The sequence below is a fragment of the Flavobacterium sp. genome (assembly GCF_031381455.1).
Classification (GTDB): domain Bacteria; phylum Bacteroidota; class Bacteroidia; order Flavobacteriales; family Flavobacteriaceae; genus Flavobacterium.
Window position 1 is genome coordinate 1 of the sequence record NZ_JANMXZ010000007.1, and the last position, 57,671, is coordinate 57,671.

Annotated in this window: 50 protein-coding genes and 1 tRNA gene (1 of these 51 running past the window's edge); 13 read left to right on the forward strand and 38 right to left on the reverse strand. The window is 34.5% G+C overall.

Annotated elements, in window-relative coordinates:
• Positions 1 to 1,450: S9 family peptidase (locus RMN97_RS01315; RefSeq protein ID WP_309612718.1), on the forward strand; the 1,450-nt coding region annotated here is incomplete at its 5' end.
• Between the two features lie 14 nt (positions 1,451 to 1,464).
• Here the strand turns inward: RMN97_RS01315 and accC are convergent.
• The 6 genes from accC to pdxA all read right to left on the reverse strand — a co-directional run bounded on the left by accC (position 1,465) and on the right by pdxA (position 6,452).
• Positions 1,465 to 2,811 carry an acetyl-CoA carboxylase biotin carboxylase subunit gene (accC, locus tag RMN97_RS01320; protein ID WP_309612719.1) on the reverse strand — a complete coding sequence of 449 codons (1,347 nt, stop codon included), beginning with the start codon at positions 2,809 to 2,811 and terminating at the stop codon, positions 1,465 to 1,467.
• Between the two features lie 97 nt (positions 2,812 to 2,908).
• Entirely contained in the window at positions 2,909 to 3,391 is a 483-nt protein-coding gene (gene accB / locus RMN97_RS01325; protein ID WP_309612720.1) for an acetyl-CoA carboxylase biotin carboxyl carrier protein, read from the reverse strand.
• 29 nt (positions 3,392 to 3,420) lie between these two features.
• Complete coding sequence (locus tag RMN97_RS01330) at positions 3,421 to 4,419, reverse strand: beta-ketoacyl-ACP synthase III (protein ID WP_309612721.1); 999 nt, start codon at positions 4,417 to 4,419, stop codon at positions 3,421 to 3,423.
• Positions 4,420 to 4,574: 155 nt separating this feature from the next.
• A complete protein-coding gene (gene rpmF, locus RMN97_RS01335; RefSeq protein ID WP_121312109.1) occupies positions 4,575 to 4,769 on the reverse strand; it encodes a 50S ribosomal protein L32 in 195 nt (64 codons plus the stop codon).
• 9 nt (positions 4,770 to 4,778) lie between these two features.
• Positions 4,779 to 5,321 carry a DUF177 domain-containing protein gene (locus RMN97_RS01340; protein WP_309612722.1) on the reverse strand — a complete coding sequence of 181 codons (543 nt, stop codon included), beginning with the start codon at positions 5,319 to 5,321 and terminating at the stop codon, positions 4,779 to 4,781.
• An 84-nt stretch (positions 5,322 to 5,405) separates the two neighbouring features.
• A complete protein-coding gene (pdxA, locus tag RMN97_RS01345; RefSeq protein WP_309612723.1) occupies positions 5,406 to 6,452 on the reverse strand; it encodes a 4-hydroxythreonine-4-phosphate dehydrogenase PdxA in 1,047 nt (348 codons plus the stop codon).
• A gap of 60 nt (positions 6,453 to 6,512) precedes the next feature.
• Here pdxA and RMN97_RS01350 point away from each other — a divergent pair, with 60 nt between their 5' ends.
• Positions 6,513 to 7,103 carry a riboflavin synthase gene (locus RMN97_RS01350; protein WP_309612724.1) on the forward strand — a complete coding sequence of 197 codons (591 nt, stop codon included), beginning with the start codon at positions 6,513 to 6,515 and terminating at the stop codon, positions 7,101 to 7,103.
• Between the two features lie 472 nt (positions 7,104 to 7,575).
• Here the strand turns inward: RMN97_RS01350 and RMN97_RS01355 are convergent.
• Positions 7,576 to 7,649 (reverse strand) — tRNA-Ile (locus RMN97_RS01355).
• Between the two features lie 104 nt (positions 7,650 to 7,753).
• Positions 7,754 to 8,155, reverse strand: coding sequence for a methylmalonyl-CoA epimerase (gene mce, locus RMN97_RS01360; RefSeq protein ID WP_309612725.1), 402 nt, complete (start codon positions 8,153 to 8,155; stop codon positions 7,754 to 7,756).
• A 195-nt stretch (positions 8,156 to 8,350) separates the two neighbouring features.
• Here mce and rbfA point away from each other — a divergent pair, with 195 nt between their 5' ends.
• Both rbfA and RMN97_RS01370 read left to right on the forward strand, forming a co-directional pair.
• Positions 8,351 to 8,743 carry a 30S ribosome-binding factor RbfA gene (gene rbfA, locus RMN97_RS01365; RefSeq protein WP_309612726.1) on the forward strand — a complete coding sequence of 131 codons (393 nt, stop codon included), beginning with the start codon at positions 8,351 to 8,353 and terminating at the stop codon, positions 8,741 to 8,743.
• Complete coding sequence (locus RMN97_RS01370) at positions 8,744 to 9,943, forward strand: FtsX-like permease family protein (protein ID WP_309612727.1); 1,200 nt, start codon at positions 8,744 to 8,746, stop codon at positions 9,941 to 9,943.
• Positions 9,944 to 10,031: 88 nt separating this feature from the next.
• Here the strand turns inward: RMN97_RS01370 and dusB are convergent, their stop codons facing one another.
• Positions 10,032 to 11,024, reverse strand: a complete 993-nt coding sequence (gene dusB, locus RMN97_RS01375; protein ID WP_309612728.1) for a tRNA dihydrouridine synthase DusB — start codon at positions 11,022 to 11,024, stop codon at positions 10,032 to 10,034.
• Positions 11,025 to 11,208: 184 nt separating this feature from the next.
• Here dusB and RMN97_RS01380 point away from each other — a divergent pair, with 184 nt between their 5' ends.
• Positions 11,209 to 12,276, forward strand: a complete 1,068-nt coding sequence (locus RMN97_RS01380; protein ID WP_309612729.1) for a YihY/virulence factor BrkB family protein — start codon at positions 11,209 to 11,211, stop codon at positions 12,274 to 12,276.
• 104 nt (positions 12,277 to 12,380) lie between these two features.
• On the forward strand, positions 12,381 to 14,177 hold the full coding sequence (lepA, locus tag RMN97_RS01385; protein WP_309612730.1) for a translation elongation factor 4: 1,797 nt from the start codon (positions 12,381 to 12,383) through the stop codon (positions 14,175 to 14,177).
• 84 nt (positions 14,178 to 14,261) lie between these two features.
• Here lepA and RMN97_RS01390 read toward each other — a convergent pair whose 3' ends face one another.
• Positions 14,262 to 15,188: a 1-phosphofructokinase family hexose kinase gene (locus RMN97_RS01390; protein WP_309612731.1), complete on the reverse strand. Its 927-nt coding sequence runs from the start codon at positions 15,186 to 15,188 to the stop codon at positions 14,262 to 14,264.
• A gap of 100 nt (positions 15,189 to 15,288) precedes the next feature.
• Here RMN97_RS01390 and thiL point away from each other — a divergent pair, with 100 nt between their 5' ends.
• Positions 15,289 to 16,338 (forward strand): thiamine-phosphate kinase, encoded by a 1,050-nt coding sequence (gene thiL / locus RMN97_RS01395; RefSeq protein ID WP_309612732.1) that lies wholly within the window; start codon positions 15,289 to 15,291, stop codon positions 16,336 to 16,338.
• 172 nt (positions 16,339 to 16,510) lie between these two features.
• On the opposite strand, the gene RMN97_RS01400 is transcribed toward thiL, so the two are convergent.
• From RMN97_RS01400 to RMN97_RS01450, 11 genes are all read right to left on the reverse strand, one after another.
• Positions 16,511 to 17,164, reverse strand: coding sequence for a response regulator (locus RMN97_RS01400; protein ID WP_309612733.1), 654 nt, complete (start codon positions 17,162 to 17,164; stop codon positions 16,511 to 16,513).
• A gap of 8 nt (positions 17,165 to 17,172) precedes the next feature.
• A complete protein-coding gene (locus tag RMN97_RS01405; protein WP_309612734.1) occupies positions 17,173 to 19,221 on the reverse strand; it encodes a tetratricopeptide repeat protein in 2,049 nt (682 codons plus the stop codon).
• Positions 19,222 to 19,313: 92 nt separating this feature from the next.
• Positions 19,314 to 19,517 carry a hypothetical protein gene (locus RMN97_RS01410; protein ID WP_309612735.1) on the reverse strand — a complete coding sequence of 68 codons (204 nt, stop codon included), beginning with the start codon at positions 19,515 to 19,517 and terminating at the stop codon, positions 19,314 to 19,316.
• Positions 19,518 to 19,876: 359 nt separating this feature from the next.
• Positions 19,877 to 21,910: an ATP-binding protein gene (locus RMN97_RS01415; RefSeq protein ID WP_309612736.1), complete on the reverse strand. Its 2,034-nt coding sequence runs from the start codon at positions 21,908 to 21,910 to the stop codon at positions 19,877 to 19,879.
• 228 nt (positions 21,911 to 22,138) lie between these two features.
• Positions 22,139 to 22,537, reverse strand: coding sequence for a hypothetical protein (locus tag RMN97_RS01420; protein WP_309612737.1), 399 nt, complete (start codon positions 22,535 to 22,537; stop codon positions 22,139 to 22,141).
• Positions 22,538 to 22,555: 18 nt separating this feature from the next.
• On the reverse strand, positions 22,556 to 22,939 hold the full coding sequence (locus RMN97_RS01425; protein ID WP_309612738.1) for a hypothetical protein: 384 nt from the start codon (positions 22,937 to 22,939) through the stop codon (positions 22,556 to 22,558).
• A gap of 154 nt (positions 22,940 to 23,093) precedes the next feature.
• Entirely contained in the window at positions 23,094 to 23,819 is a 726-nt protein-coding gene (locus RMN97_RS01430) for a hypothetical protein (RefSeq protein WP_309612739.1), read from the reverse strand.
• A gap of 69 nt (positions 23,820 to 23,888) precedes the next feature.
• Positions 23,889 to 24,428 carry a hypothetical protein gene (locus tag RMN97_RS01435; RefSeq protein WP_309612740.1) on the reverse strand — a complete coding sequence of 180 codons (540 nt, stop codon included), beginning with the start codon at positions 24,426 to 24,428 and terminating at the stop codon, positions 23,889 to 23,891.
• Positions 24,429 to 24,808: 380 nt separating this feature from the next.
• On the reverse strand, positions 24,809 to 25,465 hold the full coding sequence (locus RMN97_RS01440; RefSeq protein ID WP_309612741.1) for a response regulator: 657 nt from the start codon (positions 25,463 to 25,465) through the stop codon (positions 24,809 to 24,811).
• A gap of 33 nt (positions 25,466 to 25,498) precedes the next feature.
• Positions 25,499 to 26,407, reverse strand: a complete 909-nt coding sequence (locus tag RMN97_RS01445; protein ID WP_309612742.1) for a LytTR family DNA-binding domain-containing protein — start codon at positions 26,405 to 26,407, stop codon at positions 25,499 to 25,501.
• Between the two features lie 316 nt (positions 26,408 to 26,723).
• Positions 26,724 to 28,265: a glycine--tRNA ligase gene (locus tag RMN97_RS01450; protein WP_309612743.1), complete on the reverse strand. Its 1,542-nt coding sequence runs from the start codon at positions 28,263 to 28,265 to the stop codon at positions 26,724 to 26,726.
• Between the two features lie 99 nt (positions 28,266 to 28,364).
• On the opposite strand from RMN97_RS01450, the gene RMN97_RS01455 reads away from it, so the two are divergent.
• From RMN97_RS01455 to RMN97_RS01465, 3 genes are all read left to right on the forward strand, one after another.
• A complete protein-coding gene (locus RMN97_RS01455; protein ID WP_309612744.1) occupies positions 28,365 to 29,048 on the forward strand; it encodes a ComF family protein in 684 nt (227 codons plus the stop codon).
• Between the two features lie 41 nt (positions 29,049 to 29,089).
• Positions 29,090 to 29,425: a hypothetical protein gene (locus tag RMN97_RS01460; RefSeq protein ID WP_309612745.1), complete on the forward strand. Its 336-nt coding sequence runs from the start codon at positions 29,090 to 29,092 to the stop codon at positions 29,423 to 29,425.
• A 105-nt stretch (positions 29,426 to 29,530) separates the two neighbouring features.
• Entirely contained in the window at positions 29,531 to 31,129 is a 1,599-nt protein-coding gene (locus RMN97_RS01465; protein WP_309612746.1) for an Ig-like domain-containing protein, read from the forward strand.
• 3 nt (positions 31,130 to 31,132) lie between these two features.
• Here RMN97_RS01465 and RMN97_RS01470 read toward each other — a convergent pair whose 3' ends face one another.
• From RMN97_RS01470 to RMN97_RS01505, 8 genes are all read right to left on the reverse strand, one after another.
• Complete coding sequence (locus RMN97_RS01470; RefSeq protein WP_309612747.1) at positions 31,133 to 31,900, reverse strand: nitrilase family protein; 768 nt, start codon at positions 31,898 to 31,900, stop codon at positions 31,133 to 31,135.
• Between the two features lie 45 nt (positions 31,901 to 31,945).
• Positions 31,946 to 34,756 carry a GH92 family glycosyl hydrolase gene (locus RMN97_RS01475; protein WP_309612748.1) on the reverse strand — a complete coding sequence of 937 codons (2,811 nt, stop codon included), beginning with the start codon at positions 34,754 to 34,756 and terminating at the stop codon, positions 31,946 to 31,948.
• A gap of 198 nt (positions 34,757 to 34,954) precedes the next feature.
• Positions 34,955 to 35,716, reverse strand: a complete 762-nt coding sequence (locus RMN97_RS01480; protein WP_309612749.1) for a succinate dehydrogenase/fumarate reductase iron-sulfur subunit — start codon at positions 35,714 to 35,716, stop codon at positions 34,955 to 34,957.
• 48 nt (positions 35,717 to 35,764) lie between these two features.
• Complete coding sequence (locus RMN97_RS01485; protein WP_309612750.1) at positions 35,765 to 36,139, reverse strand: four helix bundle protein; 375 nt, start codon at positions 36,137 to 36,139, stop codon at positions 35,765 to 35,767.
• A gap of 28 nt (positions 36,140 to 36,167) precedes the next feature.
• Positions 36,168 to 38,177, reverse strand: a complete 2,010-nt coding sequence (locus RMN97_RS01490) for a fumarate reductase/succinate dehydrogenase flavoprotein subunit (RefSeq protein WP_309612751.1) — start codon at positions 38,175 to 38,177, stop codon at positions 36,168 to 36,170.
• 10 nt (positions 38,178 to 38,187) lie between these two features.
• Entirely contained in the window at positions 38,188 to 38,853 is a 666-nt protein-coding gene (locus RMN97_RS01495) for a succinate dehydrogenase cytochrome b subunit (protein ID WP_309612752.1), read from the reverse strand.
• Between the two features lie 163 nt (positions 38,854 to 39,016).
• A complete protein-coding gene (locus RMN97_RS01500; protein WP_309612753.1) occupies positions 39,017 to 39,892 on the reverse strand; it encodes a hypothetical protein in 876 nt (291 codons plus the stop codon).
• Positions 39,893 to 39,917: 25 nt separating this feature from the next.
• The gene (locus RMN97_RS01505) at positions 39,918 to 40,772 is read right to left on the reverse strand and encodes a ChaN family lipoprotein (RefSeq protein ID WP_309612754.1); all 855 of its coding nucleotides are present in this window, start codon (positions 40,770 to 40,772) and stop codon (positions 39,918 to 39,920) included.
• Between the two features lie 60 nt (positions 40,773 to 40,832).
• Between RMN97_RS01505 and RMN97_RS01510 the strand changes: the two genes are divergently transcribed.
• On the forward strand, positions 40,833 to 42,125 hold the full coding sequence (locus RMN97_RS01510) for an aminopeptidase P family protein (protein ID WP_309612755.1): 1,293 nt from the start codon (positions 40,833 to 40,835) through the stop codon (positions 42,123 to 42,125).
• Positions 42,126 to 42,299: 174 nt separating this feature from the next.
• On the opposite strand, the gene RMN97_RS01515 is transcribed toward RMN97_RS01510, so the two are convergent.
• The gene (locus RMN97_RS01515; protein WP_309612756.1) at positions 42,300 to 42,692 is read right to left on the reverse strand and encodes a DUF1398 family protein; all 393 of its coding nucleotides are present in this window, start codon (positions 42,690 to 42,692) and stop codon (positions 42,300 to 42,302) included.
• A 35-nt stretch (positions 42,693 to 42,727) separates the two neighbouring features.
• Positions 42,728 to 43,909: an AbiH family protein gene (locus RMN97_RS01520; protein WP_309612757.1), complete on the reverse strand. Its 1,182-nt coding sequence runs from the start codon at positions 43,907 to 43,909 to the stop codon at positions 42,728 to 42,730.
• Between the two features lie 93 nt (positions 43,910 to 44,002).
• Between RMN97_RS01520 and RMN97_RS01525 the strand changes: the two genes are divergently transcribed.
• A complete protein-coding gene (locus RMN97_RS01525) occupies positions 44,003 to 44,785 on the forward strand; it encodes an alpha/beta hydrolase (protein ID WP_309612758.1) in 783 nt (260 codons plus the stop codon).
• Positions 44,786 to 44,895: 110 nt separating this feature from the next.
• Here RMN97_RS01525 and RMN97_RS01530 read toward each other — a convergent pair whose 3' ends face one another.
• From RMN97_RS01530 to RMN97_RS01550, 5 genes are all read right to left on the reverse strand, one after another.
• Positions 44,896 to 47,649, reverse strand: a complete 2,754-nt coding sequence (locus RMN97_RS01530; RefSeq protein ID WP_309612759.1) for a PD-(D/E)XK nuclease family protein — start codon at positions 47,647 to 47,649, stop codon at positions 44,896 to 44,898.
• Between the two features lie 61 nt (positions 47,650 to 47,710).
• Complete coding sequence (locus tag RMN97_RS01535) at positions 47,711 to 49,105, reverse strand: OmpA family protein (RefSeq protein ID WP_309612760.1); 1,395 nt, start codon at positions 49,103 to 49,105, stop codon at positions 47,711 to 47,713.
• A 123-nt stretch (positions 49,106 to 49,228) separates the two neighbouring features.
• Entirely contained in the window at positions 49,229 to 50,428 is a 1,200-nt protein-coding gene (gene kbl, locus RMN97_RS01540; RefSeq protein ID WP_309612761.1) for a glycine C-acetyltransferase, read from the reverse strand.
• A gap of 42 nt (positions 50,429 to 50,470) precedes the next feature.
• Entirely contained in the window at positions 50,471 to 53,638 is a 3,168-nt protein-coding gene (locus RMN97_RS01545; RefSeq protein ID WP_309612762.1) for a UvrD-helicase domain-containing protein, read from the reverse strand.
• Complete coding sequence (locus RMN97_RS01550; protein WP_309612763.1) at positions 53,638 to 54,171, reverse strand: GNAT family N-acetyltransferase; 534 nt, start codon at positions 54,169 to 54,171, stop codon at positions 53,638 to 53,640. Before RMN97_RS01550 ends, RMN97_RS01545 begins: the two co-directional genes overlap by 1 nt.
• A 102-nt stretch (positions 54,172 to 54,273) precedes the next feature.
• On the opposite strand from RMN97_RS01550, the gene RMN97_RS01555 reads away from it, so the two are divergent.
• Positions 54,274 to 54,882 (forward strand): superoxide dismutase, encoded by a 609-nt coding sequence (locus tag RMN97_RS01555; protein ID WP_309612764.1) that lies wholly within the window; start codon positions 54,274 to 54,276, stop codon positions 54,880 to 54,882.
• A gap of 429 nt (positions 54,883 to 55,311) precedes the next feature.
• Here the strand turns inward: RMN97_RS01555 and RMN97_RS01560 are convergent, their stop codons facing one another.
• Positions 55,312 to 57,210, reverse strand: a complete 1,899-nt coding sequence (locus RMN97_RS01560) for an amidophosphoribosyltransferase (RefSeq protein WP_309612765.1) — start codon at positions 57,208 to 57,210, stop codon at positions 55,312 to 55,314.
• Positions 57,211 to 57,427: 217 nt separating this feature from the next.
• Positions 57,428 to 57,671 carry the final stretch of a PfkB family carbohydrate kinase gene (locus RMN97_RS01565; protein WP_309612766.1) on the reverse strand. 683 nt of this gene lie beyond the right edge of the window, so 244 of the gene's 927 nt are visible here — the last part of the coding sequence; its start codon lies beyond the right edge, outside the window; the stop codon is at positions 57,428 to 57,430.

Below are 57,671 nucleotides of genomic sequence, written 5' to 3' on the forward strand. Positions count from 1 at the left end.
CTTCGACAGCCCACAAAAACCATTTGGCGGTGATGAAGATTATATTTGGTCGCCAGATAGTAAAAGTATTTTATATGTATGCAAGAAAAAAGCAGGAACACAATATGCTATTTCTACCAATACCGATATTTATCAATTCAATCTCGAAACTGGAAAAACAACAAATCGAACAGAAGGTAATCTAGGTTATGATACCAATCCTGCTTTTTCACCAACGGGAAATCTAACCTGGTTGCAAATGAAACGCGACGGTTATGAAGCGGATAAAAATGACATTATTGTAGATTTTAAAGGATTGAAAATAAATTTAACGGCAAACTGGGATGGTTCTGTAAGCAGTTTTCAATGGAGTAAAGATGGGAAAAAAGTTTATTTCATTGCTCCCGTTGATGGAACTTTACAGCTTTTTGAAGTTAATTTCCCTGGTTTAACCAAAATTGCTGTGACTGTAAAACAGGTTACTTCAGGCGATTTTGATGTTCACGCTATAGTTGGTATATCCGGTGATAACATAATTGTTTCAAGAACAGACATGAATCATGCTGATGAAATTTATTCTTATAACCTTAAGAAAAAAACATTTACACAGCTTACCAAAACCAACGACGAAACGTATTCTAAATTGGCTTTGCCAAAATTCGAGAGACGATATGTAACTACTACCGATGGGAAAAAAATGCTGGTTTGGGTAATTCTACCTCCAAATTTTGATAAAACCAAAAAATATCCAACACTACTTTATTGTCAAGGTGGACCTCAATCTCCGTTAACGCAGTTTTATTCTTTCCGTTGGAACTTTTCTTTGATGGCTTCACAAGGTTATGTGGTTGTAGCTCCAAACAGAAGAGGAATGTACGGTCATGGGCAAGCTTGGAACGAACAAATCTCTAAAGATTGGGGCGGACAAGTAATGGATGATTATCTTTCAGCTATTGACGATGTGTCTAAAGAAAGATATGTTGACAAAGCGCGTTTGGGTTGTGTTGGTGCTAGTTATGGCGGTTATTCTGCTTACTATTTAGCCGGAATTCACAACAATCGTTTCAAATCTTTTATTGCTCATGATGGTGTTTTCAATACGCAAAGCATGTTTGGCACAACCGAAGAAGTGTTCTTCAACAACTGGGATTTTGGCGGACCTTATTGGGAAAAAGACAATGCTGTTGCTCAAAAAGCATACAATCAATTCAATCCGATAAACTTTGTAGATAAATGGAATACACCAATTCTTATTATTCAAGGAGGAAAAGATTATCGCGTGTGTATTGGACAAGCACAAGAAGCTTTTCAAGCGGCTCAATTGCGTGGTATAAAAAGTCGTTTGCTCTACTTCCCGGAAGAAAATCACTGGGTTTTGAAACCACAAAATGGTTTGGTTTGGCAACATGAATTCTTCAAATGGTTGAGAGAAACATTGCCAGTTGATTCAAAAACAAAAAACCCAACTTAAAGTTGGGTTTTTATTTATTCTGGGTCGTTCATTTTAAAACTTTCCATAAACTTAGTCGTGTAATTTCCGGCAACATAATCGGGTTCGTCCATTAATTGTCTGTGAAAAGGTATAGTGGTTTTGATGCCTTCAATTACAAATTCATCCAAAGCACGCTTCATTTTGTTTATTGCTTCTTCTCTGGTTTGAGCTGTCGTAATCAACTTTGCAATCATCGAATCATAGTTTGGCGGAATGGTATATCCAGCGTAAACGTGCGTGTCTAAACGTACTCCGTGTCCACCTGGCGAATGCAAAACCGTGATTTTTCCCGGTGAAGGTCTGAAGTCATTATAAGGATCCTCAGCATTGATTCTACATTCTATAGCATGCAATTGTGGCAGATAATTCTTTCCCGAAATTGGCACACCTGCAGCTACTAAAATCTGCTCTCGAATCAAATCGTAATCAATAACCTGTTCGGTAATTGGGTGTTCCACTTGGATACGCGTATTCATTTCCATAAAATAGAAATTTCTATGCTTATCTACAAGGAACTCAACAGTTCCTGCTCCTTCATATTTAATAAATTCAGCTGCTTTCACAGCTGCTTCACCCATTTTGTTACGCAATTCATCAGTCATAAATGGTGACGGAGTTTCCTCAGTCAATTTTTGATGACGACGTTGAACCGAGCAATCTCTTTCTGATAAGTGACATGCCTTTCCGTATGAATCTCCAACAACTTGTATTTCAATATGACGTGGTTCCTCAATTAATTTCTCCAAATACATTCCGTCATTTCCAAAAGCCGCTGCCGATTCTTGACGTGCGCCTTCCCAAGCTTTTAATAATTCATCTTCTTTCCAAACGGCACGCATCCCTTTTCCACCACCACCAGCAGTTGCTTTTAGCATTACCGGAAAGCCCATCTCTTTAGATAATTGTAGTGCTTGTTCGTACGATTCTAACAATCCTTCTGAACCTGGAACACAAGGAACTCCAGCAGCTTTCATAGTAGCTTTTGCAGAAGCTTTGTCTCCCATTTTATCAATCATCTCTGGCGAAGCGCCAATGAATTTGATTCCGTGTTCTTGACAAATCTTAGAAAATTTAGAATTTTCGGAAAGGAAACCATATCCAGGATGAATTGCATCTGCATTTGTAATTTCTGCAGCCGCAATAATATTTGACATCTTTAAATAAGAAAGGTTACTAGGCGGAGGACCAATACAAACGGCTTCATCCGCAAATTTTACGTGCAAACTTTCAGCATCAGCGGTAGAATAAACTGCAACAGTTTTAATCCCCATCTCCTTACAGGTTCTAATTACACGAAGTGCAATTTCTCCTCTATTGGCAATTAATATTTTTTTAAACATCTTCTTAAGAATTTTAAATTTTAAATTTTAAATTTTAAATTATTATAACTGACAGTGAACCATCATTTATAATTTATAATTCATAATTTAAAATAGATTAAGACGGGTCAACTAAGAATAATGGTTGGTCAAATTCCACCGGAGACATATCGTCAACTAAAATTTTAACGATTTTTCCGGAAATTTCAGCTTCTATTTCGTTGAATAACTTCATAGCTTCAACTACACAAAGAACATCTCCTTTATTAATTGAGGTTCCAACTTCTACAAACATTGGTTTGTCTGGAGATGGTTTGCGGTAGAATGTTCCAATCATAGGAGATTTTATAGTTATATATTTTGAGTTGTCATCCGATGAGGCGGCTGGTGTTGCAGATACAACTGGAGCAGCAGCCGGAGCTGATGGCGCAGCCTGAATAGATTGTTGCATCGGTGCTTGTTGTACGTAAGTAATATCAGGCGAGTTTCCTTCTAATGTAGTTCTAATAGTAATTTTTATGTCACCAGTTTCTAACTTTACTTCTGCAACTCCTGAATTGGATACAAATTTGATAAGGTTTTGAATTTCTTTTAAATCCATAATTAGTTATTTTTTAGAATTAGTTTAGTTTATTGTTTGTTGTATGCCCATTTCAAGTAGATAGAACCCCAAGTGAATCCACCACCAAATGCAGCAAAAATCAAATTATCTCCTTTTTTAAATTTATCTTCAAAATCACTCAATAACAATGGTAGCGTTGCTGACGTAGTATTGCCATATTTTTCGATGTTTACCAATACTTTTTCATCATCTAGTCCCATCCGGCTTGCTGTAGCATCAATAATTCTTTTGTTTGCTTGGTGCGCAATTAACCAATTCACATCATCTTTGGTTAAGTTATTACGTTCCATAATTTTTTCACTCACATCGGCCATTCCTGAAACAGCATATTTGAAAACTGTTTTACCATCCTGAAAAACAAAATGTTGTCTATTTTCAACTGTTTCTTTTGATGGCGGAAGAATAGAACCTCCAGCATCAATTTTCAGATATTCTCTACCAATACCATCGCTTTTCAGAAATTCATCCTGCAAGCCAAGGCCTTCAAAATTGGGTTCAAATAAAACCGCACCGGCACCATCTCCAAAGATAATACAAGTCGCTCTATCCGTATAGTCAATAATAGAAGACATTTTATCAGCACCAATTAAAAGTACTTTTTTATATCTGCCAGATTCTATGTAGGCTGCGGCATTTGACATTCCGTATAAAAAACTTGAACAAGCAGCTTGTAGGTCGTAAGCAAAAGCATTAACTGCACCTATTTGTGTTGCAACATAAACTCCTGTTGCAGCCACAGGCATATCTGGAGTAGCCGTTGCCATGATTACTAAATCTATTTCTTCAGGGTTAATTTTGGATTTTGAAATCAAATCTTGAGCGGCTTTAATTGCCATGAAAGAAGTTCCTTTCCCTTTTTCTTTTAAAAGTCTTCTTTCTTTAATTCCTGTTCGTGTAGTAATCCATTCATCATTGGTTTCTACCATTGATTCTAGTACTTGATTTGAGAGTACAAATTCTGGGACATAAGCTCCAACTGCGGTTATTGCGGCTGTAATTTTATTCATAAATTGGATGTTTTACTCATCAATTTTAAAATTTAAAAGTTGTTGAAATTACAAAAAAAAAAAATACCTAAGGTGTTTAAGATAGTATATTTATTAAATTTCTTTAAAATAAAAAAATCCCACAAAGTGAGAGTTAGTTTTGCAAAAAACTTTACTTATGCAACAGCTACTGATTTGTCAATAACTACTTGTCCTCTGTAATACATTTTACCTTCATGCCAGTAAGCTCTGTGGTATAAATGTGCTTCTCCAGTAACCGGACAAGTTGCGATTTGAGCAACAGTTGCTTTATAATGTGTTCTTCTCTTATCTCTTCTTGTTTTCGAGATTTTTCTCTTTGGATGTGCCATTTTACTATATTATTTATCCGTTAATAGTTTCTTTAATTCGTCCCACCGTGGGTCAATTTCTTCTGCTTTTTTTGTTATTTCTTCTGCGTCTTTAACTTGTAATTCATTTAATTTCTTCAGTGCTTCTGTTTGCAAAGTTCCATCTTTAACTCCCGGATGAACCCTTTTTGGAGGAATAGAAAGTACAATCATTTCATAAATATATTGTGCCAAATCTATTTGATGTTCGCCATGAGGCAGAATTAACAATTCATCATTATCATTGTTGAATTCTTCACCAAACTGGACTACCAGTTTAATTTTTCCTTTAATAGGCAAATCAAATTGTTCTCCTGTTAAATCACAAGGGACATTCACTGTTCCTTTGTGTGCAAAACTGACTTCCAGCATTGTTGCTTTTTTTTCTAAAACAACATTTACTTTTACAGCACAGTTTTCAAATTCATCAAAACTAAATTCATCAAAGAACTTTTTCTCGATATTATATTCAAAGTGATGCTTCCCTATTTTTAACCCCATGAAAGGAATTAAATATTCATTCGTACTTTTCATCTAAACAACAATTTGAACCCTAAATCGGGAGTGCAAAGATATAAAATTATTGCAATTCCAAAAGCGTTATAAACATTTTTTTGTTTATGACTGCTTTTCCTTTGTTTTCATGGGATTTTTGCTAATTTCTAGGTGTTGATTTCTTGAATTATAAATATCAATAGCCGTGTAAACAGCTTCTTTAAACGAATTATAATCGGCAACTCCTTTTCCGGCAATTTCATAAGCTGTTCCGTGATCGGGAGAAGTTCTGATTTTATTCAAGCCGGCGGTATAATTTACGCCACCGCCAAACGACAACGTTTTAAAAGGAATCAAGCCTTGGTCGTGATAGATTGCAAGAACGGCATCGTATTTTTCATATTGGCTGTTGCCAAAAAAACCGTCTGCAGCAAATGGCCCGAAAACTAGCGTTCCTTTCTCAAATAATTTTTTTATTACTGGTTTTACTATTTCGTCATCTTCTTTCCCAATTACACCATTGTCTCCAGCGTGTGGATTCAATGCTAAAACAGCAATTTTTGGTTTATTGATTCCGAAATCCTGAATTAATGTTTGTTTTATAGTTTCAATTTTTTGAACTATTAATTTGTCGGTTAAATGTTTTGCCACATCATTTACAGGAATATGATCAGTTAATAAACCAACTCTTAAATTATCCTGAACCATCAGCATCAAAGCATTTCCTTCTAACTCTTTGTCTAAATAATCAGTATGCCCTGGAAATTTGAATTCATCCGATTGGATGTTGTATTTGTTAATTGGTGCTGTAACCAGAACATCTATTTGATTTTCTTTCAAAGCTTTTGTAGCAGCAACGAATGATTGGATAGCATATTTCCCGACAGCTGAATCATTTGTTCCAAAATTTAAATCAACACCTTCACGCCAGATATTAAGCACATTTACTTTCCCTAGAACAATTTGATCTATATGGTCAATCCCATGAAGTGGCGTTTCTAATTCTAATGCTTTTTTAATAAAAGACATCACTTTTACGTTCGCAAAAATTACAGGTGTACAAAGTTCTAACATTCTTGAGTCGTCAAAAGTCTTAAGAACCACTTCGCTTCCAATACCGTTTAGATCTCCTATTGAAATTCCAACGATTATATTTTCTGCTTTTTTCATAAGAAATACTAGTTATTTATTGCTAATTTTGAAGTGCAAATTTAGTAAAATAAAACCATAATGTTTACAGGAATAATCGAAACCCTTGGAATAATAAAAGATTTAAAAAAAGACAATGATAATTTAGATATCACTGTTTCTTCTAATATATCACATGAATTAAAAATAGATCAGAGTGTTGCTCATAATGGTGTTTGTCTTACTGTAGTAGCAATCAATAATGATGAGTATACAGTAACCGCTATCAGAGAAACCATTAATAAGACAAATTTAGCGGATTGGAAAATTGGCAATTTAATAAATTTAGAGCGCGGTATGAAAGTAGGAGACCGACTAGACGGGCATATTGTTCAAGGGCATGTTGACCAAACCGGAATTTGCAAATCTGTTGAAGAAGCCAATGGCAGTTGGTATTTTACTTTTGGATATGAGAGTAATATAAATAACATTACTATTGAAAAAGGGTCGATAACTGTAAATGGTGTGAGTCTAACTGTTGTAAATTCGAAAGAAAAAGAGTTTAGCGTGGCTATCATCCCTTACACATTTGAACATACCAATTTTAAAAATGTTAAAATTGACACAATTGTAAATCTTGAGTTCGATGTTGTGGGAAAATACGTTGCCCGATTATATTCTATGAAGCAATAAACCAGAGAAACTAGTGGAAAATAAAAAGCTTCAAACTAAGTTGAAGCTTTTTTTATATTTTTTATTTTGTACAATTTGTAAATACCATAACACATTGAAAGCAGTACCAAAAGAAATATTCCACCATCCAAAGGCAATCCTGGCGGTGGCGGAGGTGTCGACGGTGGCGGTGGTCCTGGGTCAGCAAACACGTTTGTTAATGACAAAAAAAACACAGCCAGAATAATAATAACTCTATTCGGGACAATTTTCATAGTTCGTAAAAGTATAAAAAAATTCTATTTACCAAAATAAATTAAATGTTTAATCGACAAAGTTAATCAAAATTTAAACTGCATAAGACCTGATTCAATGCAAGAATTAAAGCTTTTTATCAAAGAAACGCAATTAATTCATATTTCTATAAACGATATTTACAGCTTATTGGTTTTCACATTAAACAAAAAAGACTTCATTACGAAGTCTTTTATTGTGGTCCCACTTGGGCTCGAACCAAGGACCACCTGATTATGAGTCAGGTGCTCTAACCAACTGAGCTATAGGACCGGTTATTACTTCACTGATCCCTATTTTTGGTGTTCAGTGAATAAAGCTTTGGCTTTATTTGAGGTTGCAATATTACCACTATTTTTTTTTCGTTGCAACTATTTTTACCGGATTTCTTGACAAAGTTCAATCAGGACGCCATTTGTTCCTTTGGGATGCAAAAAGGCAACCAGCTTATTATCTGCTCCTTTTTTTGGGGTTTCATTTAAAACAATGAACCCTTCTTTCTTTAATCGATTGATTTCTTCTGTTATATTTTCTACATCGAAAGCAATATGGTGAATTCCTTCCCCTTTTTTTTCTAAGAATTTAGCAATTGGACTTCCCGGATTTGTAGCTTCCAGAAGTTCTATTTTATTGGGGCCATTCATAAAAAAAGATGTTTTTACGCCTTCGCTTTCGACTTCTTCTTGTTTGTAGGGTGGATTACCAAATAGTTTTTCGAAAAGTAAATTGGAAGTTTCCAGATTGTTGACTGCAATTCCGATGTGCTCAATTTTACGCATGGTTTGTTCTTTAACCGCAAAGTTCGCAAAGTTTTCAGCAATCCCGAAATTTCGGGACGCAAAGTTGCTATGGTTTTTCCTTTAGCCCCGATAGCAGCGGCACGAAGTAGAGCGAATAGCGGGAAAATGGCTTGCTGAAATGCCAAAACTTTCGCTTCTGACTTAAATAAAAATTTAAAATTGTACTTTTGCAACATGGAAACGAACAGACAGAAGAAAATTGGCAGTGTATTGCAAAAGGATTTAGTAGATATTTTGCAAGGTGAAATACGCAAAAACGGAATTTCAAACTTAGTCATTTCGGTTTCTAAAGTAATTGTAACTACTGATTTATCTATTGCTAAAGTGTTTTTAAGTGTTTTTCCACAAGATAGAGCGCCCGAATTATTGGCTGCTATAAAAACCAATGCTCCTTTGATTAAGCATGATTTGTCGCAACGTGTAAAATTGCAATTGCGAAAAGTACCTAATCTCTCTTTTTATATTGACGACTCGTTGGATTACATCGAAAAGATTGACAATGCTTTGTCGGGAAAAGAAAATCCTATCGAAAACAGAGACCTTTTAGAAAAACGCAAGAAATTCTAAGTGAACTTCAGCCTTTACATAGCCAAAAGATATCTTTTTAGCAAAAGTAAAAACAATGCTATCAATATTATTACTGGCATTGCATCGATGGGAATTATTGTTGGAACGCTCGCTTTATTTGTTGTTCTTTCCGTTTTTAGCGGCTTGCGCGATTTCAGTTTATCTTTTTCCAATACTATCGATCCCGATTTAAAAGTTAATCCGCTTCGAGGGAAAACTTTATTCATTTCTCCAAAACAAGAAAAAGAAATTGCCGCTATTGAAGGCGTTGCCTCTTATAGTAAAGTGGTAGAAGAACGTGTGCTTTTCTTTTTTAACGGAAAAGAGCAAGTAACTTATTTAAAAGGCGTTGACACCAATTACACGAAAATCAATGCTATTTCAAAAAGTCTTTTTAACGGAAAATGGCTTCGATACAATACTGCCGAAGTAGTTGTTGGGTACGAAATTACACAAAAATTATCGCTTGGCCTTTTTGATTTTAACAATGCTTTTGAAGTGTATGTGCCACGAAAAGGCAAAGCCGTAATTGAAAGTGAAGCTGAAGCATTCAACAAATCAGTGCTAATTCCTATTGGGATTTATGCTATCAGCGAAGATTTAGATAGCAAATATGTTTTTGCCGATTTAAGATTGGCGCAGGATTTATTGGAATACAAACCAAACGAAATTTCGGGTGTTGAAATTAAAATGAAATCCAATGCCAACGAAGCCGAGATTATGGAGAAACTTTCTGCTGTTTTCCAAAATAAAGTAGAAGTAAAAAACAGAGCGCAACTTAACGCAACATTATATAAGATGTTGAATACCGAGAATATTGCTGTCTATCTCATCTTCACGCTGGTCATTATTATTGCATTATTCAATTTAATTGGCGCCTTAATCATGATGATTTTGGATAAGAAAAGCAACCTAAAAACACTTTTTAATCTGGGTTCTGAAGTCAACCATTTAAAGAAAATATTCCTACTTCAAGGTAGTTTACTGACTATTATTGGCGGAGTCATTGGTTTGGTTTTAGGAATAATCATAGTGCTGATTCAACAGCATTTCGAATTAGTAATGATTACCGATTCCTTGGCGTATCCTGTGGTTTTTACTATTCAAAATGTGTTAATTGTTTTTGGAACTATAGTCGCGCTTGGTTTTATTTCCAGTTTGATTGCGAGCAGTCGAGTGACTAAAAAATTATTGGATTAAACAAGAAAAAGCAGAAAGGTGTTTTCTTTAACCATTAAGAAATTAAGGCTCATTAAGGTTTAACTTAATGGTTTTAAATTTGACTTGGTTAAACAAACTGATAATTAGCATACACTTCTTCGATTTCATCCAAAGCCTCAAACAAACTTTCAGCCGATTCAAGCGTAACCAATTTTAATCGGTGTTCTTTAAAGTTGGAAACACCTTTGAAATAATTGGTGTAATGACGACGCATTTCTACAATTCCGACACGTTCACCTTTCCAGTCCATTGACCAGGTTAAATGATTTCGTGCCGCTTCAATTCGGTCGGCCATTGTTGGTTGAGCCAAATGTTCTCCCGTTTTGAAGTAATGTTTGATTTCGTTAAAAATCCACGGATAACCAATCGCAGCGCGACCAATCATCATTCCGTCTAAACCATATTTATTTTTGTATTCCAATGCTTTTTCTGGTGAATCTACATCACCATTTCCGAAAATTGGCATCGTAATTCTAGGATTACTTTTTACCCGGGCAATGTGCGTCCAGTCCGCGCTTCCTTTATACATTTGAGCACGAGTTCTGGCATGAACCGTCAAAGCTTGTACGCCAATATCTTGTAATCTTTCGGCAACTTCGTCAATATTAATAGAGCTTTCATCCCAACCCAATCGGGTTTTCACCGTTACTGGAAGATTGGTTCCTTTAATCACCGCTTTGGTCAGACGAACCATCAAATCGACATCTTTTAAAACTCCGGCACCTGCACCTTTGCATACTACTTTTTTCACAGGGCAACCGAAATTAATATCAACCAAATCAGGGCGAACTGCATCAACAATTCGAGAAGACATTTCCATAGCTTCTTCATCACCACCAAAAATCTGAATTCCGACTGGTCTTTCGTAATCAAAAATATCCAACTTCATGCGGCTTTTTATCGCATCACGAATCAACCCTTCTGAAGAGATAAATTCGGAGTACATCAAATCCGCACCATGCAATTTGCACAATCTGCGAAATGGCGGATCACTCACGTCTTCCATAGGTGCAAGTAATAACGGGAAATCAGGTAATATGATGTTGCCGATTTTTGGCATGCTTTTATTTTTTACTTCGTACTGTTAGTCTCGTTTTTAGAACGATACTCGAGTGGGTAAAATTACACTTTTTATATTAAAATAGAAATCAAGGTCAATGTTGCACTCAATTATACAACTAAAAGGCAAAATCGTATAATTTCTTTTGTTACAAATGAAATAACTTTGTTCATTACATATCTTAATGAAAACAGAAATCACTTGGCATGCAGCTTTCAGAATTTTAAAAGATACTTTTGAGAGTTTTCTGGATAATCGCGGACTAAAACTAAGCGCTTCTCTATCTTATTACACGGTTTTTTCGCTAGCGCCACTTTTATTATTAATGATTTCATTAGCAGGTGTTTTTTTTGGACGTGACGCAATTCAGGGACAAGTCTTTGGCGAAATAAATGGACTTATCGGAAACGAAGCAGCCGCTCAAATTCAGGAAATTATCAAAAACATGGAGCTTTCCGGAAAAACAACAATGGCTATTATCATTGGTGGAATAACCTTGATTATTGGTGCCACGAGCGTTTTTGTAGACATTCAGGAATCCATTAATATCATCTGGAAAGTAAAAGCAAAACCAAAACGCGGTTGGTTAAAAATTCTTAAAGACAGACTACTTTCTTCATCATTAATTGTTGGTCTCGGATTTTTACTAATTGTTTCGTTAGTGGTTAATGGCGCTTTGTTAGCCTTAAGTGAATGGCTGAAAGGGTATTTCCCGGATGTTACACTTATAGTCTTTCAGATTCTAAATATACTGCTAAGTTTTATCGTTATTATGACACTTTTTGGAGTGATTTTTAAGGTTTTACCCGACGCAAAAATTGCCTGGAAAGATGTTAGAGCCGGAGCTTTTTTTACGGCTTGCCTTTTTATGCTCGGTCGTTTTTTGATTGGAATTTATATTAATTATACTAGTACTGGTTCAGCTTATGGCGCAGCTGGTTCATTGATTGTGATTTTAGTTTGGGTGTATTATACTGCAGCGATATTGTACTTTGGTGCGGAATTTACACGAGTTTATGCTGAATATATGGGTGCTCGAATTGAACCCGCTGATTATGCAGTGTATGTTGAGCAGTTCGAAAAGGAAAGAGATGTTGTTGTTCTTCCGGATACGGCAAAACCGGATGCCGAAGTTATTGTAAAACCTGAAGAGAAACCAAAACCAAAACATAAGGCAAAAAAAGTTCTTAAATCCGGAGATAAATCAACAATTAAGACTAAACCAAAGGCCAAAAAAAGAGACGAAAAATAGCTTTTTGCTGAATTTCTGAAGGCTACCTTTTTAATCAAAACTTTGCCTTATATTTGCCGATTAAATGCGGGTGTATTTTGCCCGAAATTGACAGATTTACGAAGATGAAGCATATTAGAAATTTTTGCATAATTGCACATATTGATCACGGAAAAAGTACGCTTGCCGACAGACTTCTTGGTGCTACACAAACCGTTACTGCTCGTGAAGAAAAGGCCCAGTTGCTTGACAATATGGATTTGGAGCGCGAGCGTGGTATTACGATAAAAAGTCATGCGATTCAAATGGAGTATAAATACAAAGGCGAAGATTATATTCTGAACCTTATTGATACTCCGGGACACGTGGATTTCTCTTATGAAGTTTCGCGTTCGATTGCCGCTTGTGAAGGGGCGCTGTTGATTGTGGATGCGGCTCAAAGTATTCAGGCACAAACAATTTCGAATTTATATTTGGCTTTAGAAAACGACTTGGAAATTATTCCGGTTTTGAATAAAGTTGATTTGCCAAGTGCTAATCCGGAAGAAGTTAGCGATGATATTATTGATTTATTAGGTTGTAAACTAGAAGATATTATTCACGCTTCTGGTAAAACCGGTTTTGGTGTGGAAAATATTTTGGCGGCGATAATTGAAAAAATTCCACATCCAAAAGGCATAAAAGACGAACCATTACAAGCCTTAATTTTCGATTCACATTACAATCCGTTTCGTGGAATCGAAGTTATTTTCCGTGTAAAAAACGGCGAAATCAGAAAAGGGCAAAAAATAAAATTCATGGCGACAGGCAATGAATATTTTGCCGATGAAGTTGGAACTTTGAAATTAAACCAAGTTCCAAAAGACGTGATTTCTACTGGTGATGTTGGGTATTTAATTTCGGGAATTAAGGAAGCGAAAGAAGTAAAAGTTGGTGACACCTTGACGGATGCAAAAACGCCAACAACGAATATGATTACAGGATTTGAAGATGTAAAACCAATGGTTTTCGCCGGAATTTATCCTGTTGACACTGAAGATTACGAAGATTTACGTGCTTCGATGGAAAAATTGCAACTGAACGATGCTTCTTTGGTATTTGCTCCAGAAAGCTCAGCCGCTTTAGGTTTTGGTTTCCGTTGCGGGTTTCTAGGAATGCTGCATTTAGAAATCATACAAGAGCGTTTGGAACGAGAATATGATATGACGGTAATTACAACTGTTCCCAACGTTTCGTATTTAGCTTACACCAAAAAGGATCCTGAAACTCCTTTTGTAGTTAACAATCCATCTGATTTGCCAGAACCATCGCGTTTGGATCGTGTAGAAGAACCATTTATTAAAGCTACAATAATTACTAAGTCTGATTTTGTTGGAAATGTAATGAGTTTGTGTATCGAAAAACGCGGGGTTATAACCCATCAAACGTATTTGACCACAGAACGTGTAGAATTGAGTTTTGACATGCCTTTGGCAGAGATTGTATTTGATTTTTATGATAGATTGAAAACCGTTTCTAAAGGATATGCATCGTTTGACTACTCGCCAATTGGAATGCGAACTTCTAAATTGGTGAAACTTGATGTTTTACTAAATTCTCAACCTGTGGATGCGCTTTCAGCATTGATTCATGAGAGTAACGCCTATCATATAGGAAAGAAAATGACCGAAAAATTACGTGAATTAATTCCAAGACAGCAATTTGACATTCCGATTCAGGCAGCTATTGGTGCTAAAATCATTGCGCGTGAAACCATAAAAGCGTTACGTAAAGATGTTACTGCAAAATGTTACGGTGGTGATATTTCGCGTAAACGTAAACTTTTGGAAAAACAGAAAAAAGGAAAGAAAAGAATGCGTTTGGTAGGAAATGTTGAAATTCCGCAGGAAGCGTTTATGGCGGTTTTGAAATTGAATGATTAAATAGAGTACCTGAGTTGCTGAGTAACTAAGTAGCTGAGAATAGAATATAGACAAACCTAATGGCGAAAGTTGTTGGGTTTTTTGTTACCGCAAACCTTCAAACAATTTCTCCGCGTCTTCTTTTTTGAAAAGCTGAGTGCCTTCGTTCATAATAGCAGCAGTTCCGCAGCAAACGCCCCATTGAATTACTTCTTTTAGTGATTTGTTTTGTGATAATGCCCAAACCATTCCACCAACCATACTGTCACCGGCTCCAACAGTACTTTTCTTTTCTGCTTTTGGAGCATTTACGAATTCCGTTTTATCCTTTGAAACTAAAATGGCACCTTCAGCTCCAAGTGATACAACAACAACTTCAGCGCTTCCTTTTTCGATTAAAGTTTTAGCAGCTTTTTCTACTTCGGGTAATGCTAACCTTTCAACTCCAATTAATTTGGCTAATTCACCGATGTTTGGTTTAATCAAATAAACGCCTTTTTCAAGCACTTTTCGTAAAGGTTCGCCCGAAGTATCAACGATAACCTTAATTCCTGAAGCTTTTGCGGTTTCAGAAATTTTTTGATAAAAGTCTGCCGGCAACCCTTCATTCAAACTTCCGCTAAGAACTAAGTAATCGGCTTTTATTTTTTTTATAATTTCGATTACCGTTTCTTTTTCAATCTCTAACAACTCATTCCCCGGAAATCCAAATCGGTATTGAGCTTTGGTGGTGTTTTCAAAAGCGATAAAATTTTCTCTTGTCCAGTTTTGGGTTGGAATAACTTTGTTCTCAATGCCTTCTTTTTGAATTAACTCTTCTAACATTTTACCCGCGGAACCGCCTGAAGTATGTATACAAAGAGAATTACCACCTAATTTTACTATCGCTTTAGAAACATTTATACCGCCTCCACCGGCATCGTATCTTGGTTTTTCACAACGAATTTTCTGTTCAGCTACTAATCCTTTAAAATGAGTGCTTTTATCTAATGACGGATTTAATGTTAGTGTTATAATTTGGTATGATTTCATGGCGAAAATTTATTCCTATAAAGTTGCAAATAATCAACGAGAAACTGTGCAAACTATGGCTAAAAAACTTTGTAACTTTGCAGACTAAAATTCAGCAACTATGTTAGAAGATAAAACACCGCAACGAACATCACTTTCTCAATTGGGTGAGTTTGGTTTGATAGACCATTTGACGAAAAATTTTGATGTAAAACAACCATCAACATTGAAAAGCATAGGCGATGATGCTGCAGTTTTGGATTTTAAGGACAAAAAAGTTGTTGTTTCTACAGATTTATTAATCGAAGGCGTTCATTTTGATTTGTCTTATATGCCTTTGCGCCATTTGGGTTACAAGGCTGTTGTTGTAAATGTGTCTGATATTTGCGCGATGAATGCAAAGCCAACACAAATCACAGTTTCTGTGGCGGTTTCTAATCGTTTTCCGCTGGAAGCAATGGAGGAATTATTTGATGGTATTGCTCATGCTGCTAAATTTTATAATGTAGATGTGATTGGTGGAGATACAACTTCATCACAAAAAGGATTGATTATTTCGATTACCGCAATTGGAGAAGCAAACGAGGATGATATTGTTTATAGAAATGGTGCAAACGATGGTGATTTATTGGTTGTTACCGGCGATTTAGGTTCGGCCTATATGGGATTGCAAGTTTTGGAACGTGAAAAACAAGTGTTTCAGGTAAATCCGAACAATCAACCTGACTTGGATGCCTATACTTATTTAATTGAACGCCAATTAAAACCGGAAGCACGTCATGATATTAGAGAATTATTGGGCAAACTGGAAGTAAAACCAACATCGATGATTGATATTTCGGATGGTTTGTCTTCGGAGATTATTCATATTTGCAAACAATCAAAAGTTGGTTGTAATTTATATGAAGAAAAAATTCCGGTAGATCCGCAGTTTATTAATGTTTGCGAAGAATTCAATATAGATTCGACAACCGTTGCTATTAATGGTGGCGAAGATTACGAATTGCTATTTACTATTGCATTAGAAGATTTTGACAAGATAAAAGCCAATCCAAATTTTACCGTAATCGGACATTTGACTCAAGAAAGCGAAGGTATTCATTTGGTTACAAGAGCCAATACCAAAATCCCTTTGAAAGCTCGTGGTTGGGATGCCATGAGTGAAGAATAATTTCCTAAGAACCAAAAAAGCGATACCTTTTACAGTATCGCTTTCCCCCTAAATCATGTAAATAAAGTAGTTTTTTTGAGATTTACTACTTTAATCTACAGGTAACCCTAAAATCATGTGGCTAAGTTACACTATGTAGACAAAAACGTTGTTACGGTTTCCCGCATAATCGTTAAATGACACCTTTTGTTTTGGCTTCATTAATTAAATCGATGTCAGTTCCTCCTTTTACTTCTAATATTTCTCTAATGCTGAGTTTACGTTTCTCAATGGCACTAAGGGATAGCGGAATATATTGTGGCAAATCTTTAGTTTTTACACCTTTTGACAAGTGAAACAATATTTGTTTGTCAAAAGCGTCCAATTCTATATTGTTATATTGGGCCTGACCCACTAATTTAATAACGGTTTGGCTGTAGTAACTTTCATTGTTGATGATTTTATCAAAAGCAAAAATCAATTCGTCAAAAGTCAAGTCGTTTTTAATAATCAATCCGTTTGGATTAATATTTTTTATAATGTTGTTAATTTTAAGCAGTTCAGTATGCATCGTTAATAGTATGACTTTACAACCTGGCATCTCCTTTTTCATTAAAATTGCTAAGTCTTCTCCTGAGTAAATTTCTTTTTCTGGATATTCGGGCATACTGATATCGAAAAAAGCTACATCAAAAGGTTTTTTGGCATCGACAATATTTTCATATCCCGATTTACAATTGTTGGCTTGGACAACATCAAACTCATATCCTTGTTGGCTATACTTGTCTAATGCATTTTTATACGCTTGAATTATAAAAGGATGATCGTCTACTATTAAAATGTTCATTGATTTTGTCATGCTTGTTCTTCGATTAGTTGTTTGGTTTCTGTTGGTATAGTTATTACAATACTGGTTCCGTGATCTTTTTTAGAGGTGATATCGATAATTCCTTGACAGTCGTTGGTTCTGGATATCATATTTTGCATTCCGATTCCTTTACTTTTTTTGTTGACATCAAAACCGATTCCGTCGTCTTGTATTTTTAGAAAAACATTTTCTGAATCTCCGCTAATCTCTACCGTAATATTCTTGGCGCCGGCATATTTGTTAATGTTTTGCAAACCCTCCTGCAAAATACGGTACATGTTAATTTTGATAGCATTACCTATTTTATCCCAATTAATAGAAGTGTCTATTTGATAGGTTACTTCAGCTTCATGCAAAGATTTCTGTTCTTCTAATAAATTATGGACTATCGACACAAAGTTATTAATTAAAACTAATTTCTCTCTATTCAGGTCATGTGAAATTTCACGAATATCTTGTTCAATAGTTTTTAACTCATTTAACAATTCATTCCTTTTTTGCGGTGCATCAGGATCGGTACTAGAGTTCAAACTATCCAAATTTAAACGCAACCCAAACATTCTTCCTAAAACACCGTCGTGAAGGTCTTGTGCTAATCGTTTCTTTTCCTTGTTTCGGCTTTCATCAATAATAGATTGTTGCGACATCATGAGGTTGAAAATTTCCTCATTTGCTTTTTGTTGGGCTTGTTTGAATAATAATTCTCGTGTTCTGGCGCGTTGGGCTCTAACAATAAATAACAATGCCACTAAAATAAAGGTTATTACAAAACCATAAAGTAGGTTTCTGTTTTTGTCTTCTAGTACATCTTTTTGTTGGATTATTTCGTCTGTTTCAAGTGAAATACGCGCAAATCGGTCTTTCGATTTACGTTCTTCTACTTGAAGACTATCATTAATTCTAATGTATTGTTCTGAATATGCTGATGAATTATTTTTATCAACAATAGATGCTTGTTTTAATGCTAAAATTATATTAATTGGGATTTTAGATTCTTTCCCTATTCTTAAAGCATCTTTTGAATATTTTAGGGATAATTTCAAATCTCCTTTCTTTTGATAATATTCTGAAATATGAATATTGCTCCCAACGATATAAGTATAATCATCCAATTTTTTTCTTATTTCTAAAGCATCGAAAAACAATTTGGGCAATTGGTCATAATTATTGGATTGAAGTCTTGAATATGCAAGATTATCTAATAAACAAGAATAAGTATTTAAATCATCTTTTATTAAATCTGAATCATTAAGTCCTAATTTAAAATTTATTATTGCTTCATTATATTTCTTTTGCCTTAAATATAAATACCCAATATTATTATAACAGACTGCAACTGGGTGCTCTTCATTTAGCGTTTTAATGTCTCTAACTATTTCTAAAGCTTTGTTGTAATAAAAAATTGCTTTATCATATTCTTTTAATTCAGTGTATACAAGACCTAATTGATTTAAGACACCATATAATTTTTCTTTCTGATTAGAATTTTTGTATATGTATAATGCTTTTGTGAGGGATAATTCAGCACCTAATAAGTCACCCACATTATACTGAACTATACTTTTATTTAAGAGTATGTTAGCCCCGTTCTCATCATCTTTTTTGATAAAATATATCTCTTCTGCTTTTGTATAAAAATAAAATGCACTATCATTTGACTGAATTTTTTTTAAATAATTCGCTTTAAATCTATAGGATTTGGCAATATTTAAAGAGTCATTATTGGCTTTAGAATTCTTTAAAAGAAGGTTGTAAGCTTTATTAAAGTTTTTCCATTCTTGGCTGTTATAGTACTTATATACAATTGAAAAAAGAGTATCTCTGTTTGCTTGAGTACTTTTTAATATACTTATAAGTTTAAAAGCTTTATTTGTTTTTTCAATTTTTTCTAATTCAGGAGTTTTATTTGAATTAGCAATTTTCATATAATAAGATAAACTATCAGTTGCTATTTTATCTGAAACTACTTGTCCCTTTTTTTTGGCACATGAAAAAGAAAAAAAAAACGCTAAAAATAAAATATGTTTTATTTTCAAAATAAATTATTTTACCCAAAAATACGAAACATATTGACAAAAAAAAACTATCAATAAAAATTGATAGTTTATATTTTTTTTAAATTTCTTAATTATTCACCGCCAGTACTTCTTCCGCCGATTGAAAGTTCACCACCAGTACTTCTTCCACCAATTGAAAATTCACCACCAGTACTTCTTCCACCGATTGATAGTTCTCCACCAGTACTTCTTCCACCAATTTCAGATGGAGTTGTAAATGACGTGACAATAAGCATTAAAGCTAATAATCCGAATGTTGTTGCTAATCTTTTCATAATTTGAGACTTTTATGTGTTAGTTTTTTAACTCGTTTTAGTGTGTGTGTTTTAATTGATTTGAGACAATGGGACACTTTCACTATGTAAAACTAAAAAGGATGTCTCTGCTAATCCTTGTGAATAGGGGTGTTTATGGTAGAATGGTGCCGTTTGATAGTCAATGATAGCCAAATCTGGGTGGATGGTTTTTGTGATTTTTGCGTTTTTGGACAAAAAGCCTGTCATTGTTGGCTTTGGCAAAATTTTTTTTGTATTAGTAAACGGAAATCTGGGTAGATGTACTCCTAAAAAGAAAGGAAGAGGTATAATGGGGCAACTAAAACTTACCGCTGATTGACTGAGAAAAAAAATAAATGCTAAACTGTAGCAAATGGAATAGTAATGTTTATAGAAGTGCTTTTGTTATTAGATTTTATAACACACTTTCCTTTTAGAGATTCAACACGCAGTTTTATATTCTTTAAACCTATCCCTTCCGAGTTGGCATTTGTGTCAAATCCTTTTCCATTATCAGTGACAGAAAGACAAATATTATTTTTGTCTAAAACTAAACTAATTATGACATTGGTGGCTTGAGCATATTTGTTAACATTGTGACTTGCTTCTTGAATGATTCGGTATATATTCATTTTTATTCCACTTGAAATATGATTCCAATCCAGAGCTGCATCGTTTTCAAATTTGTATTTTGAACTTGTTGTAGTATTTTGTGTAGCAACAAAATCATTTAGTAGCGCCACAAAACTATTCGTTTCTTTAAAAATCTCTGTATTCAAATCGTGAGCAATATTTCGTATCTCCTGTTCTATTTTATAAATTCCTTCAATATGGTTTAAACATTTGTTTATTGTTTCTTCGTCCTTTTGGTATGATAGCATATTAAGATTAAGTCGCGTGCTGGCCAATCTGTTCATCACACCATCATGCAACTCAATTGCTATTCTTTTTTTCTCACTTTGTCTAGCAAATTCCTCCTTATTTTTTTGATTTAGCATCAAATCATAAATCTCTTCATTAGCTTTTTGTTGTGACTGTTGAAATTGCATTTTATTTTGTTTAGACCGTTGTCTAGTAATTATTAACAGTAATGCAATAATTAATATAACTGCTCCTGCTATAGTTAAGATAATCCATTTTTGTTTAATTGCTGTTTCTTTCTCTTGGGAGATTTCGTCGGTTTCAAGTTGAATTTTATAAAACTGATTTCTAGCGTTACGCTCAACAAATAATAAACTATCATTCTTTTCATGATATTCTTTAATATATTCAGGCGCCTTTTTACTACTAACACTTCCTGCATTACTTAAAGCTGTAAGATAGTAGTATGGGGATTTAAACCTTTTGGCAATTTTTAATGCTTTGTCTGCATATATTTGTGCTTTCAAACTATCATTAATAGCCCAATAATAATTAGAAAGATAAACATAGCTAACCGTAGATTCTCTAATTCCCTCGTCATTATAATTAAGTAAATTAATAGATTTAAACAGCAAATTAGGAAATCCTGAATAATCTTTTAACTGCAATTTACAATAAGACAGATTATTAAGTAAAAATCCATATATGACTGGATCCTCTTTTATTAAATTCTTTTCTTTAAGTGCTAAATTAAAATATTGTATTGCATTATTATATTTTTTTTGTTCTCGGTAAGCATTCCCTATATTATTTAAACAAGTTCCCTTTAAACTAATACTTTTGTTTCTCAACTTATATTTTTCGACAAGAGATATTGCTGTTTTAAAAGCCTTAATAGCATTTTCATAATCTCTAAGATTATGATTAGTGCTACCTATTAATATTAAAATTTCGACTTGAAATTGTTTGTAATCTGTATTTTTAAAATACATATAGGCCTTTTGGGCTGATAAATCTGCTCCCGTATAATCATCAAGTATAAATTGAATTTGACTTATTAATTGATAAACCTTTGCTAAGCTATAGTGATCATTTGTTTTTTTATAAAACTTCTCTGCTTTAATATAATAGTAATATGCACTATCATAGATTTTATTTTTCCTGTAATATCCCCCTTTATACCTGTAATATCTCGCCAAATTAAGTGTGTCTTTTGCGGCTATACTTTTTTTAAAATGAATTTTTTCAATTTTAGAAAACCCAACCCAATTTTTTATATCTAAATAATTGTAAGAAATTGAATTCAAATAAAACCTAGTTAATGTATCATTCTTACTTAAATCCACTAGTGAAAAGGCCTTGCCGTTATACTTATTTCTGAGTTTTGAATCCAAAGAATCATTCCCCGCCAAATCCAAATATTTTTTTATAGAATCATTCCTAGCTTGAGCTTCTTTATCTACAGTTTTAGAAGTACAACCATATAAAGACACCAATAAAATAATAAACCAATATGAGAGTAGTCTATTCATAAAGCCAAGATAGTAAAAAAGAATTGAGCCCCGATTTGAAAATCGGGACCCAATTCTACCACAATTTAATTTATCTTCATCAAACTTGTATTGTTAGTTATTGCAAATTTCTTTCAATAAGAAAAATACGTTCTTGATTTTGACATTGTAAAAGTAAATCGCGATTTTCACATTTTGGTACACTAAAAGTGTACATTTTATATAATTTTCAAATTAATTGTAAGCATTTTACTCTTCCTTGACGGTAATTACCACATCATCTTCAAACTTGTATTCGCCTTTCTTATAAATTTCTTTATTAGAAAGTACAATTTCATACGTATAAATACCTTTAGGTAAAACAAATAGGCATTCTTTCCCGTCTTTTGGGATAACGAGTTCTTTTTTAATATCGCCTCCATCCACATCTCCCTTAACAATTCTAAAAGTAATTCTATCGCTTAGCTTATTTTTTACACAAACACTTTCAATAACTTTACTATCCTTTTTAGGATTCGTTTTGCTTATTTTCAGCACTGACAAACCACTTAATAAAAGTTCTCCACCTTTGATAACGTTGTTAAGATCGGTTTGGCTAAACAAAAATTGACTAATAAATAGTGCCGAAAACAGAATTTTACATTTCATGACCTTATTTTTTTTCAATTAACCCATTGCTGCAGCAAGGAGCATTGCTTTCAGCCTTTTTGTTGTAGTAGTTGCGTCGGAACAGTTGGTAATTATTAATCCAGACACTAATCCTCTTGTACCTCCAATTGCTACTTCAACTTTGATTTCTATTGTTATTTCACAAGTGTTTTGCTTGTTTTTTTCAGAATTGCTAAAATCAAATTCTTGGATAATTTGGTCAGCTCCTTCATTGAGTTCCTCTAGAGATAGAAACTTATACTCTGTAACCTCTTTTTCGTATGTTGTTATTAATGACGCGCTTTTGAAATCAGCTTTTTGTTTTATATCGCTTTTCTCTTGTGCAATTCCATTAAATACAAATGAGACTATGGCTAGTAAGCCAAATAATAGATTTTTCATGTGTACATAATTTTAATTATTATAGACCAAGCTTTGTGTCGTCAAAACATTATAAAGACATGGCTGTTTTTTAATCGTAAAAAGTAACCCCTTTTTGAAAAAGTGAGTTTTACGTTTATTTTCTTTTGATTGTTGGCAGATTCAAATTATGGATTTATTTAAATCCTTGTTTTAACAATTCTTCTCGAATTCCTTTGAAGTGATCAGCACCATATATAATTGCCACTTTCTTATGATTATCACTTAATAGCATTTTTATAAGATTTTTATTTCGAAAATTTATATAAACATCATCTCTAACTTTTTTCCCTGCTGGTTTATATTTACAATTAGGTTTTTCATAAAAACTTTTCTCGAAATCACAAGGTTCTAATTTTATTTCACCATACTTATTTTCATAATAATCAATCATTTCTTTTAAAGTAACATCTGCCGTTTTACTATTTGATTCATCTAAACCAAATTTACTTGGAGATGGTTGATCTAAAATTTCCTTTTTAAACTTCACTTTTCCGTTATAAATAGAGTCAAAAAAATGCTTGTAACCAGCATTATTCCTGCTAAATGGTATGCTGGTTAGCTTTATTGATTTCCTTACAGTTATTGAATCCTTTTTATTCCCTTTAACTTCTTCTGTATAAAAAAAGTACCCAATTTTTTTAAGAGAATCTATTTTAGTTTTAACATCATTGTAAAAAGGAGCAGTTCCTAAATGATGCATTGGGAAAAAAATCACTTCTTTTTCTTCATTAGTAACTTTAGATAATTGTATATTGTCATCATATACTCCCACGAGTTTAAAAGCTAGATTAACTTTAAAAGAAGTGCAACTTAATAAACTAAATAAAATTAAATAAATTAAAATTTTGATTTTCTTCATAACTGTTCCGAATTAAATCAATGGCGTAGATTTTAACTTACGCCATTGATTACATATTATATTTTATAACTAAAGACCTGTTATTATTATTGTTAATACTGTTACAATTGTATCTAAAATTTTTCCGCCACCTTCATCCCCAAAAATCTCTTTAATCCAACAACTCAACTGATACCATCTACATTTTGCACTAACTGCGTTAGCAGCATAAGGATTGTAATCTCCGGTAGTTCCTCCAAATAATTCGCTGCCATTTGTTTTTACTCCTTTTAGGGTAAGGTTGTTGACAAATAATGCAGCAGCAGCCATTTCCTTACCATTATAACTCTTTAGTATTTCTGCTTGAGAAACTCTATTAGATAGTAATTTGTATGAGGCGGTTAATAAATCATTACCTTCTTTTGGTATTTTAGAATACCAACTACCCGTAATTGTTTTCTTAAAATCTTCAACATTGGTGGTTTTGTCAAATGCCGGTTTTAAAGAAATTGTAAAATCTGACATTCCTTGTGCCAACTGTAACCTAACACTTTCTTGAGTTATTTTTTGTGCATTCCCATTTAATGCAAATAAAACTGTGGCAATTAAGCCAAATAATAAATTTTTCATAAATTTGTATATAATTTTAATTATTGCAGTCCAACTTTGTGTCGTCAAAACATTATAAAGGTTGGGCTGCTTTTTTTGGTTGGTTTAATCGTTCTACTGCTTAATAACAAACCTCTAAAATAAACAGTGTTTTTTCTATGCTCATTTTCTCTACGAAAAACTAGAAAAGCATTCTTCGTATGGTGTCACTTCTATGGTGGTAAGCCACTTTTAACTACCTAATAACCATGTTAAATTAGTATTGTTTAATTTTGATATAGTAAAAGTAGATTGTTAATTTCACATTCAAATACACTAAAAGTGTACATTTCATGAAATTTCAATTAAGTGAGAAATAGTAAGAAATATGGAGTTTCTTTCTGAAGGTTGAGTAGTGAATTCTATATCAATCCTTGCTTTCTTGCTTCTTTAAGAATATCTTCATCGTTTCCTTTGTCAATTCCTAAAAGCTGCTTGAGAATAGCTTTTCTTTTATCAATTGCACTTTTCGAAAGATGAAGCAAATCGGGAAGGCTTTTGGTTTTTACGCCTTGTGCAAGCAAAGAAAGAATTTGGCGGTTATAACTATCCATAACTTTACTCTTTTCACCCCAAGATTTTTTGTGATTAATAACCGTTTCACTAAAATAAGTTCCTCCTTTAACCACAACATCGAATGCTTTGATTAATTCTTGGGCTTGAAAATCACTTTTTATTAAAATCCCATCCGGATTATTTTCTTTTACAATTTTAAAAAGAACTATCGACTCGTAATGTGAAGTAAGAATGACAATTTTGGCATTGGGATGCTGCTTTTTCACAAGTGGAATTAAATCATCTCCTGAGTTAAGATTTTTTTCTAAAAATGGGGGTAAAGTCAAATCTAAAAATACGATATCAAAAGGATGTTTTACCTGAAAAATTGCGTTATAAGCCTCTTCACAAGAATGTGCAGCTGTAGTATTTAATGTATAACCAAAAGAATTGTAGGCCAAAATAGATCTGTACCCTTCAATAATTGGTGGATGATCGTCAACCATTAAAATCTGTAGTTCCATGATGAGATTTTTATCGAAACTACGAATTTTCTTCTAAATCTCCAAATAATTTCCAGAAGCTATTCGGCTGATAATTAAATCGACGTTCTCTTTATAGGATTTTGAGAAAGGAAGTTTGGTGGTCGAGTTCTTGATATAGCAAACGGTGTTTCCGGTATGAATACGCGATACTTGATTTACATTTATAATGTAACTATTGTGAATTCGCAGGAATTGCGTTGGTGGCAAAACGGTTTCAAAATGCTTGAGGGTTTTAAAAGCCGTAATCATTTCGCCATTGTTCAAATGAATATCGGTCGAGTTGTTATCGGCTTCAAAATAGAGCACATCATCCGAATCGATATAACGATAATCACCATACGATTTTACACAAATAACCAGCGATTGTGGTTTTTGAGTTTCTCCCGAAACTTCGGAAGTGCCTGATGCTGTTGAATTTTCAGCTGCCGGAATAATTTTTACCTCAACATCATTTTCAGCTGTTTCTATAGCATCAGTAAGCGTTTCGTCTAAAACTTCAAAGGTTGCGACAGGATTTTTTTCTTCTGAATAAGGCAAATCCGTTTTTATCGCACGGTCAAATTTTAGAACCGCTTTTCTAAAATCATTTATATTCAAAGGCTTTAACAAATAATCAATGACTTCATATTGCAAAGCCTCGTAAGCCAAGTCCTTTTTGGCGGTTGTCACGATAATTTTTGGGACAATCCTTAAATAGCGATACAATTCATTAATCAATGCTAACGAAAGATTGCTCTTTTTATCGGTTGGATCAATTTCTAGAAAAACTAAACGGGGTTGGTGTTCTAAAATCAAATTCACCCCATCATCATAGGTATTGGCAGAAGCAACAAAGCTAAGGTTCCTAAAACGCTCGGCAATTGCCTGAGTTTTTAGTACGCTATCCTTATCATCGTCTATAATGATGTATGTTTGACTCATTAATGCTTTTCCGGTTTTGATGTTGGGAAAGCATTAGATTAGGTAAAAATAACGGGTAGTTTTGGGGAAACTATTTGTTAGCGCTAAAGATTACAATAAAAATTTAACTACAAAAATAAATCCGATTAAACGTATGTATTTTCGTTATAACGAAAGTAAATTTTTGGTTTATGAATTCGACAAATTGTTAACATCAACCGTTATCTTGTTAATATGTCATTTTTTATTCGGAACAATGCTTACAAAACAAAATCCCAAACGCTTTTCAGGATTTGGGATTAGGTTCTTCGCTGTCACTCAGAATGACAATTATGTGTTACATTTTCATCAGCCAATTTCTAACTGAAACCTCAGCATTTATAAGTCCGCGTAAGTCAGAAATTTTTACTCTGTCCTGTTTCATTGAATCCCTGTGACGGATTGTAACCGTTTCATCTTCTAAAGTTTGGTGGTCAACCGTTATACAAAAAGGAGTTCCTAATGCGTCTTGTCTTCTGTAACGTCTTCCAACAGCGTCTTTTTCATCATACGCCACATTGAAATCCCATTTTAAATCCTCGATTATTTTTTGAGCAACTTCCGGCAAACCGTCTTTTTTAACCAATGGTAAAACGGCTGCTTTTGTTGGTGCTAAAACGGATGGCAAACGTAAAACTGTACGTGTCGAACCATCTTCTAAAGTTTCTTCTTTTAATGAAGTTGCAAAAACAGACAAGAACATTCTGTCTAAACCAACCGAAGTTTCTACTACATAAGGCACGTAGCTTGAATTAGTTTCAGGATCAAAATACTGTAATTTTTTTCCTGAGTATTGTTCGTGTGCTTTTAAGTCGAAGTCGGTTCTTGAGTGAATTCCTTCCAATTCTTTAAATCCAAAAGGGAAATTAAATTCGATGTCAGCCGCTGCATTTGCATAATGTGCTAATTTTTCGTGGTCATGAAAACGATAATTTTCTCTTCCTAATCCAAGCGACAAATGCCAGTTCAAACGAGTGGTTTTCCAGTATTCGTACCATTTCATTTCTTCGCCTGGCTTTACAAAAAATTGCATTTCCATTTGTTCGAATTCACGCATACGGAAAATAAATTGTCTGGCTACAATCTCATTTCTAAAGGCTTTCCCTGTTTGTGCAATTCCAAACGGAATCTTCATTCTACCTGTTTTTTGCACGTTTAAAAAGTTCACAAAAATTCCTTGTGCTGTTTCCGGACGCAAATATAAATCCATTGCATTTTCGGCAGAAGCTCCTAATTTGGTTCCAAACATCAAGTTGAATTGACGCACTTCTGTCCAGTTTCTTGAGCCTGTTTCAGGATCGGCAATTTCTAATTCTTCGATTAAAGCTTTTACATCTTCTAAATCACCTGAACCTAATGAACGTCCCATTCTTTCAAGGATTTCTCTTTCTTTCGAAAGGTATTCCATCACTCTTGGATTGGTTGTTTTGTATTGTTCTTCATCAAAAGAATCACCAAAACGCTCACGTGCTTTTTCAATTTCTTTTTTAGCTTTCAGATTTAATTTTTCAGCATAATCCTCGATTAAAACATCGGCACGATATCTTTTTTTAGAGTCTTTGTTGTCAATCAACGGATCGTTAAACGCATCAACGTGACCGGAAGCTTTCCATGTGGTTGGATGCATCAGGATTGCGGCATCAAGACCAACAATGTTTTCATGCATTTGTACCATGGCTTTCCACCAATATTCTCTAATATTCTTTTTTAATTCTACTCCGTTTTGCGCATAATCATATACTGCGCTCAAACCATCATAAATTTCGCTTGATGGAAAAATAAAACCGTACTCTTTTGCATGCGAAACTACGTTCTTAAATAAATCTTCTTGTTTTGCCATAATGGTTGCAAAAATATAAAAACCGATTATAAAAAAAGCGGTAAAAATCAATTAGAATACAATTTTTTTATACTTTTATGTAAGAAAATTATCTTTTTTATGTGGAATCATCTTCTAAATCTATTTTTTCCAAAGTCATGTGCGGGTTGTCATTCGTTTTTATTGAGCGATGAAAAAGTGATTTGTACCCAATGCCGACATGAAATTCCGCTCACGAATCATCATAAAATTGATGATAATGAAATCTTTCAAAAGTTTTATGGTAGAATTCCGTTAGAGTATGGTTCGGCTTTATTTTATTTCCATAAAAACGGAATTGTTCAGGAAATGATACATAAATTGAAATATAAAGGACAAGAAGAAATTGGGGAAACTATTGGAAATTGGTATAGCGAAGAATTGCAACATCTGGAACAAATGCAACACATCGATTTTATAATTCCTGTCCCATTGCACAAAAAAAGACTGCGAGAACGAGGTTATAATCAAGTGGAAGGTTTTGGAAGAGCGTTGTCTTCAAATCTAAAAATACCATATGATGACAAGCTTTTGCGCCGAAAATTATACACTAAAACCCAAACCAAAAAAGATCTTTTGGGCCGAGCTGATATAATTGCAACCGTTTTTGATGTTGATTTTTCAGAAAATTATCATGGCAAACATTTTCTGCTCATTGATGATGTGCTTACGACTGGTTCAACTCTCGAAGCTTGCAGTCGCGCCATTTTGAAAATACCAAACGCCAAGATTAGCGTTGTTTGCATGGCTATGTCACATAATTAATACTAATTGTTATATTTGATTTATTAAACTAATTTCTCCAGATGAAAAAAATATGTTTACTATTGGGAATTACCTTATTACTACAAAGCTGTTATAGTTATAAAAAGGTCGAGGTTAATCCGAAAACGATGGTTCTTGGTCAGACATATAAAATAGAAAGGAATCACAAAACTTCCAAAGTTATTTATAGCAGTAATGCCGATAGCGCCATTGTTGTTTTGAAGCATGGTGTTGCCGAGCGAATTCCGCTAAAAGAAATTACCTCAGCCAGAGAAGGAAAATTTTCACTGGCAAAAACGCTTGTTTGGGTTCCGATAGCTATAATTGGCATAACCGTACTATTTATTTATGGTACTGGAGACTACGATAGCGAGTAAAGATAAATACTGCTTACGGGAATAACCCAAATTGTTAAGTTTCCCCAAAAACATTTCATTCACACTGAATATAATTGTTATTTTGTGCTTTGATAAAACTGCGGTATGCCAAAATCTATTTTCAAGTTACTTTGCTTTCTTTTTGTGCTGGCACTAGCTAGTTGTGCCAAACGCGGTTCGATTACCGGCGGTGATAAAGACACGATTGCGCCTGTTTTAAAAGCAAGTTTTCCTAAAAATTTCTCGACTAATTTTAACGGCAAGGAAATTAAATTGGTTTTTGATGAATATGTCAAGTTGAAAAACATCAACAAGCAGTTGATTATTTCGCCACCGATGAAAAATCAACCTGAGATTTCACCGCAAACTGCCAGTAAAATAGTAACTATTAAATTAAAAGATACCCTTCAGCCAAACACAACGTATAGCTTTAATTTTGGACAAAGTATTGAAGACAATAACGAAGGAAATCCCTATCAGCAATTCAAATATGTATTCTCAACCGGAGCTTATATTGATTCGTTGAAAATAAATGTCAAAGTCAAAGATGCTTTAGAAAAGAAGGTAGATAATTTCGTTTCGGTGATGTTGTATGAAATCAATGAAAAGTATACTGATTCGACGATATATAAAGAATCTCCGAGATATATCACGAATACTTTAGACAGTTTGGAAGTAGTTACCATTGAAAACATCAAAGCCGGAAAATATCTTTTGTTGGCGTTGAAAGACAACGGAAATAATAAATTCAATCCCAAATCGGATAAAATTGGTTTTCAAAAACAATATATTACCATTCCAAACGACACTATTTTTGAAGTAGAATTATTTAAAGAAAAACTTCCTTTCAAAGCTATAAAACCAACACAAGATTCAGGAAATAAATTAATAATGGGTTATGAAGGCGACCCAAAAAACGTAAAAGTTACCGTTAAAAATGGTTCTGAAATTATTCCAAGTTTGATTACTCAAATTCAGAAAAAGGATTCCGTTCAAGTTTGGTTTAAACCCACAAAAGCAGATTCTCTGAATGTTGCTGTTGAAAAAGACAACTTCAAAAAAGATTTTATAGTAAAATTGAAAAAGCAAAAAGCAGACACGCTGAGGATAAGTCCAGATTTTGCCGGTGCGCTTTTAAGAGAGCGTTTTTCTTTAAACAGTTCGATTCCTTTAGTGAAGTTTGACAAATCAAAAATTTCGGTTTTTAACAAAGATTCAATTGCTGTCCCTTTTGAAACAGAATATGATGATTTTAACCAAAAACTCTATTTCAATTTCAACAGAGAACCTTTAGAGCAATATAAAATTAAATTATTGCCAAGTGCTTTGACTGATTTTTATGAAAAAACAAATGATACTTTAGTTTATAAAGTTGCAACTAAAAACGCATCCGATTATGGAAATTTAAAAGTGGTTTTAGAAAATGCAAAAAGATTTCCAATCCTGGTTGAACTCACCGACAAAGCCGGAAAAGTAAAAGCAACAGCATATACAGAGAGCAATCCAACGATTGAATTTTTGACACTTGAACCCGATAAATATACGTTGCGTATTATTTATGACGATAATAAAAATAAGATTTGGGACACGGGAAGTTTTATAGAAAAACGCCAATCGGAAGAAGTGATTTATTTCCAAAAAGAAATTGATGTCCGCACCAATTGGGATGTTGAACAGCCATTCGATTTACGGAGCAAGAAGTAAGATTTACGAAGTTATCTTGAAATCATCTTTATCATCCAAAAAAGCCAATTTATTGCGGGTTTCCAACAGTTGTTCTTTGTCTAATGTTACGATAAATATCCCTTCTGTTTCTTGTGGTTCAAGTAAATAATTTCCAAGATAATCAACCGCTTGTGAATGCCCAACGTATTCTAGATTGTTGTTGTCTGTGCCAATTCGGTTTACTCCAATCGTGAAACACATATTTTCAACTGCTCGTGCTTTTAGCAAAATATCCCAAGAATTTATTCGAGGTTTAGGCCAGTTAGCAACATAAAGCAACACATCATAATTTTCTATATTTCTGGAAAAAACCGGAAAACGTAAATCATAGCAAACCAGCGGAGAAATTCTGAAACCTTTATATTCGACAATTAATTTTTCAGTTCCGGCTGCATAGAATTTATCTTCTCCAGCCAACGAAAACAAATGTCTTTTGTCATAGGTTTTGATATCGCCATTGGGAAAAACAAAAACCAAACGATTGTAATAATTCCCTTTTTCTTCGATAACCAAACTTCCGGTTATAGCGCAATTTTTGGCTTTCGCCAAATGTTGTAGCCATGAAACCGTTTCTCCTTGCATTGATTCAGCAACCGCTTTTGGATTCATTGTAAATCCGGATGAGAACATTTCGGGAAGGACAATCAAATCGACTTCTTCAATAAAACCATTGATTTTTTGAACCAAATGACTACGGTTTTCGGTTGGGCTTTCCCAAGAAAGTGATGTTTGTATAAGTGCTATTTTCATTTTTAAAAGGGATTAGGAAAAAGAGATAAGGGATAAGTCTTTCGGTTATTTAATAATTATTTCATCAATAAATATAAAAGCATTGCCACCTGCGCCCTGATGCCATTCGGGTAACTTTCCATAATTGTATGCTTTAACTTTTATGTATTTTGCTGTCATTCCTTTTACGAAACTGAAATTTTTGATTCTATTTTCGCTTTCTTTTGCATCAATATCATTGGTAATTGTTCCCACTAATGTAAAGTTAATATTATCTTTCGAAACATAATATTCGACTTTGGTTGGCATTAAAATCCAGGAACGAGAATCCTGTAGAAATAGGGAACCAATATAATGAATCGGAATTTCTTTCTGCAAATCAATTATGGCTTCAAAATCCTGTCCTTGATATCCTTGCCAGTCGCCTTTACGCCAGTTTGTTGTCCCATAAATCCCGTCAATCAAACCTTCCGGTCCGCCAGCATGATACTGCGGATTGTATATTGATTTAATATTGATGGTGTAATTATTTGGCTTTTTGAAGAAATGACCGGAAACAATAGTGCTTTCCTGGTTTTCATTTTTAATTTTTGCTAGAACTTCTGAAGTCATATCAATTGTTATTGGACTTGTATATAAAATCCAATCTTTATCTTTTCGATTATCAAACTCGTTTTTAATCCAATAGTAAATTTTATCTGTTGGGTTTTGTGATGCTATTCCAATGGCAATTTTATCTTTAAATGATTTACTTTCAGCTTCAATTACAGGAACTGGAGTTGTTAATTGATTTGCAAATCCGTATGTTTTTTCTTCGTGGCTTAATCCAAAATATTTTCTGTCCTTGTTAGCAGTTTCAGTACTGATTTCTTCCGAATTTCCATCTTCAAAATTGACTTTTACTTTCTTAAAATAGGGTGTCGTCAAACTCCACTCCGGATTTCCTGGTGTTACCGCATAAATTCCCATCGAACTCAACACATACCAAGCACTCATTTGACCGCAGTCTTCGTTGCCAATCAAACCATCGGGAGCATTTTTGTAGAAATTTTCCAGAATAAAATGTACTTTCTCAGTAGTTTTTTCAGGTTTGCCTACATAATTATAGAGATAAGCCATGTGATGACTTGGCTCGTTTCCGTGAGCGTATTGCCCAATTAATCCTGTAACATCGACTTGTTCGCGACCCGAAGTTTTGCTTTCGCTATTGAACATTTCGTCAAGTTTGGCCTCAAATTTCTCGGCTCCGCCATAGGCTTCAATCATCCCTGGAATATCTTGTGGCACAAAAAACGAATACTGCCATGAGTTCCCTTCAGTAAAATTATTGTTAATTTCCTTTGCATCAAAAGGTTTGTCCCAACCGCCATTCTTTTTCGGACGCATAAAACCCGTATTCCAATCAAACACATTTTTCCAACTTTGTGAACGTTTCATAAAATAATCGTAGTCTTCTTTTTTGTTTAGAATCATAGCCATTTGCGCAATACACCAATCATCATAAGCATATTCCAAGGTTTTGGAAACACTTTCGTGTTCGTCATCCATCGAAATAAAACCTTGCTTTTTATAGGCATCCAAGCCTAAATGATCGAGCATAGCGGAGTGCTTAGCAGCTTCAAAAGCGGTTGAATAATCAAAACCTTTTATGCCTTTGACCATAGCATCTGCCATTACGGAAACCGAATGATAGCCGATCATACAGTCCGTTTCATTCGAAGCCAATTCCCAAACAGGTAATCTTCCGCCTTGCTCGTATTGTTTTAAAAACGTATTAATAAAATCGGCGGTGCGTTTCTTTTCGATTAAAGTGTATAACGGATGTGCCGCTCGAAAAGTATCCCAAAGCGAGAAAACCGAATAGTAATCAAATCCTTCTGCTTTGTAGATTTGGTTATCTCTGCCGCGGTATTTCCCGTCTATGTCTTGCGCTATGTTGGGCTGCACCATCGTGTGATATAAAGCGGTATAGAAAATGGCCAGCTTGTCTTTATCAGTTTCGCCGACCTCTATTTTAGATAATTGTTTGTCCCAAAGTTGTTCTGCATTTTGCTTTACTTTATTGAAATCCCAATCTTTGATTTCACTCATGTTTAGTTTAGCACCTGCATAACCCGTTGCCGAAAGCGACACTTTTACCAGAATCAGTTCTCCTTTTTTGACTTTTTTTGAAAAGCTCAACCCCAATTGGGTTCCGGCAAAGAATTTATCAGTGTTTCTCGCAGGTGCAAATCCATTATTTCTAACGTTATTGATTTGCATTGGAACATTAAATTCGATTCGGGCATAAACATATTGATCTCGAGCCCAGGCTTCACTTCGGCGGAGGATTTCGATTGTTTTATTGTCAATGATTCTGACTTCTCCTTGTACTAATTTATCCCTGTGATTTAAGTCCAGAATGATATTGGCTTGACCGTCTTTATTAAAAGTATATTCATGAAATCCAACTCGGGTTGAAGCTGTCAATTTTACATCAATATTGTGTTTGTCTAATTTCACAGCATAAAATCCGGCTGTTGCTTTTTCATTCGAATGCGAAAATGTGGAACTATATTCCTTTGCATCAAGAGTTGGTTCACTCATTGTCGGCATCAGCATAATATCGCCATAATCGGAAACACCCGTTCCATTCAAATGCGTGTGTGAAAATCCGTAAATTATAGTGTCATCATACTGATAACCCGAGCAGCCATCCCAACTTCCATCAATTCGCGTATCTGGCGAAAGCTGCACCATTCCAAAAGGAACTGTAGCTCCTAGATAGGTGTGTCCGTGACCGCCAGTTCCAATCATTGGATTGACATATTGGTGATAGTTTTGCCCAAAACCGGAAAAAGAAATCAGTAAAAGTAAGCTTGAAAGCAGTAGTTTCATTGTGTTGGTTTTGCTTCTCAAATATACAAATTTTGGGCAGAGTTTGCGTGAGGGATTGCAGTGGAAATCCTTTTTAGGATTGCCCGAAAGGGAAATGCTAAAAAGATTGGAACGTAAAGCCCGGCCCAAAGGGACACGCCCAAAAACAAAAAACGCATCCAAATCAATGAATGCGTTTTTTTATTGCTTTTTGGTTTTTTATTTCATGCTTGCCGACAAATATTCTCTGTTCATTCTAGCGATGTTTTCCAACGAAATCCCTTTTGGACATTCCACTTCGCACGCTCCAGTATTGGTGCAATTTCCAAACCCTTCTTCGTCCATTTGGCGTACCATGTTTAATACACGTGCGGTTGCTTCCACTTTTCCTTGTGGTAATAAAGCATACTGCGACACTTTAGCTCCAACAAATAACATTGCTGAACCGTTTTTACAAGTTGCTACACAAGCGCCACAACCAATACAAGCAGCCGCTTCAAAAGCTCTGTCGGCATCGTGTTTTGGAACAGGAGTTGCATTGGCATCAATAGTTCTTCCGGATGTGTTTACAGAAACGAAACCACCAGCTTGTTGAATTCTGTCAAATGAACTTCTATCAACTACTAAATCTTTAACAACTGGGAATGCTTTGCTTCTCCATGGTTCGATAAAAATTGTGTCGCCGTCTTTGAATTTACGCATATGCAATTGACAGGTTGTTGTTCCAGTTTCCGGGCCGTGTGCTCTTCCGTTGATGTATAACGAACACATTCCACAGATTCCTTCACGACAATCATGATCGAACGCTACAGGTGATTTTTTATCATTGATTAATTGCTCGTTCAATTGGTCTAACATTTCCAAAAACGAACTTGCAGTCGAAACATTATCTAATTTATAAGTTTCCATGCTTCCTTTGGATTTAGCATCTTTCTGACGCCAAATCTTAAGGTTTATATTGATGTTTTTTGCTGCACTCATGTTTTCTTTATTTAGCCAAAAGCCATTAGGCAAAAGGCATTAGTTTAATTATGATTTACTCGATTCTAATTTGTATATAAATGAATTTATCATTTTGCTTTCTTCTGTAATTTGATTCATTAATTCAGAAAACAAAGTTTCATTTTTAATGAATTTTAATCTTTTGGCAACTACTAATTGAGTTTCTAATTCAAATAAAGAACCTCTTGAAATGCTTACGAAATGAATATAACTTTGAGTCGAATTTCTTCCATAACCTTCAGCTATATTTGACGAAATGGAAACAGAAGCTCTTTTTACTTGACTTGTTAAGGCATAAATTTCTTCTCTTGGAAAATCTTCAACTAATTCATATAAATTAATGGCTATGTCAATTCCTATCTGCCAAATTAATAAATCCTTATATGACTTTATTTCACTCATCAACTATTGCCTTTTGGCTAATGCCTAATTACTTATAATTTCTAGCTGCAATTTTGATAAACTCGTATTTCAATTCTTCCTTGTTAAGGATTTCTTTGCTGATGTCGTAACCCATATATTCCCAGGCACTAACGAATGAGAAGTTTTCGTCATCACGAAGTGTTTCTCCTTCTGAATCCTGATATTCTTCACGGAAGTGACCACCGCAAGATTCTTTTCTTTGAAGCGCATCCATCGCCATTAATTGACCTAAATCGATGAAGTCGGCAACACGCAATGCTTTTTCCAATTCAGGATTTAATTCGTCTGAACTTCCCGGAACGTATACGTCTTTGTAGAATTCTTCTTTTAGGGCTGCGATTTCAACTATAGCTTCTGTCAAACCTTTTTCGTTTCTTCCCATTCCAACTTTATTCCACATAATCAAACCCAATCTTTTATGGAAATGGTCAACCGATTTAGAACCGTTGTTGTTTAGGAATTTATCAATTGTTGATTTTACATTGTTTTCTGCTTCCGCAAATTCAGGTGAATCTGTAGAAATCTTTCCGGTTCTGATTTCATCTGCCAAATAATTTGAAACGGTGTAAGGCAACACAAAATAACCATCTGCCAAACCTTGCATCAAAGCTGAAGCACCCAATCTATTTGCTCCGTGATCTGAGAAATTAGCTTCTCCTGCAACGAAACAACCTGGAATTGTAGATTGCAAATTATAATCAACCCAAACGCCACCCATTGTATAGTGAACCGCAGGATAAATTTTCATTGGCGTTTCGTATGGATTCTCGTCGGTGATTTTTTCATACATCGCAAAAAGGTTACCATACTTTTCTTCTAACCATTGTTTTCCTAAAGAAGTGATTTCATCCGCAGTTGGATTATGATTTCCTTTTGCATAAGCCGATTGCCTTCCTTTAGTTTGTATCTCTGACGAAAAATCCAAGAACACTCCTTCGTTAGTATCGTTTGATTCAATTCCATGACCTGCGTCACAAACTTCTTTTGCTGCTCTTGATGAAATATCCCGCGGTGCGAGATTTCCATAAGAGGGATATTTTCTTTCTAAATAATAATCTCTATCCTCTTCCTTTAAATCTACAGGTTTTAACCTTCCGGCGCGAATTGCTTCGGCATCTTCTTTCTTTTTTGGCACCCAAATTCTGCCTGAGTTACGCAAGGATTCTGACATCAATGTTAATTTTGCCTGATTGGTTCCGTGCACGGGAATACAGGTTGGGTGAATCTGAACAAAACAAGGATTAGCGAACAATGCTCCTCGTTTATGAACTTTCCAACCAGCCGTTACGTTACTTCCCATGGCATTGGTAGAAAGGAAATACACATTTCCATAACCTCCAGAAGCAATAACAACTGCGTGCGCTGAATGTCTTTCTAATTCTCCTGTAACCAAATTACGGGCAATAATTCCGCGTGCTTTGCCGTCTACTTTTACTAAATCGAGCATTTCATGACGACTGAACATTTTAACACGACCTAAACCAATTTGTCTTGATAAGGCTGAGTAAGCTCCCAATAACAATTGTTGCCCTGTTTGTCCTGCAGCATAAAAAGTACGTTGAACTTGCGTTCCTCCAAAGGAACGGTTGTCTAACATTCCGCCATAATCACGGGCAAAAGGAACGCCTTGCGCCACACATTGGTCGATAATATTAGACGATACTTCTGCCAATCGATGAACGTTTGCTTCACGGGCTCTATAATCGCCTCCTTTTATCGTATCATAAAATAATCTAAAGGTACTATCGCCATCATTTTGGTAATTCTTAGCTGCGTTTATTCCGCCTTGTGCCGCAATTGAGTGCGCTCTTCTTGGTGAATCTTGGAAACAAAATGCTTTAACATTGTAACCCATTTCCCCCAAGGATGCTGCAGCAGAAGCTCCGGCCAAACCAGTTCCAACAACGATAATATCGATTTTTGGTCGGTTATTAGGCGCAACTAATTTTAAATGATCTTTATAATTTGTCCATTTGTCCGAAATTGGACCTTCAGGTATTTTTGAATCTAGTTTCATTTACTTGAAATTATTGATTAAAATGATGAAACAATGCAATGAAAATGAATCCGAATGGGACAATTACTGCAAATGCATATCCTAGTTTGTGAAGTGCTCTGGAGAATTTATTATTGAATCCAACTGATTGCATCGAAGAGTTGAAACCATGCCATAAGTGTAAAAACAATAACACAAAAGCCAAGCAATACAATCCTGTGCGAACCGGACTTTCGAATTTATGGACTAATTCGGTGTAATATCTTGTTGCATCCTGCGGAAGAGCTTGAATGTATTTATAATCCATTTCCGGAAACCAGAAATCGTAAAAGTGCAATCCTAAAAACGCCAAAACAACTGAACCCGAGATAATCATATTTCTTGAAGCCCATGAAGAATTTGCCGCACCGTTATTTTTTGCATAGCTAATCGGTCTTGCAGCGTTGTTTTTAATTTCCAAAACAAATCCCATTACAAAGTGAAACACAACACCAAATGCTAAAACTGGTTGCATTACATACTGAATTAGTGGATTGTATCCCATAAAATCAGAAGCGGAATTAAATACTTCTTCGCTGAATACCGAGGTTAAATTTATTGAGAAGTGTAAAGCTAAAAATGAAATTAAGAAAAGTCCTGAAAGCGCCATGGCGACTTTTTTAGCAATGGACGAACTCAAAACGGAAGATTTTGCCATAAGATTGTGTAATTTATTTAAAAAAATCACACAAAAATACAGCTATTTGGTAATAACTACAACCTTTTCGTTGTAATTTATAATCAATTTAAAGTGAGTTTAACAGTTGTTGATTTACAACTATTTAGATACTGTTTATTGGCTCAAAAAGTTAAACAAAAACCTACTTCACATAGGTCGGAATCAAACCACGCAATCCCATATCGACAACTTTCTCACCAGCAGCAGGTTCATATTTCCCATCCGCATTTACTTCTTCCCATTCAAAACTATTGTTGATTGACAGCGATAACGTAATCACAACATCATTGGTTTCTGTACCATCAATCTCTAAATTACTAACAAATTTGCCAGTAACCACACAGGAACCAGTTGGAACGAATGATGTAGCCTGAATTGGATTTGGAACTGTTGTAGCTCCTGCGGCTGCTTGTCCTGAAGTAGAATAAGGATTGTCATTTAATCCAAATGCCCAATATCCTTGTAATCGGTTTTCATTTACCGGAAAAACATTGTTGCCAATATTGAATGATGAAATATAAGTATTAAATCCAACAAAACTCGCTAAGGTTCCTGAATAATCAACACCAGCACTTCTAACGTTAATCTGATAATTTTGATAGGCCAATGAAACGCGCATCCATTCATAACTACCAACAGCAACTTGACTTAAAGGGATTTTTAAAAAGGTCTCGTCTTGGGCTACAATTTTCTCCTGACTAAAATCGATAGCGGTTGCTCCTCCTACATTTGTTTCTGCTCCATGGTAAATAATCGTTCCTGACCCTAATTGTGTATTGGCATTAGGAGCCAATTCTATATAATGCGCTCCAAGTGTATTAAAAATTGGAGACTGTGCAGCATTTCCGGCAGGAACTGTTGAAGATTGTCCTAAATTATTTAACCTCACTTGATTTGGGTCAAATTTGAATTTGATAATTAACATCGGTTCCTCTAATTCGTCATCTACATCTTTCGAGCAGGAAACAAAAGGAAGTGCCGCAGCTACTATTAAAAGGATTACATATATCTTTTTCATTTTTTGATTTATTTTTTTTGTGATCTTAGTACGTTTTCGTAACGTCTTCATCTATAACGAGAATATAGTCTGCTTTATTATATTCTTCGTCCATTATTTTTTCTAAATCTTTTTGCTCGACGGTTGCAATAGTCATTATTCGCAGACTTGGCGCGGCTTTTTTTAAATACCAATAAATCCCTTCAAAATTATCCGAATGATAGGTTCCGTTGTAATGAATAAAGATTGAATTCTCTTTTAAATTCTTTTGAATAAAATAAGCCATCGTTGCATCTTTTATTGCCTGAGCCTTTGGCATGTTATGACTGGCGTGATCTCCCATCATATTCATCATATTGACATAGCCTGATAAATTGGCATCAAAAACGATAGGTAGCGGAGCAATCCATAATTTTTCTTCCGGAGTCAAAGACTCTAATCCTTCAAATCCTTTTTTAGAAACGGTTGAAGCAAATCTTCTTGGAATGTTTGTAGCAACAAACGGCAATTTATTATCCTTTGCAAAATCTACTAAAGGCTTGTAATCTGTTTTGTAATTGGGCCAAAGTCGGGCTGTTGAATCCAATTGTTTTTGATTAATCTCATCTTTTAGATATTGATCAAGTTGTTTTTGATTGTCGGCTTCTAGCATTTCTGCGCCTAAAATTACTTTCGTTTTCTGTGACAAATCTTTGGTTAATTCCAATTCTAACCAATGAGCAATTGCGTTGTTGTGGTATTCCCCAAATAAAACTACTTGTGTCTTCTCGGCAGATTTCAATAATTTGGCATAAGAAACCTTCTTGCCTTTTTTGTCAAACAACTGATAGGCTTTCTTATCTTGAGCCAAACCAACTAATGAAGTTACTAAAATAATAACAACAAAAATTAATCGTTTCATAGCTGTCTGTTTTAATTCCATTGTTTTAACTTTGGGACATACAATATTAATCATTTCATTATGAAATACCATCAAATAGATCGCAATCTGTTTATTAAAAACATAGCAAAATTCACGGCACAAATGAAACCAAACAGCGTTGCTGTGTTTAATTCAAATGATATTTATCCGGTTTCTGCTGATAGTTCGCTGCCGTTCGAACAACATCGCGATATTTTTTATTTATCAGGAGTTGATCAGGAAGAAAGCATATTGTTATTGTTTCCGGATGCGCCTTATGAGCATTTAAAACAAATTTTATTTCTAAAAGAAACTAACGAACACATCGCCATTTGGGAAGGTGAAAAACTGACCAAAGAACGTGCGTATGAAGTTTCTGGAATTAAATCGGTTATTTGGTTGCAGGATTTTCATAAGACATTGAAGGAAGTTATGGCTTATGCCGAAACGATGTACATCAACACCAACGAGCATTATCGTGCGTCGATTGAAACCGAAACTCGTGAAGCGCGTTTTGTAAAATGGTGGAAAGAAAATTATCCAGCTCACAAAGTGGAAAAATCGAATCCTATATTGCAACGCATTCGTTCTGTTAAAGAAAGCGAAGAACTTGACTTGATTCAAACTGCCTGTGATATTACTGAAAAAGGATACCGTAGAGTGTTGCAGTTTGTAAAACCAAACGTAACCGAATATGAAATTGAAGCCGAATTTGCTCACGAATTCCTGAGAAATCGCTCCAAAGGTTTTGCCTACACACCAATCATTGCATCAGGAAACAACGCGAACGTTTTGCATTATATAGAAAACAACCAACAATGCAAAGCTGGTGATTTGATTTTGCTTGATGTTGGTGCCGAATATGCGAATTATTCGAGCGACATGACCAGAATGGTTCCGGTTTCTGGAAAATTTACCGATAGACAAAAGCAAGTTTACAATGCGGTTTTACGTGTAAAAAACGAAGCAACCAAAATGCTAACCGTTGGTAATTTTTGGAAACAATATCATGTAGAGGTTGGCAAAGTAATGACTTCCGAATTACTTGGTTTGGGATTAATTGACAAAGCCGATGTGCAAAATGAAAACCCGGATTGGCCGGCGTATAAAAAGTATTTTATGCACGGAACGTCACACCATATGGGATTAGACACGCATGATTACGGACTTTTGCACGAACCAATGAAAGCCAATATGGTTTTCACCGTGGAACCTGGAATTTATATTCCGGCAGAAGGTTTTGGAATCCGAATTGAAGATGATGTAGTGATTCAGGAAAAGGGAGAACCTTTTAACTTGATGAGAAATATTCCGATTGAAGTGAATGAGATTGAATCGATAATGAATTGTTAGAAAGAGAAAAGAAGAAAAAGAAAAGAAAATAGAGGATAGATAATAGACGGCTTACGGAAGTGGGTCGTTTTTGTTTTTACCATTAAGAAGTTAAGGTAAATTAAGAATTTCATTAAGCTTAATTTTTCTTAATGTAGAAACTTAACTTCTTAATGGTAAAAATCTTTTTTGTAGCTATGCTGTTGGGATGTTTTCTACTAAAACCTCATTTCCTGATTTGTCATAGTAAGTGCAGGTCATTTTATCCATCATCACAATCCATTTTTCTACACCTGATTTGGCGCAATCCAACAGAAATGTTTTATAATCCGTTTTGCCTTGTTGATGCGCTTTTAAATCAGCTTTGAATTGCTCGATGTTAGTTTCATCTGCTATGGAAAGTGTTTCTGAAAAACCTTCTGAAGTAACTTTAAAATTGTCTTTTCCACAATAATTGGTGTGATTGTCAAAAACAAAAGTTTCAAAAGACGTTACGCCAAGCGCAATAATATCTTGCATATACTTAGGGAAATCAGCTCCGCTTTTTACTTTGGAATGGGCGGATTTGATTTGTTGGATGGTGAACATTCTTTTTAATTTTTAGATTAAAGATATTATGAAACTTATAAAATTAAAAGCTCGTGATCATCATTGGTCGACCTTTCCTTAAATCTTATGTCTTGAGGAATATTCCTGCTTTTTTTCTTATTAATGATTCTAATGGTTGCTAATCGATCATCATCAAAATGTCTTGAAATATCTCTAGGTTTATTTCTAAAATCATCGAGCCCATCATCATAAACTCTATATAATACCTTTATAGAATTACAATTATCATTTTCAAAGATTTGATTCAATAAATACTTGTCTGATAACCCGCATGAATGACCAATTAAATAAACATTATATTTCGATTGATTTAAAAAATCACGTAAATTCTCAAAATTGTCGTTGTTGTTATATTCAAAGGGTTTGATATTTTCTAAAAAAGCATTATCGTTTAGATTTTTAATTAATTTATAATTTTCATCTTTGTCATCACCGTAACCAAATATTATTTCGGGATTATCTGGATTTCCAATTTCTCCATGGATATAATTTACATTTGAATTATACAATTTGCTTTTTAAAAAATCACTATAAACGCGAGCTGTTGGAGTATAATTGAAACTTAAGAAGAGAGTTGAATAAGATTGTATTGACGCTGAATCAATAGAATCTATTTCGCTAATTAAGTAGTTAAGTACTTCATTCGTATCATCTATTTTAAATTCGTATTTTTTACAAACTTCTTTTTCTAAATAATCATGAAGTAGTTTTTTGATTAAAGCAAATTCATTATTCAATGTTTTTACTTTATTTATTTTTTCTTTATTGTTCGTATTAGGATTTGTAGATATTGTTAGTAAAGCCTTGTAATATTCTGTTTCAATATCAACCCAATTTTCTAAATCTTCAGTGCAAATTTGTTTAAAAAAAGAGTTTTTAAATTCAAATATTTTTACTCTACGAAAATCTCGTCCTTCACTTCCATAATAAATTAAGCTTTTTGAATCTAACCTAAATTCAGGATATTCATCGATATTAGAATTTATTGACTTCAGAAAATCTTTAAAACTATTAATCGGACCATAGTCGGTATAATATTTATTATATAATTCATTCGAATAAATTAACTTTTTATAATCTTCCGTATCATGTTTTTCTTTAAAATTTTTCCAAAAGTCATCTATAAAATGCCGATAACCCGTCGGCAATCCATGCGCCAAGTCAAATCCATTCCCAATAATTACTAATCTGTTCATCCCAAATCCTTTTCTCAAATATAGGAATTTCTTACCAAAAAACTTTATCAACAATCATTCTTGTATTCATGGCTAAAATCTATTTTTGCATCTATGAAAACCATCATCTATAAAAACACAAAAATCTCTTATACCGAACAAGGTAAAGGAACAGCTGTGGTTTTTTTGCACGGTTTTCTGGAGAATAAAACCATGTGGAACGCCTTTATTCCTGAATTAAGTCAGAAACACAGAATCATCACCATAGATTTATTAGGTCATGGCGAAACGGAATGTTCGGGTTATGTTCATTCTATGGAAGACCAAGCCGATATGGTTCATGCCGTTTTGCACGAATTAAAAATTAGAAAAACAGTGCTCATTGGCCATTCTTTGGGCGGTTATGTAGCGTTGGCTTTCGCCGAATTATATCCCGATTATATGAAAGGATTGTTTCTTTTGAACTCAACTTCAAGAGCTGATAGTGATGAACGAAAAATCAATCGCAACAGAGCCATCAAAGCGGTGAAACAAAACTACACCAACTTTGTGCGTTTGTCTATTGCGAATTTGTTTAGTGAAGACAATCGCGAAAAACTGGAAACTGAAATTGAAAAAGTAAAACTAGAAGCGTTGAAAACTCCGTTGCAAGGAATTGTTGCTGCGCTGGAAGGCATGAAAATCAGAAAAGATCGAGAAGTGTTATTACATTTTGCACCTTATCCTATTCAGTTAGTCTTGGGAAAAAAAGATGGCGTTTTAATTTACGATGAAACTATAGATCAGATTGAAGGAACTAAAGTGGAATTAACAACTTTCCCTGACGGACATATGTCGCATATTGAAAACGAAAAAGAATTGAAAAAAGTATTTGTTGATTTTTTGAAAAGGATTTAACCGCAAGGTTCGCAAAGTTTTTCGCAAAGTTCGCAAACTAATAAAGTTAAACTCGCAAAAGAAAATTTGCGTTCATTGCGCCTTTTCCTTTGCGCTCTTTGCGGTTAAAATTAAATTTTCTCCTCAAAAGGAACATCTACATTCAAAATTTCCTGTAACAAAATCACAATTTGTTCCAAATAGTTTTCCATGATTTCGGGCGAAATTAAATCCGTTACCTCTTTGTCTTGCTTAAACTGAAAAGGCAAAAATCCGGTTTTTAAGTTTTTAAAAGATACAATTCCGGCTTCCATATCATGCCCTTTGGTTTGTTCTTCATACATAAAAGCATACGCCAAAACCTGAATGATTTTATCGTTTTTGATATCTTCGGTTAAACCGCTCCAATCTTTTAAAACAACATTATTCTTGTCAACTTTCCCCGTTTTGTAATCGATGATTCTAATCTTTCCGTTGCGAAGCTCAATTCGGTCCACGTTTCCTTTTATCAATACTGGAAAAGGCAATCGAGCGTCGGTTAATACTCTTTCATACGTAGTTTCTAATGATATGATTTGAATTTCATCCCCACTTTCGATAGCTTCTAATTCTGTTTTTAGAAAGTTGAGCACATTTCGCTTTGCAACTTCAAAGGCTAACAGGTTTCGTCCTTTTTTGATTTCGCCTTCTTTATAAACTTTTTTAAATTGATTTAAAACTTCTTCATCAATTTTAGAGATGCATATTTTTAAATCTTGTAAAGTTAAAAGTCGTCCAATAGTTGGTTTATACAATTCTTCTAATGTGCCATGAATAATGGTTCCTAAGGTATTAACCGCAATGTTTTCTTCAACCTCATCTGTTTCAGAAATTCGTAAAATCCGTTGGAAATAAAACTGAATCGGGTTGCGAATGTATGTCGTCAACGATGAAGGTGAAAATCCCTTATCTGCAATTTCGCGCAAGCGAGTCATAACGCTTTCTGTTTTTGGAACGACAATCGGTTGATGCGCAATATTCGGCACATCCGGATTGTAATATTGAAATGTCAGGTTGTGCTTGGGTTGCTTTTCGATTTCCAATTGCGTGATGAAACGGCTTTTTTCGCCAGCATCAAAACCCTGACTATCGGAATTATAAATCAAATAAACGTTTTTGGCACGTTGCAACAAATGATAAAAATGATACGTGTAAATAGCATCTTTTTCTTTGTATGTTGGCAATCCATATTGCAATTTCACATCATAAGGAATGAAAGAATTGGTAGATTTTCCCGCGGGAAATTTGCCTTCGTTTACCGAGGTAATAATTACGGTTTCGAAATCCAAAACACGACTTTCCAAAACGCCCATAACCTGCAAACCGCTTAAAGGTTCGCCTTCAAAAGAAACTTCAGCAACATCTATGACTTGTTTGTAAATGGCTTGTAACGTCTTGAGGTCGTTTATGGATTGATGCTCCGAAAAATAGGAAATCATTTTATTGATGACTTTAAAAATCGAATACACAAAAGCATTTGTTATCTTTTCTTCTTCGTTTTCATGGTTCAAATTGCTTTTGATTTTTAGCAGAATTTGAGCAATGTTTTCTAAAACAGTTACGGAATCAGCATCCCATTTTTGAAACAATAATGAAAACAACGCATTGTCTTTGGCGTAAAGCTCTTCGAGTTTTTTATGGGTAATAAACGAATAGTTGTTTTTATTAATTATAGAAACCAATTCGTTAGCATTGACATAAGGTTCAATAAGTGGATGCGTTAAAACCTCAAGCACATCTTTATAATACATCACATAACTTGAGGGATTTCTGGTCACAGCATTCGTGTGCAATTTGAACAATTTGGCAATCAGCAATTGAGCGGGATTGTTTTTGCTTGAAAAACCCATAGTGATATTCAACGCATCAACATTCGCCGGCAACGAATACAACAGGGGCAACAACAAACTTTCTTCACCGAGCACTAACGCCACGTTCTGCAGATTTCCTTTCTCTGCTTGCTTTTCGATGATACTGCCTGCTATTTTAGCTTGCCCGATGGATTTTGAAGTAGCAATAACATGAATGTTCTTTTCGTCTTTAAAATCGTTTGAAATCCATTCATAAGGATGTGTTTTGTAATAAATCCATTCCGACTTAAACTTTCGTTGAAAATGTCCGGCATCGTGAAAGGAATCGGCAAGTAAGGTTTCGTCAATATCCCAATAAATTTTGGCAACATCGAGCGCTAAAAGATGCTGAATAATTTTTTCTTCGGCTTGATTAAGTGCATTGAAACCTGCAAAAACAAATTGTTTTCCGTTATTATTTTCAGTGAAGTGATTCAAGTTTTCAACGGCTTCTCTATAAATTAAACCCTGATAGCCAATACCTTTATTTACTAAATGCTGATACAATGAATGATAATAATCCGGCAGTTTTTTCCAAAAAAGCAAATGCTTTTCTATCAAATCTGTTCTTTTATCTACATCAACAGACCAATGTTCAATTTCTTTGATGTCTTCAAGATATTTTAAAATCTTGTTTGGTTCTAAAAGATAGCGATCGATTTCATTAAAATCCTGAAGTAAGGTTTTAGCCCAATTGGCAAAATTTTCAAAGGAATCTTGTTTGTCTTTTTCTGTTAGTGAAAGATACACTTCATAAAACTCAAACAGCAATTCAACACTATCAACAGAACGAATTCCTGCAATATCCTGAATAAACTCTTCGATACTGATTATTTCGGGCGCAAAGACATTGTTGGTAACTACCTTTTTTAATGCTGAAAGCAAAAAGACTTTGGCTCTTTTGTTGGGTAAAACGATGGTCAATTCCGAAAAGCTAAGGGAATAGCTTTTTAAAATTTCTTGAGCAAGTTGATGAAGAAAATTTGGTTTTGACATTCTATAAAAATAAAAAAACGCCCCGATAAATCGAGGCGTTTCTTAAATTATTTAGAGAAAATTATTTTATTAATCTCACTTCTGTTCTTCTGTTGTTAGCTTTACCAGCTTTCGTTTTGTTTGTGTCAATTGGTTTTAACTCTCCAAAACCTATAGATGCTAATCTTCCAGAAGCAATACCTTGCTCAATTAAGTAGTTTCTAACCGCAGCAGCTCTGTCTTCTGACAATTTTTGGTTTGCAGCATCTGTACCATCGCTATCTGTGTGACCTTCTATAGAGAAGTTAGAGTTTGGATACTCTTTCAAGATAGCTGTAATAGCTTGTAATACTGGATAAGTTTGTTGTTTAAATGTAGCTTTACCACTATCAAATAAGATAGTTTTTGCATAGTCATTTAATCTTTTTATAGCTTCTTCAGTAACTTCTGGACAACCGTTGTTAGCTACAGTTCCAGCTACATCCGGACATTTATCATCTTTGTCTAAAACTTTATCTCCATCTCTATCTGGCCAAGGACAACCACCGTTTTCTTTTGGACCTTTAACATCTGGACATTTGTCTGATTTGTCAGTTACACCGTCACCGTCAGTATCAGGACAACCACCTAAAGATTTCAAACCAGCAACATCTGGACAAGCATCATCTTTATCAGCAATTCCGTCACCGTCAGTATCAGGACAACCATTAAATTCAGCTGGACCAGCAACATCTGGACAAGCGTCAGCAGCATCTGTAATTCCGTCACCGTCAGTATCAGGACATCCGTTAAATTGTTTTAAACCAGCAACTTCAGGACAAGCATCATCTTTATCATAGATTCCGTCACCGTCAGTATCTTTTCCTCCAAATTTGAAAGTAAGACCCGCGAAGTGTTGCATGTGTGATGGCATATCCTCACGTACATCTTCGAAAGATTGTTTGTAAGTTGAACGCCAAGACAAACCTATCATTTCAGTAAACCAATAAGTTAAACCTAAACCTCCATTTAATGTGCCTGCGTGTAACTCATCACCAATCCAAGTGTAACCTCCACCAATATGGATAGAAGGTTCAATTGTTTTAGATTTGATTAAGTTCATCAAACTGTAGTTTATTACCGCATCAGCTGCATAATAATTTTTATCTCCAGGATTAACTACAGTATATGGTCCTTCACCAACTCTTGGCAATACATACCTAGTTATTCTGTTAACAGATCCTGTAACTCCAAAAGAGAAATTACTTCCTACGTATTTGGATACGTTTAAATAAGATACAGAATTTAGAATGTTCCAGTTATCTTTAGCATTAAAGAACTGAGAAAATTGGTCTTCTAATTTAGTGGCAGCGCTTACTCTTGTATCTACTGCATTAGCCCCAAACGATATCGCCCAAGGGTTGTTACTATCTTGAGCCTGTGAGCTGAACCCAGCCAACATTACCAAAGCAACGAATAATTTGTTAAGATGTTTCATACTTAATTTGATTAGATTATAAAAATTATAATGAGACAAAAGTAATACGTAATATTCTAATATCAAAATCAAAATGTTAAAATATGTGAATTATATAAGGAATCAATAGTAATTATGAAAGTTTTAGTGTTTTTTTTCAATGTTTAGCATTTTTCCAACCTCGATAAAGGCTGCGATTGCTTTATCTAAATGTTCTTTGCTATGCGCCGCAGATAATTGAACCCGAATCCTTGCTTTATCTCGTGGAACTACGGGGAAAAAGAAACCAATAACATAAATCCCTTTCTTTAAAAGCTCATCTGCCATGACTTGTGATAACTTTGCATCATATAGCATAACAGGAACAATTGCCGAATCGCCATCAATAAAGTCAATTCCGGCTTTGCGCAAACCATCTTTGAAATAATTGGTATTCCATTCCAATTTATCACGCAGCGTTGTGTCTTTTTCTAATAATTCAAAAACCTTAATAGAAGCACCAACTATAGCTGGCGCCAATGAATTGGAAAACAAATAAGGACGGGAACGTTGACGCAGAATTTCAATCACTTCTTTTTTAGCTGTAGTGTAACCGCCCATCGCACCGCCTAATGCTTTTCCTAAAGTTCCTGTGATGATGTCAACTCTTCCCATAACCCCTTTGGCTTCTAGCGTTCCTTTTCCGGTTGCGCCAATGAAACCAGCAGCGTGACATTCGTCAACCATTACCAACGCATTATATTTATCTGCCAAGTCGCAAATTTTATCTAATGGCGCCACCAATCCATCCATAGAAAAAACGCCGTCTGTCACAATAAGTTTAAATCGATGTCCGGCTTCAACCGCTTTCTTTAATTGGTTTTCCAAATCTTCCATATTGGAATTTTCATAACGATAACGCGCCGCTTTACACAAACGAACTCCGTCAATAATAGAAGCGTGATTCAGGCTGTCCGAAATGACACAATCATCTTCACCTAGCAAAGGTTCGAAAACGCCACCATTAGCATCAAATGCTGCTGCATATAATATAGTATCTTCTGTGCCGTAGAAATTGGCTATCTTTTTTTCAAGGGTTTTGTGAATATCCTGCGTTCCGCAAATGAAACGCACCGATGACATTCCGAAACCATGCGTATCTAATGCATCTTTGGCTGCCTGAACAACTTCAGGATGTGAAGATAATCCCAAATAGTTATTGGCACAAAAGTTTAAAACTGTTTTTCCATTTACTATAATTTCGGCGCCTTGTGGCGATGTGATAATGCGCTCTTTTTTGAAAATCCCATTTTGTTCTATGGTATTCAATTCGTTCTGTAAGTGTTGTTGAATTTTTCCGTACATAGTAATGTTTATAGTTTGTTGTTTATAGTTAACTCCTATTGCCTATTGCAAATTTACTACTTCCAAAATTTCTCCAATATAGACAAGTGCCTTTTTTGTGACTTTAAAACCCATTTTTTCTATAGCGCTTTGATAGTTCTCTAATTGGTATTGGTATTTCGTTTGGTGTGAACCGGTTTTATAATCCAATAGGTAAATTTCATTATTACTGCTGAGAACCATTCTGTCCGGTTTTACCAAGTTGCCTTCTTGTTGAATAATGGTTTTCTCGTTTAAAATTTTATACTCGTTTGAAAAAAATGGCGTTAGTTCCTGATGGTTTACAATTTCCCGAATTGTTTTGGAAATCATTTCTCTCTGATTCGAAACAATCAATCCGTTTTCGATGGCTTTGGTCAGAGCCAAATCAATATCGTCTTTGGTTTTGATAAATGATAGGATTTCGTGCAGAATGTTTCCATATTCAATGGCTTTTTGCTGTTTTGTATTCCACATCAAACTTTCACGTTGCGCAATTTTGATGTTTTTTGGATTTAATGTTGCCGAAAGTTGTGGAATCGTTTCTGTTTCGTCTTTTGCTTCTTTGGTTTCAGATAATTTTTGGGTTTTGCCAAATTCGTATTCTACTTTACTTTCATCAAAGCCTTTATCTGCCAAAAACTTAATAAAAAACGTCGCCATGTTGTTCGGATAATTTCCTTCTTTGTTTTGAGTTTGCATTCCCGAAATGATATGCAATTGTTCCTCGGCACGCGTCATTGCAACATATAAAACATTGATATCATCTAATAATTCTTCTTGTTTTTTCTGATTGTAAATCAATGCCGATTCTTCTCCGTAAGTGGAAACATTGTTATTTTTATCTACTAAAACTTTAGACAAACCAAATTGTTCTTCATCAGCATTGAGCCAAATCTTCTCTCTTGGTCCTTTACTGTAATCTTCTTCGGCAAACGGAAAAATAACAACTGGAAACTCCAAACCTTTTGAAGTGTGAATAGTCATGATGCGCACCGCTTCTTTACCTTCGGGCGACGGAATGCTCAACTTTTTGGAATTACTATCCCAATACGATAGAAAATCTGAAATTCCGGATTGCTTTTTTAAATCTTGTTCAAGCACTATATCCAAAAAGTATTGGACATAAGCATTTCGTTTTTCAATAGGAATAATTTTGGAAATGATACTTTCCGCAGCTTCGTATAATGATTTTTTTCTAGTGTTTTTAAACGAAAAATGAATCTCAAAACTGGCTAACCATTGCTCAAAATTGACTTCGGAATTTTGTTCCATTCCAAGCGCAATAAAATCGTGGATGGCTAATTTATTTTGAAGATTTGACGCGATATAATACAGGAAATTTGCTTTGGATTCGCGGTCATTATTGTTTTTTAAATAATATAAAATAGTAACAATGCACTGCACTTCAGAAGAAGAACCAATCAGCAAACTCTCCGAAGACAAAATTGGAATGCCTTGTTGGGTTAAATAATTTGCAATCGCAATTCCGTTGTCTTTTTTTCGGGTTAAAATAGCAATGTCTTTATAGCTAAATCCGTTGGCTTTTACTTTTTGAATAGTGTTTAATGTTGCCAACAAATACAATTCTTCTTTTGCCAGATTTTCTTCTCCCGAAGCTTCGGGAACATAGTCAGCTTTCTCTGATTTGGGCACAAAGGAAATATTCACATAACCGCCATTTTTAGAATTTAATAATTGATAGCTGTGATTTTGATATAAATCTTTATAATCTTCTTGCGTAAATTCATTGGCTATAAAACCAAAGAAACTGTTGTTAAAATCGATAACTTCTGAATAACTTCTCCAATTTGTTTTTAATGGAAACAGTTCTTTTTCCGGGTTGTTAAACGGATTTTTGGCTTTGCTTAATTCAATAAATTGCTCAGCTTTTCCGCCACGCCAACGATAAATCGATTGTTTTGGATCGCCAACAATCAGCAGACTTCCTCTTTCTCCCAATAAATCTTCACTCGAAGTAGCATTATCAATCAGCGGAATCAGGTTTTGCCATTGCATTTCGGAAGTATCCTGAAACTCATCAATAAAAAAATGTTTATACTTTTCCCCTAAACGCTCATAAATAAAAGGCGCAGGCTGATTCTGAATTTGATCGTGAATGAGCTTGTTGAATTCCGTTATCGATAAAATTCCTTGTTCTTTTTGAATGTCGGTTAGTTTATTACTCAACGTATTTAGCAAAGAAAGTGGCGTGATGTTTTTTAGAAATGCTTCGTAGAAATTCTTGGTTTCAAATTTTTTATAAATCGATGCTAAAATCTCAAGAAATTGTGGAATTATTGCTTCGATAATTTCTTTATCAACAGCATTTTTATTGATGGCAATATCTTCAAACTTGTGAAAGGTTTTATTTTTAGGATTGAATCTTTTTTCCTGAATACTCAATAAATGATTTGGGAAAGTTTGTCGCGAAAACGAATTCAAATCGATGCCTTTATTTTCAATCAACAAGTGTATTTCTGTTGCTAAGGCTACTGTTTCAGATTCTAATTGCTCGCAAAGTTCTACTAGTTTATTTTTGATTACGATGAAATCTTCAATCTTTTTATTGTGAAAATGTGTTATTTCTTCGCGATTATTTTCGTTTAAAATCAACTTGCCGGTTTCCATAATTTCCCGAGAAATGTCCCAGGATTTGTCATCATCAGTTTTTTCCATCGTGAAATCAACTAATAATTTTGTCAATTCGTCATCATTTCCAGCTTCGGCAATAATGGCATCAACGGCTTCGGTCAACAAACTTTCGGTATCCAGTGATACTTCAAAAGTGATTGGCAAACCTAAATCGTGTGCAAAAGCACGAATGACTTTGTGTGTGAATTTATCAATAGTCGAAATATCAAAAGCGGCGTAATTGTGAATTAAGTTTTTGATAATGCTTTTGGCTTTTTCGGTAATAGCATTCATACTCAAACCCGTATCCGAACTAATAACCTGCATTAATTGCAGTGCTTTCTCTGATGGGTTTTCTTTGCTAAATTGGGAAAGGCTTTCCAAAACACGGCTTTTCATTTCGTGCACCGCTTTATTGGTAAACGTAATGGCGAGAATGTTGCGATACGCATCCGGTTTTTTGGAAAGCAGAATGATTTTCAAATATTCCTTTACCAAAGTATAGGTTTTACCCGAACCTGCCGACGCGTCGTATATGGAAAAAGCTGGTTTTTGCATTAGTTTTTAGTAATCAGATAAACAAAATTCAACTTGCTGGATTCACCATAATACTCGACTTCATATTCATCAACTTTTACAGCGCCAATTTTTTCGATGGCTTTTTGCGAACGATAGTTGAAAGCTCCAATATGGAAATACACTTTTTCTACAAACTGAAAAGCATATTCGAGCATTAATTTCTTCAATGCTTTGTTATAGCCTTTGCCCCAATACTTTATTCCTATTAAAGTATAGCCAATCAATACCGAAGCTTCGGTAGAACTGTCAGTTTCATTATAATTATAATAACGGCTGCAGCCAACGGTTTCATTTGTAGAAACATCGAGAATTAAAAAAGCGCCTTTTGATTCAATCGCGCCTTTAAAATAATTGCTAAAATCTTCCCATTTATATCGGTTCGGGTTTGGATGTTGTTCCCAAACTAAAGGATTGGATGCTACTTCGAACAAGTTGTCAAAATCCTTTTCCTGAAGCGGAACTAATTTTATCAAATCATCATGAAGAAACGTCGGCTGTAAATCAAACTGCATTATAGCTCTATATTAAATATTTATTAAGGCACTTCCTTTTCCGAAGTTAAATGTATAAATTTGAATTCAATTATTTTTAATAACTTTTAAACACACTATATCATGGCTTTCGATTTACCGCAATTACCTTATGCATACGATGCATTGGAACCACATATTGATGCAAAAACAATGGAAATTCACCATTCAAAACATCATAATGCTTACACTACTAATCTAAATGCTGCTGTTACTGGTACTGATTTAGAAGGAAAAACAATAGAAAATCTTTTGATAAATCTGGATATGAAAAATGCAGCCGTCAGAAATAATGGTGGCGGATTTTACAATCACAATTTGTTTTGGAGAGTAATGTCGCCAACTGGTGGTGGAAAACCTTCAGGAGATTTAGCTGACGCCATTGATGCTGCGTTTGGTTCATTTGATGAATTTAAAGCACAATTTGCAAAAGCAGGAGCAACCCGTTTTGGTTCTGGTTGGGCATGGCTTTGTGTACACAAAGGTGGAAAAGTTGAAGTTTGTTCAACGCCAAATCAAGATAATCCTTTAATGCCGGAAAATGGTTGTGGCGGATTTCCAATCTTAGGAATGGATGTTTGGGAACATGCTTATTATCTGAACTATCAAAATCGTCGTCCGGATTATATTGAAGCATTCTTTAATGTGATTAACTGGACAGAAGTGGCAAGATTATACGCTACGGAAAAATAAAAAGAAATTGTTTTTATTATAGCAAACCGATTGTGAAAGCATTCGGTTTTTTTATTTTGTATAGTTTTAAAAAATAAACAGGCGGAATTTCTTCCACCTGTTTGCCCCAAATCTACCATAACTTACTTAACCTACTAAATACTATGGTATGACAAATCTAATAACTACTTGTTAAAAAATGTGCTTTTTGTCGAAATATATTGGGATGATAGGCAAATGAGAGGTTAAATATACTTTTTTTAATCATTTTCAGACAATTATAAAATAAAAAAGGTGAAAATTTCTTTTCACCCTTTTTGCCCCAAATCTACCATAAACTTAACCTACTAATGCTATGGTAGATCAAATATAAACTGATTATAAATGTTAAAACAAAAAATATAGATGAAATGCACTAATAATCGTTTAACTTCAAAAAATGTTAAATTTTTAGTAGGCACGTGTATTTTTTCCTTCGTAAAAATTCATAAATGCCTTATTAGCAACACGGTTGCCTCCCGGTGTTGGATAGTCTCCAGTAAAGTACCAATCACCTAGGTTTTTTGGACAAGCAAGATGTAAATTTTCTACCGTTTGGAATATGATTTTTATTTCTGCATTTATGTCTTCTGAAGTCAATAATTCCGCTATTTTATCTGAAATTTCTTGGTCTGTGAAGGGTTTGTAGATTTCTGTAACATAATTAATAAAGTCATCATCTTTATAATTAGCTTGTGCTTTGCATTTGGCATAAACTTCATCCACGATGTGATATAAATTACGTTCTTTTAATAAGGCTAATGTCGCTTGAAAGGCAACTAATCCTTCCAATCTTGCCATGTCGATACCATAACAATCCGGAAAACGTATTTGCGGTGCTGATGAAACTACAACTATTCTTTTTGGATGCAATCTGTCCATCATTTTGATTATCGACATTTTTAAAGTGGTTCCTCGAACGATACTGTCATCAATAATAACCAAATTGTCTGTTGGTTTTATTACACCATAAGTAACATCATAAACGTGTGCTACCAAATCATCCCGACTGCTATCTTCCGTAATAAATGTTCTTAATTTGGCGTCTTTTATAGCTATTTTTTCGGTTCTGATTTTTACCGAAAGGATTTGTTCTAATTTCTCTTTGGTCAATGTTTTTCTGTTATCAAGAATAAATTGATTCTTTCTTTGATTCAGAAAATCATTCGCTGCTTCCACCATTCCGTAGAAAGAAGTTTCAGCCGTGTTCGGAATATATGAGAAAACAGAATTGTCGGTATCATTTTCAATTGCGTCAAGAACCGCCGGAAGAATTAATTTTCCTAATTCTTTTCGTTCCTGATAAATTTCGGCATCGCTTCCGCGAGAAAAATAAATACGTTCAAACGAACAAGCTTTTTTTATAGTTGGTGGAATAATTTCTTCTTCGATAATGAGCCCGTTTTTCTTAATGATTAAGGCATGACCAGGTTGCAATTCTTGTACTTTTTCAAAAGGAACATTAAAAACAGTTTGAATAACGGGTCTTTCAGAAGCTACGACTACAATTTCATCATCTTCATAAAAATACGTTGGACGAATTCCCGCAGGATCACGGAAAACGAATGCGTCACCATGACCTAAAAGTCCGGCCATCGCATAACCTCCATCCCAACCTTTAGAAGCCTTTTTTAGAATTTTAGCCAAATCCAGTTTTTCAGCAATTACTGGTGAAGCTTCTCTTTTAGACAAACCATCATTTTTACATTCCTGATACAAATCGGTAACGGCATCATCGAGGAAATGACCTATTTTTTCCATTACGGTAACCGTGTCTGTCATTTCTTTTGGATGTTGCCCTAATTCAACCAAACTATTAAAAAGCTCGGTAACATTGGTCATATTAAAGTTTCCTGCCAAAATCAAATTACGGTGCTGCCAATTATTTTGACGCAAAAATGGATGAACGCTTTCTATGCTATTTTTACCAAAAGTTCCGTAACGAACGTGTCCCAAAAACAATTCACCAATGTAGGGAATGTTCTCTTTCTGCAACGCCACATTATCCTGATATTCCGGATGTGAAGTCAGTTCTTCATTAATTCTTTCATTGATTTGTGCAAAAACATCTTGAATCGCCTGCGCTTTATTCGAACGAACTCTACTGATGTACCTTTCACCTGGTTCAACATCTAATTTTATTGAGGCAAATCCGGCTCCATCTTGTCCGCGATTGTGCTGCTTTTCCATTAGCAAATACATTTTTTGTATGCCATAGAAAGCCGAACCGTATTTTTCTTTGTAGAATTCTAAAGGCTTTTTTAATCGTAAAAGTGCAATTCCACATTCATGTTTTATTGCGTCACTCATTGTTGTAGTTATTTAGTTGTGTGTTTTATTTTTTTACCGCAGATTCGCAGATTAATTTTTCAACTTTATTCATAGATAAAATTTGCGAATTTGTGGTTAAATTAATTTTCTGCTTACTTTGTTTTACCGCAAATGCGCAAATTAAAAATATTAAAAAGATCTGCGAATCTGCGGTTATATTTTTAATAAAAATGCCCCGGAAATTCGAGGCATAAATTTATGATAATTCTATTTCAAATTGTGTTAACGCTTTGAATTGTTTTAGTCGCTCATTAACTTCTTGTTTTGTCAAAGTCAACATTCTTTCGGTTCCAAATTTTTCTACGCAAAACGAAGCTAAATTAGATCCTTGTATAATTGCGGTTTTCATTGTTTCAAATGTGACATCACCTTGTTGTGTAATGAACCCTGCAAATCCGCCTGCGAATGTATCGCCAGCACCTGTCGGATCAAAAACATCT

Bases quoted from the DNA above. Each gene is read 5' to 3' on its own strand.
- RMN97_RS01555 (WP_309612764.1), top strand. From the start codon at position 54,274: ATGGCTTTCGATTTACCGCAATTACCTTATGCATACGATGCATTGGAA.
- RMN97_RS01520 (WP_309612757.1), bottom strand. From the start codon at position 43,909: ATGAACAGATTAGTAATTATTGGGAATGGATTTGACTTGGCGCATGGA.
- lepA (WP_309612730.1), top strand. From the start codon at position 12,381: ATGAAGCATATTAGAAATTTTTGCATAATTGCACATATTGATCACGGA.
- RMN97_RS01470 (WP_309612747.1), bottom strand. From the start codon at position 31,900: ATGAAAATAGCACTTATACAAACATCACTTTCTTGGGAAAGCCCAACC.
- RMN97_RS01435 (WP_309612740.1), bottom strand. From the start codon at position 24,428: ATGAAAAATTTATTATTTGGCTTAATTGCCACAGTTTTATTTGCATTA.
- RMN97_RS01475 (WP_309612748.1), bottom strand. From the start codon at position 34,756: ATGAAACTACTGCTTTCAAGCTTACTTTTACTGATTTCTTTTTCCGGT.
- RMN97_RS01525 (WP_309612758.1), top strand. From the start codon at position 44,003: ATGAAAACCATCATCTATAAAAACACAAAAATCTCTTATACCGAACAA.
- RMN97_RS01460 (WP_309612745.1), top strand. From the start codon at position 29,090: ATGAAAAAAATATGTTTACTATTGGGAATTACCTTATTACTACAAAGC.
- accB (WP_309612720.1), bottom strand. From the start codon at position 3,391: ATGGATTTAAAAGAAATTCAAAACCTTATCAAATTTGTATCCAATTCA.
- kbl (WP_309612761.1), bottom strand. From the start codon at position 50,428: ATGTACGGAAAAATTCAACAACACTTACAGAACGAATTGAATACCATA.
- RMN97_RS01510 (WP_309612755.1), top strand. From the start codon at position 40,833: ATGAAATACCATCAAATAGATCGCAATCTGTTTATTAAAAACATAGCA.
- RMN97_RS01550 (WP_309612763.1), bottom strand. From the start codon at position 54,171: ATGCAGTTTGATTTACAGCCGACGTTTCTTCATGATGATTTGATAAAA.
- RMN97_RS01535 (WP_309612760.1), bottom strand. From the start codon at position 49,105: ATGAAACATCTTAACAAATTATTCGTTGCTTTGGTAATGTTGGCTGGG.
- accC (WP_309612719.1), bottom strand. From the start codon at position 2,811: ATGTTTAAAAAAATATTAATTGCCAATAGAGGAGAAATTGCACTTCGT.
- RMN97_RS01480 (WP_309612749.1), bottom strand. From the start codon at position 35,716: ATGAGTGCAGCAAAAAACATCAATATAAACCTTAAGATTTGGCGTCAG.
- RMN97_RS01505 (WP_309612754.1), bottom strand. From the start codon at position 40,772: ATGAAACGATTAATTTTTGTTGTTATTATTTTAGTAACTTCATTAGTT.
- RMN97_RS01330 (WP_309612721.1), bottom strand. From the start codon at position 4,419: ATGAATAAAATTACAGCCGCAATAACCGCAGTTGGAGCTTATGTCCCA.
- RMN97_RS01390 (WP_309612731.1), bottom strand. From the start codon at position 15,188: ATGAAATCATACCAAATTATAACACTAACATTAAATCCGTCATTAGAT.
- RMN97_RS01450 (WP_309612743.1), bottom strand. From the start codon at position 28,265: ATGGCAAAACAAGAAGATTTATTTAAGAACGTAGTTTCGCATGCAAAA.
- RMN97_RS01425 (WP_309612738.1), bottom strand. From the start codon at position 22,939: ATGAAAAATCTATTATTTGGCTTACTAGCCATAGTCTCATTTGTATTT.
- RMN97_RS01500 (WP_309612753.1), bottom strand. From the start codon at position 39,892: ATGAAAAAGATATATGTAATCCTTTTAATAGTAGCTGCGGCACTTCCT.
- mce (WP_309612725.1), bottom strand. From the start codon at position 8,155: ATGCGTAAAATTGAGCACATCGGAATTGCAGTCAACAATCTGGAAACT.
- RMN97_RS01485 (WP_309612750.1), bottom strand. From the start codon at position 36,139: ATGAGTGAAATAAAGTCATATAAGGATTTATTAATTTGGCAGATAGGA.
- RMN97_RS01430 (WP_309612739.1), bottom strand. From the start codon at position 23,819: ATGAAGAAAATCAAAATTTTAATTTATTTAATTTTATTTAGTTTATTA.
- RMN97_RS01445 (WP_309612742.1), bottom strand. From the start codon at position 26,407: ATGAGTCAAACATACATCATTATAGACGATGATAAGGATAGCGTACTA.
- RMN97_RS01560 (WP_309612765.1), bottom strand. From the start codon at position 57,210: ATGAGTGACGCAATAAAACATGAATGTGGAATTGCACTTTTACGATTA.
- RMN97_RS01350 (WP_309612724.1), top strand. From the start codon at position 6,513: ATGTTTACAGGAATAATCGAAACCCTTGGAATAATAAAAGATTTAAAA.
- rpmF (WP_121312109.1), bottom strand. From the start codon at position 4,769: ATGGCACATCCAAAGAGAAAAATCTCGAAAACAAGAAGAGATAAGAGA.
- thiL (WP_309612732.1), top strand. From the start codon at position 15,289: ATGTTAGAAGATAAAACACCGCAACGAACATCACTTTCTCAATTGGGT.
- RMN97_RS01495 (WP_309612752.1), bottom strand. From the start codon at position 38,853: ATGGCAAAATCTTCCGTTTTGAGTTCGTCCATTGCTAAAAAAGTCGCC.
- dusB (WP_309612728.1), bottom strand. From the start codon at position 11,024: ATGCCAAAAATCGGCAACATCATATTACCTGATTTCCCGTTATTACTT.
- RMN97_RS01545 (WP_309612762.1), bottom strand. From the start codon at position 53,638: ATGCAAAAACCAGCTTTTTCCATATACGACGCGTCGGCAGGTTCGGGT.
- RMN97_RS01415 (WP_309612736.1), bottom strand. From the start codon at position 21,910: ATGAATAGACTACTCTCATATTGGTTTATTATTTTATTGGTGTCTTTA.
- pdxA (WP_309612723.1), bottom strand. From the start codon at position 6,452: ATGAAAAAAGCAGAAAATATAATCGTTGGAATTTCAATAGGAGATCTA.
- RMN97_RS01515 (WP_309612756.1), bottom strand. From the start codon at position 42,692: ATGTTCACCATCCAACAAATCAAATCCGCCCATTCCAAAGTAAAAAGC.
- RMN97_RS01465 (WP_309612746.1), top strand. From the start codon at position 29,531: ATGCCAAAATCTATTTTCAAGTTACTTTGCTTTCTTTTTGTGCTGGCA.
- RMN97_RS01410 (WP_309612735.1), bottom strand. From the start codon at position 19,517: ATGAAAAGATTAGCAACAACATTCGGATTATTAGCTTTAATGCTTATT.
- RMN97_RS01400 (WP_309612733.1), bottom strand. From the start codon at position 17,164: ATGAACATTTTAATAGTAGACGATCATCCTTTTATAATTCAAGCGTAT.
- RMN97_RS01420 (WP_309612737.1), bottom strand. From the start codon at position 22,537: ATGAAATGTAAAATTCTGTTTTCGGCACTATTTATTAGTCAATTTTTG.
- RMN97_RS01440 (WP_309612741.1), bottom strand. From the start codon at position 25,465: ATGGAACTACAGATTTTAATGGTTGACGATCATCCACCAATTATTGAA.
- rbfA (WP_309612726.1), top strand. From the start codon at position 8,351: ATGGAAACGAACAGACAGAAGAAAATTGGCAGTGTATTGCAAAAGGAT.
- RMN97_RS01530 (WP_309612759.1), bottom strand. From the start codon at position 47,649: ATGTCAAAACCAAATTTTCTTCATCAACTTGCTCAAGAAATTTTAAAA.
- RMN97_RS01380 (WP_309612729.1), top strand. From the start codon at position 11,209: ATGAAAACAGAAATCACTTGGCATGCAGCTTTCAGAATTTTAAAAGAT.
- RMN97_RS01340 (WP_309612722.1), bottom strand. From the start codon at position 5,321: ATGAAAAGTACGAATGAATATTTAATTCCTTTCATGGGGTTAAAAATA.
- RMN97_RS01455 (WP_309612744.1), top strand. From the start codon at position 28,365: ATGTGGAATCATCTTCTAAATCTATTTTTTCCAAAGTCATGTGCGGGT.
- RMN97_RS01490 (WP_309612751.1), bottom strand. From the start codon at position 38,177: ATGAAACTAGATTCAAAAATACCTGAAGGTCCAATTTCGGACAAATGG.